Origin of the sequence: Streptomyces sp. NPDC059897, from assembly GCF_042730865.1 — a bacterium.
In the GTDB taxonomy this organism is placed as follows: Bacteria; Actinomycetota; Actinomycetes; order Streptomycetales; family Streptomycetaceae; genus Streptomyces.
This window is the reverse complement of sequence record NZ_JBHWKQ010000060.1, coordinates 1-45,045: the sequence shown is the minus strand read 5'-3', so window position 1 is coordinate 45,045 and position 45,045 is coordinate 1. Positions and strand designations below refer to the sequence as shown.

Here is a 45,045-nt window from a genome sequence, read left to right as displayed (position 1 = left end):
TCTTACCCCCCCTCTTGGGGCGGGGCCGTTCTTTTTTTTAATACACCCCTGTGCCCCGTGTTTTCCCCGGGGGGGGGCCCCCCCCCCCCCCCCCCCCCCCCCACGGCACTTTTGTGCAACCGACCCGGCGGGTAAGGTTAGGTTAGCCTCACCGATCAATCGGGACGGCACTACCTATGAGTCCCGACGACAGCCCGACCGGGAGGTGAACCGCGTGTTCGTCTGCAACTGCTTCGGTGTCACCGAGGCGCAGGTCAAGAAGCACGCGGAGGACGGTGCCTGCACCCCCCGCCAGATAGCGTCCGCCTGCAAGGCCGGTACGGACTGCGGCTCCTGCGTCCGCCGGATCCAGGCGCTGCTCGGCCGCGGGGCGTGCCCCCGCCGGGAACTGGTCGAGCAGGGCGATTCGGCCGTGGCCCTCGCGCCCCAGGCGCAGGACCAGCTGCCGGAAGCGGCCTGACCGCCGCGGACGGGCCTAGCTCTCCGGCTGCTCGATGAGCTGCGCGATGTACAGCGCCTCGCCGAGCTTGTCCACCAGCTCCAGCTGCGTGTCCAGGTAGTCGATGTGGTGCTCCTCGTCCTCGAGGATCGACTCAAAAATGTTTGCGGACGTGATGTCGCCCTTGCCGCGCATCAGCTCGATGCCCCGCTTCAGGCGGTCGATCGCCTCGACCTCGATCTGCCGGTCCGCCTGGAACATCTCCGTGACCGTCTGGCCGACCCGGACATGGAAGAGCCGCTGGTAGTTGGGGAGTCCGTCCAGGAACAGGATCCGGTCGGTCAGCACCTCCGCATGCTTCATCTCGTCGAACGACTCGGCGCGGGTGTACTTCGCGAGCTTCGTCCAGCCGAAGTTGTCCTGCATCTTCGCGTGCAGGAAGTACTGATTGATCGCCGTGAGCTCGGCCGTCAGCTGCTCGTTGAGAAACTCGATGACCTCGGGGTCGCCCTGCATCGCAGAGGCTCCTTCCAAGCGGTTACTGGGCAGGTTTCGCGCATCCTTGCACCGGTGCAGGAGCGCGTCCAGTAAGTGCACGCTTAGTAGGAGTTGCCCGAATCAACGCTCGTGGCGGCTCCGCCAGGGTGGGCGTGGTCACGTCCACTGCCCGAGGTCTGTCAGGATGGAGGCATGGGTCATCCGGTGGGTCGCGAGTCTGGGGGAGCAGTGCAGCCGGAGCTTCCACCGGGGCAGCGGCTGCAGCGCGGCTGGCCCGTCACGCACTACGGCCCGGTGCCCAAGTTCCGGCCCGAGCGCTGGGAGTTCAGGGTCTTCGGCGCCACCGCCGACGGTGACAAGCACTGCTGGAACCACGAGGAGTTCTCGGCGCTGCCGTACGCGACCGTGGTCGGCGACCTGCACTGCGTCACGAAGTTCAGCATGCTCGCCGCCGAATGGGGCGGCGTGCGCGCCTCCACGATCCTGGAGCTCGCCCCGCCCGGGCCCGATGTCACCCATGTGATGGTGTGGGCCGAGTACGGATTCTCGTCCAACCTGCGGCTGTCCGACTTCGCCTCCGAGCGGGCCATCTTCGCCACGCACAAGGACGGCGAACTGCTCACCGCGGAGCACGGATTCCCGCTGCGTCTCGTGGTGCCCCACCTGTACGCCTGGAAAGGGCCGAAGTGGGTGCGCGGCGTCGAGTACATGACGGCGGACCGGCGCGGCTTCTGGGAGGAGCGCGGGTACCACAACGTGGGCGACCCGTGGCGTGAGCAGCGGTACTCGTACCAGGAGGAGCCCGGAGAAGGGCCCGAGTTCTAGGCCGCCTCCCAGGGCTCCCGCACCGGATACCCCCTGGGGGTCCAGGTCAGTGGTACTGGTGCACGACCGCGTGGCCCTTGCCGCGGCCCATCATCCAGCGGTTGACCGGGGTCGTCACCACGAAGGCGATCACGAGCGCCGCGGTGAGCGCGCCCCAGAACAGGCCGTCCGAGAGGTGGGCGTCCATGGCGTTCGGCCACAGCGCGATCACGCCGTTGTCGATCAGCTCCATCACCGCGATGGACAGGGTGTCCGCGGCCAGCGCGACGCGGATGGCCGCCTTGAAACCGAGGCCGGCCTTCAGGACGCCGCGCAGCGTGAGCGAGTAGCCGAAGAAGAACGCGAGCGTGATCGCCAGGGCCATCGTCGGTACGTTGCCCCAGCCGAGCGCGGTGCCGATCACCATGCCGAGGACCTCGCCGATGGCACAGCCGGTGAGGCAGTGCAGCGTGGCCTGGGCGGCCATGGACCAGGAGACCTTGCCGCCGGTGCCGTGTGCTCCGTGGTGCGCGTGGTGCTCGTGCCCGGTGTGCGTCTCGTGCTGCATGGTTCCCCCAGTGGTCGCTGCGGATGCTGGCACCAAGGTAGCGCAGATACCCCCTGGGGGTATTCCACAGGATCGAATTTTCTTCAGAACCGGAGCTTCTTCAGGATCTGAGCTTTCAGGGTCGGAGTTTCTTCAGCCGCTCCACGTCGGCCGCGTGGCCCTCCTTGCCGCCGGGCGTCTCGATGACCAGGGGAACGTTCTCGGTCGCGGGGTGGGCCATCAGCTCGCGGAACGGCTCCTCGCCGATGTGGCCGGTGCCGATGTTCTCGTGCCGGTCCTTGTGGGCGCCCACGACGTCCTTGGAGTCGTTGGCGTGGATCAGCTTGAGGCGGCCCTCGCCGACCGTGTCGACGAGCAGGTCGAGGGTCTGCTTCATGCCGGCCGGGCCCGTGAGGTCGTGGCCCGCCGCGAAGATGTGGCAGGTGTCGAGGCAGACGCCCAGCTTGGGGTGGCGGTCGAGGGCGTCGAAGTACGGGCCGAAGTCCCAGGTGCGCGAGCACAGCGAGGAGCCCTGGCCCGCGGTCGACTCCAGGAGCAGGAACGGGTCGTCGTCGTGCGTCAGTTCGTCGAGCAGCGGCAGCATCCGCTCGCGGACCTGTGCGAGGGCGACCTCGCGCTCCCGGCCGCCGGTCGCGGAGCCGGTGTGCACGACGACGCCGAGGGCGCCGATCGCGCGGGCCCTGCGCAGCGAGTGGCGCAGCGAGTCCACGGACTTGTCGACGGTCGCCTCGGTGTGCGAGCCGAAGTTGATCAGGTAGGGGGCGTGCACGTACGCCGGGATGTTCTCCTCGGCGCACTGGGCGCGGAAGTCCTCGTCCTGCTTGGGGTTGCCGGGCGGAGTGGCCCAGCCGCGGGGGTTGGCCACGAAGACCTGGACGGTTTCGGCCTTGAGGTCACGCGCGTAGGAGAGCCCTACGCGCGCGAGGCCGCCGGCCACCGGGACGTGGCCGCCGATCGGGTTGCGGATGCTGCTGTTCACCCGGCCCAGGGTGTCATGGGTGTTCGAACGCCCGGGGCCGGGCCGGGGCTACCTGATGGTGATCGTGATGCTGGAGCCCTTGGGGGCCTCGTCGCCGCCTTCCACCGACTGGCTCCTGACGGTGTCGCCGAACAGGCCGAGCAGTCCGCGGTTCTCCTCCACCTCGAAGCCCGCCGCGCTGAGCCGCGCCTTCGCCTCGTCGACCTTCAGGTCCGTGACGTCGGGGACCTCGACCATGACGGGGCCCTTGGAGATCGTCAGCGTCACCGTGTCGCCCTCGGCGAGCTGCTTGCCCTCGGCGGGGGACTGCCGGGCGACGCTGCCCTTGTCCTCCTCGGAGTTGACCCGCTTCGTGGAGATCTCGGCCTTCAGGCCCGCGTCCTCCAGGTCCGCGATGGCGTCCTGCTCGGACTCGCCCGTGACGTCGGGGACGTCGACGGGGGAGCCCTTGGAGACGACCAGGGCGACCGCGGAACCGGCCTTGCGGGTCTCGCCCGCGCCCGGATCCGTGCTGATCACCGAGCCCTTGGCGATCTGCTCGCTGAACTTCTTGGTGGTCATGCCCGGTTCGAGGTCGCGCTTCTTGAGTTCGCTCTTCGCGGTGCCCAGCGGGGTGCCGGCGAGGTCGGGGACCTTCACGGTCTTCGAGCCCCTGGACACGGTCAGGTCCACCGTCCCGCCGTTGCGGATGCGGTCGCTGGAACCCGGGTCGCTGTCCATGACGGTGCCGCGCTTGTACGTGTCGCTGTACGCGCGCGTGACCGTGCCCCGCTCCAGGCCCGCGTCGGAGAGCCGCTTCTCGGCCTGCGCCTGCGTCTGGTTGAGGACGGACGGGACCTTCGTGAACTGGCCGGAGTTGATGTACCAGACGCCGGTGCCGAGGCCGAGGACGAGCAGCACCGCCGCGAGGATCGCGAGGGTGCGGCGCTGCGGGCCGCGGCCGCTGCCGCGAGCGGGTCCCGGGGCCGCGGGCGGCGGGGCCGGCGGCATCTCCAGGCGGCTCGTCCGGTTGAGCTGCGCCTGGTCCGCGGAGTCCGTGGGCAGCGGCAGCTGTACGGGTGTGCCCACCGCGCGCGGGATCACGCTCGTACGGTCGTCGGCCCCCACGTGCTCCGTGTCGTGCGCCTGCGGCGGCACCGCGTCCAGCTGGGCATCGGTGAGCGCCGACCGGGCGCCCCTGGCCTGTGCGAGGAGCGCCACGGCGTCGTACGGGCGGACCTCGGGGGTGCGCGCCGTCGCCGACGCGACCAGCTCGTCGAGCTCGAAGGGGAGGCCGGGGACGGCCGCCGAGGGCGGGGGCACGTCCTCGTGGAGGTGTTTGTAGAGGATCTGGGCGGGGGACTCGCCCGCGTGCGGCTTGCCGCCCGTGAGCATCTCGTAGAGCACGACACCGCACGCGTAGACGTCCACGCTCGCCGTCGCCGTGCCGCTCTCGATCTGCTCGGGCGCCAGGTACGAGACCGTGCCGAGGACCGCGCCCGTCGTGTTCGTGACCGTGTCGACCGCGCGGACCAGGCCGAAGTCCGCCACCTTGACCCGGCCGTCGTCCCCTATCAGGACGTTCTCCGGCTTCATGTCGCGGTGCACGAAGCCAGCCCGGTGGGCCGCTCCCAGCGCCGCGAGGACCGGCTCCAGGATGTCGAGGGCGGCACGGGGCCGCAGCGCTCCCCGGTCGCGCAGCACGTCACGAAGGGTGCAGCCGGCCACGTACTCCATCGCCAGATACACGTACGCGCCGTCGGTGCCCTGGTCGAAGACCCCCACCACATTGGGGTGCGAGAGGCGGGCCACCGACTTGGCCTCGCGGATGAAGCGGTCGACGAACGAGGCGTCGGCCGCCAGCGAGGGGTGCATCACCTTGAGCGCGAGCACGCGGTCGAGGCGGGTGTCCACGGCCCGGTAGACCGTGGCCATCCCGCCGACCGCGATGCGTGCGTCGACGCGGTACCGGCCGTCGAGCACATGCCCGAGCAACGGGTCCTGAAGGGTCGTGTCCACGCAGGCGAGTGTACGAGGAGTGACCGACACCCAGCTTCCGTGCGGTGCGGCCGGGGCCGTACTGCAGCAGACCTGTGACCACCTGTACGGCACATCAAGCCCCGCTCTTGGACGAGAGGCCGCGGGGTCCGGGGCAGAGCCCCGTGTCCGTCACACGGCGCGGGCCGCCGAGAACGCCGGGCGCTCCGGATCAAGCACCGCCCGCCCCTCCGAAGGAGAAGACGCCTCCGCGAAGTGCCGCTTCGGAATCCGCCCGGCCCGATACGCGAAGCGGCCCGCCTCCACCGCGTGCCGCATGCCCTCGGCCATGAGGACCGGCTCCTGCGCGCGGGTCACCGCCGAGGCGAGCATCACACCCGCGCAGCCGAGTTCCATGGCGAGCGTCACATCGGAGGCCGTGCCCGCGCCCGCGTCCAGGATCACCGGTACGCGCGCGTGCTCGGTGATCAGCTGGAAGTTGTGCGGATTGCGGATGCCGAGCCCGGAGCCGATGGGGGAGCCGAGCGGCATGATCGCCGCGCAGCCGACGTCCTCCAGTTTGCGGGCCAGGACCGGGTCGTCGTTCGTGTACGGCAGCACCGTGAAGCCGTCGTCCACCAGCGTCTCCGCCGCGTCGAGCAGCTCGATCGGATCGGGCAGCAGGGTCCGCTCGTCGGCGATGACCTCCAGCTTCACGAGGTCGGTGCCGAGCGCCTCGCGCGCGAGGCGGGCCGTCAGGACGGCCTCGCGCGCGGTGAAGCAGCCGGCCGTGTTCGGCAGCACCCGGATGTTCAGCTTCTCCAGGACGGAGAGCACCGATCCGTGCACGTTCGCGTTCACGCGGCGCATCGCCACGGTGGTGAGTTCGGTCCCGGAGGCCACCAGGGAGCGCTCCAGGACGTCGAGGCTGGGGGCCCCGCCCGTACCCATGATCAGGCGTGAGGAGTACGGGTCGCCCCCGAGGACGAAAGTGTCGTCGGCCATGGACGGTTCAGCCTCCTTGGACGGCCGTGAGCACCTCGACGCGGTCTCCTTCGGAGAGCGCCGTGGCGGGCCATTGGGTGCGGGGGACGACGGTTTCGTTGAGCGCGGCGGCGACGCCCTGGGGCGCCGTGGTGAGCGTGCTGACCAGGAGGTCGAGCGTGGCGCCCGCGGTCACCGTGCGCGGCTCGCCGTTGACGTGGACGTTCATGCGGGCTGCTCCAGGAGGGCGGTGCCGAAGCGTTTCGGCGTGAACGGGCGGGCCTCTTCCGGCAGTTCACCGGTGGTCAGGGCGTGCGCCATGGCGTCGCCGGTGACGGGCGTCAGGAGCACGCCGTTGCGGTAGTGCCCGGTCGCCAGGAGGAGGCCCGGCAGGGCGGTCGGCCCCAGGAGCGGAGCGTTGTCGGGGGAGCCGGGGCGCAGGCCCGCGCGGGTCTCGGTGAGCGGGAGTTCGGTGATGCCGGGGACGAGCTCGTGGGCGTCCCGCAGGAGTTCGTAGACGCCGCCCGCGGTGACCGTGGTGTCCCAGCCGAGCTCCTCGCTGGTCGCGCCCACCACGAGCTCGCCGTTGACGCGCGGCACCAGGTAGATGCTGCCGCCGCGCACGACCGCGCGGACGGTGCGGCTGAGGAAGGGCGCGTACCGCTTGGGCACCGTCAGGCGCAGCACCTGGCCCTTCACGGGGCGCACCGGCGGGAGCACCGCGTCGGGCACGCCCGCGAGCTGCCCGGCGCGGCTGCCCGCCGCCAGGACCACCTGGTCCGCGGCGAGTTCGGTGCCGTCGGCGAGGACAGCGCCGCTCGCCCGGTCGCGGACGACACGGAGCCGCTCGGCCCATGACCGGTGGAAGGTCACGCCGGAGCGCTCGCAGGCCGTCACGAGGGCGCCCGCGAGCCTTCTCGGGTCGATCTGGTGGTCCCCGTCGACCCGCAGTCCGCCGCGCACGCCCGGCGCGAGCATCGGTTCGAGGCGGCGGCAGTCGCGGCCCGAGAGCCACTCCGATTCGAGCCCCGACTTCGTCTGCAGCGCGTGCAGTTCGCGAAGGTGGGCGCGGTCGTCGGAGTCGAGCGCGACCGCGAGCGTGCCGCAGGCGCGGTAGCCGAGGTCCTGCCCGGTGGCCTCGGACAGCTCGGCCGCGAAGCCCGGGTAGCGGCGCGCGGACTCCAGGTTCAGGCCGAGCAACGTCTGCTCGCCGTGGTGCAGTTCGGTGACGGCGGCCAGCATCCCGGCCGCCACCTGGGCGGCCCCGCCGCCGGGTTCGGGGTCCGCGACCGCGACGGACAGGCCGCGCTGCGCGGCCCGCCAGGAGGTGACCAGACCGATGATGCCGCCACCGACGACGAGGACGTCGCTGGTGTGCGAACGGTCGCAGGAGTGCGAATGAACGGATGGCGTCGACGACATGGGCGTCAAGCCCCTCCCTTCGCCGGTATGACCCGGATCAGGTTCGGACGGTCGAAGGCCGCTCCAGCCTCCCTCTCAGCCCGCTGCGTACGGGCTCCCGCGAGTGCTCTACGTTGGCCACCCTAGCCGTTCACCGCGACCCCCAGTAAGGGAGCCTCGAACCTGTGTCCCGATCTCTCGACGGCCTCGTGATGTCCCCCGTCGCCGACCAGGCGCCCGGTCAGGTGGGCACCCGCACCCGCTTCACGTACCGGGAGCGGGACGGCCGGGTCTCGGCCGACTACGCGGGCGGCGATGTCGTCGAGGGGCACCTCGTGGGGACCCGCTCCGGCGACCGGCTCGACTTCCGTTACGTCCAGCTGAAGACCGACGGGACCACTTCCTGCGGGCACTGCGTCTCGACCGTGTCCGAGCTCCCGGACGGCCGGGTGCGCCTCGACGAGACCTGGGAGTGGGAGTCGCAGGACGGCAGCGGTACCAGCGTGGTCGAGGAACTTCCCGGCCGGGCGTGAACTCCGGAGTGCCGTCCCGACCTTGATCGCTAAACCGCCTGGACATGTGCAGGACGTCACGGCGCGGGAGTGGCCCGCACCGCTGACCGACGCAAGATCAGGTGCCTAAGGTTGATCCCGTGAGTGAGCAGCGGAGCGGGAGCGGAGCGCCTTCGGGGCAGCGGAACGTCGTCATCGTGGGCGCGGGCATGGCCGGTGTGCAGACCGCCGTGGCGCTGCGCGAACAGGGCTTCACCGGCGCCGTCACCCTGCTCGGCGCCGAGCCCCACCAGCCGTACGACCGGCCGCCGCTGTCCAAGGCGGTGCTGCTCGGCAAGGCCGAGGGCTCGGCCTTCGACGTGGACTTCGAGGCGCTCGGCGTCTCCCTGGAGCTCGGCCGCGAGGTGACCGGCCTGCGGCCCGGCGACCACGAGCTGGACACGGCCGAGGGCCCGGTCCCGTACGACGTGCTGGTCGTCGCGACCGGCGCCGAACCCGTCCAGCTGCCCGGCTCGGGGTCCGCCCCCGGAGTGCACCTGCTGCGCACGCTCGACGACGCCGAGCGGCTGCGGCCCGTCCTCGCCGAGCAGCACGACGTGGTGGTCGTGGGCGCCGGCTGGATCGGCGCCGAGTTCGCCACCGCCGCCCGTGAGGCAGGCTGCCGGGTCACGGTCGTGGAGGCCGCCGAGCGGCCGCTGGCCGGGGCGCTGCCCGCCGAGATCGCCGCCCCCATGGCGGCCTGGTACGCCGACGCCGGAGCCCAGCTGCGCACCCACGCGCGCGTGGAGCGCATCGAGCCGGGCGTCGTGGTCCTGGACGACGGCACGCGGCTGCCCGCGGGAGCCGTCGTCGTCGGCATCGGCGCCCGCCCGGCCACCCGCTGGCTGGCCGGCTCCGGGATCGAGCTCGGCGCCCACCGGGAGGTCCTCGCGGACGACGGGCTGCGCACCTCCGTGCCCGACGTGTACGCGGTGGGCGACTGCTCCTCGTTCCCCTCGGGTCGCTACGGGGAGCGCCTGATGGTCCACCACTGGGACAACGCGCTGCAGGGGCCGCGCACGGTGGCGGCCAACATCGTCGGCCTGACCCCGGCGGTGTACGACCCGGTGCCCTATTTCTGGTCCGAGCAGTTCGGCCGGTTCGTGCAGTACGCGGGGCACCACGAGGGCGCGGACGCGACGGTGTGGCGCGGCGACCCCGCCGGTGCCGCCTGGTCGGTGTGCTGGCTGCGCGACGGGGCCCTGGTGGCGGTGCTCGCCGTCGGCAAGCCGCGCGACCTGGCCCAGGGGCGCAAGCTCATACAGTCGGGGACCCCGCTCGACCCGGAGCTGCTCGCGGACCCGGCCCGTCCGCTGAAGTCCGCGGTGGCGTGAGTCCGTCACCCCGCGGGCCGTCCAAAGCGTGACAGAAGGGGTGAATCGGGAGGGATCGTGGTCCATCCGCACCGGCTCGGCTTCCGAGTGTCAGTCCGGGATGGCACGCTTGTCCTGTGACCGAGATTGACGCAAAGATCGATGCTCTCGTCCCCGCCTGGCTCACCCTCCCCGACATCGCGGAAATGCTCGATGTCGAGGTGACGCGTGTGCGGCAGCTGGTCAAGGAAGGCCAGCTGATCGCCGTGCGCCGCGGTGAGAACAGGGCACTGCACGTGCCCGCCGCCTTCATCGACGGCGACAAGATCGTCAAGGGGCTCGTCGGCCTCCTGACGGTCCTGAGGGACGACGGCTTCAGCGACGAAGAGATGCTGGAATGGCTCTTCACCCCCGACCCGAGCCTGCCGGGCACGCCCGCGCAGGCCTTGAGCGAGAATCGCGGCACGGAGGTGAAGCGCCGCGCCCAGGCGCTCGCCGTCTGACCTGACAACCGTCCGGCGTGCGCACCGCGACCCTCGTGGTGCGCACGCCACCGACACCGCACGACCCACGGGGGGACTTTCATGGCGGACTCCAAGCGCGCCCTGCTCGCTGACGCGCGGCTCTATCTGTGCACCGACGCGCGCAGGCGCCAGGGCGATCTGCCGGAGTTCCTCGACGCCGTGCTGGCCGCCGGGGTCGACATCGTGCAGCTGCGCGACAAGGGCATGGAGGCCGGCGAGGAGCTGGAGCACCTCCAGGTGTTCGCCGAGGCGGCCCGCCGCCACGGCAAGCTCTTCGCGGTGAACGACCGCGCGGACGTCGCCCACGCGACCCGCTCGGACGTGCTGCACCTCGGCCAGGGCGACCTGCCGGTCCCCGCGGCCCGCGCCGTCCTCGGCGAGGACGTGCTCATCGGCCGCTCCACGCACGCCGAGGACGAGGCCGCCGCGGCCGCCGTCCAGGAGGGCGTGGACTACTTCTGCACGGGCCCGTGCTGGCCGACCCCGACCAAGCCCGGGCGGTACGCGCCGGGGCTCGACCTGGTGCGGTACACGGCGGGCCTGGACACGGACCGCCCCTGGTTCGCCATCGGCGGCATCGACCTCGCGAACCTGGACGAGGTCCTGGAGGCCGGCGCCCGCAGAGCCGTCGTCGTCCGGGCCATCACGGAGGCCGACGACCCGGGCGCCGCGGCGGCCGAGTTCGCGAAGCGCCTGCGTGCGGTGTGACGTGCGCGGTCCCGTCCGTGAACCCGGGGGAAACCGCCGGTGACGGCCGTTCCGTCGCCCTGTCCGCAAGGTGGACGGGGATTAGGGCCTTTGGATATCGGTCAGTAACCTGCCCGTATGGCCCTAGGTACCGCTTCCACCAGGACTGATCGCGCCCGCACCGTGCGAGACATGCTCGCACCCGGCAAGACGGCTTTCTCGTTCGAGTTCTCCGCGCCGAAGACCCCGAAGGGCGAGCGCAACCTTTGGAACGCGCTGCGGAGGGTCGAGGCCGTGTCGCCCGACTTCGTCTCCGTGACGTACGGCGCGGGCGGCTCCACGCGCGCGGGCACCGTCAAGGAGACCCAGCAGATCGTCGCCGACACGACGCTGACGCCGGTGGCGCACATCACCGCCGTCGAACACTCGGTCGCCGAACTGCGCAACATCATCGGCCAGTACGCCGACGCCGGGATCCGGAACATGCTCGCGGTGCGCGGCGACCCGCCGGGCGACCCCATGGGCGACTGGATCTCGCACCCCGAAGGCCTCACGTACGCGGCCGAACTCGTTGAATTGATCAAGGAGTCCGGCGACTTCTGCGTCGGCGTCGCGGCATTTCCCGCGATGCACCCGCGCTCCGCGGACTGGGACTCCGACGTGCGGCACTTCGTCGACAAGTGCCGCGCGGGCGCCGATTACGCGATCACCCAGATGTTCTTCTACCCGGAGGAGTATCTGCGGCTGCGCGACAAGGTCGCCGCGGCAGGCTGCGAGACGCCGATCATCCCGGAGTGCATGCCGGTGACGAGCGTGCGCATGCTCGAACGCCTGCCCAAGTTGAGCAACGCGGACTTCCCGCCGGAGTTGAAAGAGCGAATCCTCACAGCGAAAGACGATCCCGCCGCTGTACGCTCCATTGGCATCGAGTTCGCTACGGAGTTTTGCGCCAAGCTGCTTGACGAGGGAGTGCCGGGTCTGCACTTCATTACGCTCAACAACTCCACGGCAACGTTGGAGATCTACGAGAACCTGGGCCTGCACCAAGAGCGGGGCTGACTTCGCCGTACCCACAAGGGCTACGGCCGTACGAGAGGGGCGTACATGGGCTGGGCGGTCCTCTATGTCGCGTTCGGACTGGTGGCACTGTGGCTCCTCGGTGAGGTTCTGCTGCAGTACAAGGCAAGGCTGCGCTGGCGGCTGCTCGCCTTCGGCGGCTTCCTCGGAGTCGTGATCGGCGTCCTGATTCCCTCGGTGCTCGTCATCGGGGCCGGGGCCATCGCGTTCGCGATCGGACAGACATACGTCACGCTGTCGTTCCGCCGCGGGTTCGCCGCGGGCTGGTCGCTCAAGGGCGTGCCGGGCGTCCCGGGCATGGACCGGGGACGCCGCTCCGAGGAGGAGCCGCACCAGGAGCCGACGCTCCAGGTGTCCGACCTGGAGTACGAGCCGGCGCGACAGGAGTACGCGCCGGTCCCGGAGTCGGCGGCCGAGAGCACGGCGGTGTACGCCCCGCAGCCGATGCCCGACGACACCAGCCAGTACGGCGTCTACCAGGACACGGCATACGCCCCGACCGCGCAGGCGGCGCACGGGACGCAGGACTACGGCTACGACGCCGGGTCCTACGGCTACGACCAGCAGGGCTACGGCTACGACCAGGCTCAGCAGCCGTACGCCGCCCCGTACTCGGACCCGTACATCGGCGCGCAGAGCTACCCTGCGCAGCCCCAGTACGGCGACCCGTACGCCACCGGGCAGGGCTATGCCGACCCGTACGCGACGGCCGCGGGCTACGGCGGGGAGACGCCTCCCGGCGGCGTCTGGGTGCCGCAGCAGCGCAACGGCGAAGGGGAGCAGCAGAACTACGGCGGTGAACTGCCGCCCGAGCAGCAGTACCCGGCGTACCCGCAGCACGACCCGAACACCGGGTACGACCACAACGGGTACGACCACAACGGGTACAACGAGCAGCAGTACCGGTACTGAACCGGCCGTCGAGGGGCCGGACTTCCGCAGCTCACTGCGAGCCGCGGAAGTCCGGCCCCTCCACGATGAGGCCCGCCACCAGCGCGCCGGACATGCCCGCGTGCGGCAGCCCGCCGCCAGGGTGGGACCAGCCGCCCACGGTCGTCAGGCCGGGCAGCGCCGTCGTGTTCGGCGCGTGCAGCAGCTCGCCGCCCGCCGCCGCGAGCGCGGGGCCCGGCACGGCGCCGCCCTCGGCCCCGGTGGCCTCGGCGATGTCCCGCGGGGTGCGGACCTCGTGCCACAGCAGCCGCTCGCGCAGCTCCGGCACCGCACGCTCGGCCGCCGCGAGGACCCGCTCCACCTCGGCCTCGCCCACGCGCGCGTGAGCCGGCACGGTCACCGTGAGGGTGATCGCCTCGTGCCCGGCGTCGGGCACCCCGGCCGGGTCCCCGGTGCGCAGCACCGCGACCGTCGGTCGCTTCGGCGCCGCGCCGTCCTCGAAGAGCCAGGCCAACTCGGCGTCCCGGTCCGCCCCGTGTACGACCGTCCGATGCGGGGTGCCTTCAGGCCGGCCCCCGAGCAGCGCGAGGTGCACGGTCAGGCGGCTCGGCCACGACGACTCGTGCTGGGCCGGCCCCTCGGTGCGCACGGGCCGCCCGGGCAGCAGCCCGCTCAGGACGCCCGGAGCGACACCCGCCACCACGAACTCGGCTTCCTCCACCGTGCCGTCGGCCAGCTCCACACCGGCCGCGCGGCCGTCCTTCTCCACGATCCGGGTGACGGCCGAGCCGAATCTGAACTCGACCTTCCGCTTCAGGCAGCGCGCGTGCACGGCGTCCGCGAGGGCCCGCATCCCGCCGGACACGGCCCACGTCCCGAAGGTCTGCTCCATGTACGGGAGCACGGCCGCGCTCGCCGGTGCCGTACGCGGGTCGAGCCCGGACGCCAGCGCGTACTGCTCGAGAAGCGCCACCAGGCGCGGCTCCCCGCCCAGTTCGAGCGCGCCGATCCCGGCGAGGGTCGTCGCCGCGCGGTCCTTGCGCAGGACCCGCTTGTGCACGACCGCGGGGTACGGCTCGCGGTCGGCCAGCACCTGCCAGTTCGGCCACAGCGGCTCTTCGAGCAGCGGGCGCCGGGAGCGGTCCCAGGCCTCCCGCGCGCGGCCCATGAACGCCGACCAGCGCCCGCCCGCGCCGGAGCCGATCGCCGCGTCCAGCGCCTCGGCGACGCCACCGCGCCGCGCGTTCGGCAGGTCCGCCGTCGTGCCGTCCGCGAAGACGTGCCGCACGGCCGGCTCGATCTGGGTGAGGCCGACGAGGTCCTCCAGCGGCTCCTTGCCGGTCTTGATGAACAAGTCCCGGGGGACCGCGGGCAGATGGAGCAGCCCCGGTCCCGTGTCGAACGCGAAGCCGTCGCGCTCGATCAGGCCCAGCGAGCCGCCGTACGTCGACGCGCGCTCGAAGACCACCGGTCGGTGGCCCGCGACGGCCAGCCGAGCGGCGGCCGCCATGGCGCCCATCCCCGCGCCGATCACCGCAATTCGTGCCATGCCAGGGACTTTATCCGCCACCACTGACAACGCCGCCGCCAGGTCGTACCGGCCCGGCGGGCCGCTGAGTGCAGGGGCGGAGTTCTCCTGGGCCTGAGCGCGCACCCCTGAGTATCCGTACCTAGTCGGGGAGATGAGTAGGTACGCGGATGGGGGGCGACCTGCGCAGACGGGAGAGTGGTGGGCACGGAGAGAGGCACGGGAACGGCACCGCCGACACGGGGCGGCGGAACGGATCGAGTGCCTCTTGCCGCTCCTCTCGCCCGCAAGGGCGGGAGTGAGGACGGGGGACCCTGGGGGCGACCGAACGGGGGTCCAACGGGGGAAACGGGGGATCCAACGGGGGAAAACGGGGGATCCACGGGGGATGCGCCGGTCCGGTGAGGCCTGAGAACGACCACAGGCCCTGCCGGACCGGCGCTTCATTTGTGTGTGCCGGAGGCCGCGCGCCCCTCAGGCCTTGCCCGTCAGCGGCTGCCCGCCGCCCACGCGCCCCTGGAGCAGCAGCGACAGCGCGCCGTGCACGTCGTCGAGCGAGCGCTCGGGCTGGAACGCCTGCCAGTCCAGGGCGGCCACGAGGACCATGCCGACGAGGGCCGCCGCCGTGAGCGGCACGTCGATCTCCTCGCTCAGCTCGCCGCTCCGCACGGCGGCCCGCAGCACGTCCTCGACCACGGCGACCGCCTCCTGGCGGACCACGGCGAGCGTGGACTGCCAGGCACGGTTGGTGCGCCACAGCTCGGCGACGTACAGCTGGGTGAAGGCCGGGTACTCGTCGATGAACACGAGGCCCGCACGGATCATCGCGTCGAGGGCGTCGACCTTGCTGCCGCCGTTCTCGTCCGCTTTCTGTGCCGCCTCCCGGAGGGAGGCGGTGAGGAGCCCGACGCCGTGCCGCAGCAGCTCCTCGAAGAGGACCGACTTGCTGGCGAAGTTGTAGTAGACCGTGCCCTTCGCGACCCCGGCCCGCTCGGCGATCTCGTCGACCGTGGTCGCGGAGAAGCCCTGCTCCGCGATGAGCGTGACCGCGGCCTCGTAGAGCTTCTGCCGAGTGGCCTGACGCCGTGTGCTGCTTTCCATGCCCCTGATTCTCACAGGAGCGGCGGTGGGCGCGCTCACAGGCTCAGCTCCGGGTGCAGCCGGTCGAGCGTCCACACCTGCTTGCGCCGGGCCGTCCACGCCGTGAGGGCGAGCGCGCCCGCCGTGAACGCGGTGAGCACCACGCACGCCTGCCACACCGGTCCGAGGTCACCGCCGGATATCAGCCGCCGCAGGGCCTCCACGACGTAGCTCATCGGCAGGAACGGGTGGAGCGCGTTGAAGAAGCCGGGGCTCGTCTGCACGGGATACGTGCCGCCCGCCGACGTCAGCTGGAGCATCAGGAACGCGAGCACGAGGATGCGGCCCGCCGCACCGAAGCGCGCGTTCAGCCACTGCACGATCGCCGCGAAGCACGCCGTGACGAGGCCAAGGAAGCCGACCGTGCCCGCCGCGTGCAGCATCTCCAGGCCGAGCGCCCAGTGCAGTACGGACATCAGGGCCGCCACCTGGAGGCAGCCGAGGGCGGCCACGGGCAGCCAGCCCGCGAACGCCACCCGCCAGGACGAGGCGCCCGCCGCGAGGGCCCGCCGGTTCATCGGCTGGATCAGCATGTAGGCGACCATCGCGCCCACCCACAGGGAGAGCGGGATGAAGTACGGGGCGAAGCCCGTCCCGTAGTTGGGCGCCTTGTGCAGCGACTGGGAGGCCAGCTTGACCGGGTCGGCCATCACGCCGGTGCGCTGATCGCGGTCCTTCTTGTCGTAGTCGGGGATCTTCCGCACGCCGTCGTGCAGCCCGCCGGCGAGCTCGCCCGAGCCGTCGGCCAGCTGGAACATCCCGCCGTTCAGGTCGTCCGCTCCGGTGTTCAACCTGCCGACCCCGGCGTCGAGTTCCGCCGAACCGGTCTGTGCCGTGCCGAGCCCCGTGTGCAGCTTCTTGGCGCCCGCGGCGACCTGTCCCGCCCCGTCGTTGAGCTTGTTGATCTGGGCGACCGCGCTCTCGACGTCCTGGTCGAGCGTCGGGGCGTGCCTGGCCAGGTTCTCGGACTGCTCCTGGAGGGTGGCCAGATGGCTGTCCATCGCGCCCAGGTCGCCGTGCTCGTCCTGGATGAGCGTGTTCAGGTCGTCGGAGATCGTGGCGACGTCGTTCGCCGCCGTCTTCGCCTTCTTCAGGTCCGGGCAGGCCGGGTCGTCGATGACCGACTTCTCGCAGCGCCTTTCGTAGACGGCGTCCAGAGCGTCGGAACCCGCGTGCGCGCCCGTGCGCGCGGTGGGGGCGATCTTCACCAGGGTGTCCAGGTTGTGCCGCACGCCCTTGGCGGAGTCGGCGACCAGGCGTGCCGTGTCGGCGATCGCCTTCTTGTTGCCCTTCAGGAAGGGGCGCACCTGGTCGGCGGCGCCGTTCACCTTGTCGGCGAGCAACTGCGTGCCGTCGGAGACCTGTCGGGACCCCGATTCCAGGTCGCCGGCCCCGGTGGTGAGCTTCGTCAGGCCGCTCTCCAGGTCGCCGCTGCCCTTCTTGGCGTCCTTCAGGCCGTCGGCCAGGTCCTTCGAGCCCTTCTTGGCCTTGCCGATGCCGCCCTCGAGCTGGTCCGCGCCCTTGGCCGCCTTCTTCGTCGCGTCATGGATGTCCGAGAAGGACACGAAGATCTTGTCGAGGAACGAGCGCGACGCGTTGGTGGAGGCCGCGGAGCGCACCTCGGAGAAGACCGTCCGGGAGATCTGCCCGACGATGTAGTTGTTCGCGTCGTTCGTGCGCACCTGAAGGGCGCCGGTCTCGGGGGAGTCCCCGGAACTCGACGCGATGCGCTCGCTGAAGTCCTCCGGCATGGTCAGCGACAGGTAGTACGTGCCGTCCTCCACGCCCTTCTTCGCCTGCGCCGAGTCGACCTCGTGCCACTGGAAGGTGTCGCTGTCGTACAGCCCCTTGGTGATGTCGTCGCCCGCGCTGATCTTCTGGCCCGCGGCCGACGCGCCCTTGTCGTCGTTGACCAGCGCCACGGGGATCTTGTCGAGCTTCCCGTACGGGTCCCAGAACGACCACAGGTACAGCGCCCCGTAGAGCAGCGGCAGCAGCAGGAGCGCGACGAGTGCGGCACGCGGCAGCTTTCCCCTGCCGAAGCGCCTGAGTTCAAGCGCGGCGAGCTTCGGCGAGCGCATCGGCCGTCTCCTTCACGGTGCCGTCCGCGGATTCGTCAGCGGTGTCGTTCGTGGTGTCGTTCGCGGTGTCGTTCGTGGTGTTCACCGGGGCGGTCGACACGACGACCGCCCCTGCGGGGGCCTCGCTGCACACGGCGACGACCGTCGTGCCCGAGCCGGCCACGGCCCGCAACTGGGCCCAGATCTCGGCCCGTTCGACGTCAGCGAGCTTCAGGTCGGTGTCGTCGACACCGATCAGGCGCGGGCGGCCGATGAGCGCGAGCGCCAGGGACAGGCGCAGCGCCTCGAGGCGCTCCAGGTCGCGCACGGAGGTGCGGGAGCCCTTCGGCAGGGTCTCGGTGTCGAGCCCCGCCGCGGCGAGCGCGGCGTCGATGCGCAGACTCGCCTCGGCCCGCCGCTCGGCGGGCGTGCGCAGCAGCCCGCGCAGCGTGCCGTCGAACCTCCGCTGCAGCAGCGCCTGTTCCCGCAGGTGCTCCGCCACGGTCAGGGCGGGGTCCAGCTCCGTCACACCCGGCACGTGGGCGAGCGCGCTCATCCTGCGGACGGCGGTCAGCTGCTTCGGCAGCCGCATCCCGCCGACCCGCGCCGTGCCCTCGCTCGGCTTCATCCGCCCGGTCAGCGCGAGCAGCAGGCAGGTGCGCCCGCTGCCGGAGGGGCCCTCGACGGCGACGAGCGAGCCCGCCGCCGCGTCGACGTCGACACCGCGGAAGGCCCAGCCCCGCGGTCCCTTGAGGCCGAACCCCGTGGCGGCCACCGAGGCTCCTGCCGCCGCCCCGTGCTCGTCCGCGTCGGCTGCGTTGGCCGGGTTGGCTGGATTGTCCGGGCTCGTCGCCCCGCTCGCCGGGCCGTCCATGGGTCCCCCCTGGGCACTTCTTTGAACTGACTGGTCAGTGCAAAAGCTAGCCCGAACTTCCGATCGAAGCAAAATGCCTGGTCAGAGCCGATTGTCAGTGGCGTACCCCACGATGGGCACATACGGCCACAGTGCCGTCACACAGACGACAGGAGGTTCGTCATGGCTGGACACAAGGCACCCACCACAGCTGCCACCCGCCGCGGCGCCACCGGCCCTGCCCCCTCACCCACCACCGGACCGGCGAGCGACATCCACCCGGTGCTCCGCCGGGCCGGCGCCCCGCCCGCCGCCCTGGACCTGCTCGCCCAGGCCCGCGCAGGACTCGACGAGGCGTCCGTGCTCGAGACGGCCAACGAGCGGTACGCCACGGCCCATCTCGCCGCGCTGCGCACCGCCGCCGCCGTGCTCGCGGCCCGCGGCAGGCCCGAGTCCACGCCCCGGCGGCGCGCCAAGATACGCAGCGCGTGGGAGGTGCTCCCCGAGATAGCACCCGAACTGGCGGAGTGGAGCGCCCTGTTCGCCTCCGGCGCCACCAAGCGGGCCCGCGCGGAGGCGGGCATCCGCGATGCGGCCACCGCCCGCGACGCCGACGACCTGCTGCGTGACGTGGCGATGTTCCTGCGCCTCGTCGAGCGCGCGCTCGTGCTGCAGCCGGTGCTGCCCCAGCCCCGGCAGGAGGGGGACGAGCGCCCGAGCCGGAGGAAGGTGCAGGACGCCGGGTAGCGCGCGGGGCCGTGCGCACGGATGGCGTGGGCGCGGGGCCGCGCCCATTAGGGTGGAGGCGCCCGAACCTGTACCTGCTCCGCCGCCGGTCGGAGCCGCCCCGAGGAGTCACCTGCCGTGTCGGATCACCACCCGCGAACCACGTCACCGCGCTCCGACTCCTCGCGGCCCCGCGCCTCCCTCCGTACCGCCGTGGTCTGGGACGTCCTCAAGGAAGCCCTCGACCGGCGGGCCAAGTCGGCCGGGAGCGAGATCCTCGACGTACTCGACACCGGGGGCGGCAGCGGCAACTTCGCAGTGCCGGTCGCCCAGCTGGGCCACCGCGTCACCGTCGTCGACCCGAGTCCGAACGCGCTGTTCGCCCTGGAGCGCAGGGCGGCGGAGGCCGGCGTCGAGGACCGGGTGCGCGGCGTCCAGGGCGATGTCTCCGGCCTGTTCGACGTCGTCGAGCGCGACGGCTACGACGCGGTCCTGTGCCACGGCGTCCTCGAGTACGTGGAAGAGCCGGCGGAGGGCGTGCGCAACGCCGTGGGCGCGCTGCGCTCCGGCGGCGTGCTCAGCCTGCTCGCCGCGGGCCTCGGCGGCGCCGTCATCGCGCGGGCCCTCGCCGGGCACTTCAAGGAGGCCAGGCAGGCGCTCGACGACCCGGCGGGCCGGTGGGGCGAGGGCGACCCGGTGCCGCGCCGCTTCACGGCCGAGCAGCTCACGGACCTCCTCGGCGGGGCCGGCGTGGACGTCGGCTCGGTGCACGGCGTGCGGGTCTTCGCGGACCTCGTCCCCGGCGTCCTCGTGGACACCGAACCGAGCGCGCAGCAGGAGCTGCTGAAGCTCGAGGCCGCCGCCGCCGAGCTGCCCGCCTTCCATGCGGTGGCCACGCAGCTGCACGTGCTCGGTGAGAAGCGAGTGGCCGAAGAGGCCTGATCGGCCCGGCCGGTGGCCGGGAGCTGCCGCTGATCAGCGGCGCAGCGATTGATGGAGTACGCCACAGGCCCCCCGATCGGAGGCTCGGCGCCGTATGATCTGAGGAGACCGTCCGGCATGACGGGTCGGCCACTGGGGCATGTCGCCCTGTGAGGCCGGGGCGCCGTGTCGCGGTCGGCAATGGCGAATGTTGGCGTAGAGGGGCGGGTTTCACGGGGGCGATTCCCTGCCTATCCTGAAGGGGACCCCCGGTCGCCCCGGCGACTGCACGATGAGGAGGACTCCGTGCCGCTCTCGGAGCACGAGCAGCGCATGCTCGAGCAGATGGAGCGAGCGCTGTACGCCGAAGATCCCAAGTTCGCGACAGCGCTTGAGGGAAGCGGGCTGCGTACATACACCCGACGTCGGGTCTATCAGGCAGTCGTGGGCTTCCTGGTGGGTATCGCGCTCCTCATGGCAGGAATGGTCGCGCAGCAGATCTGGATCAGCGTGGTGGGGTTCCTCGTCATGCTGGGATGTGCGGTGCTCGCCGTCACCGGCTGGCGCAAGGCCCCCAAACCAGGGGAGCAGCCGGCGGCCGGAGCAGCAGGGGCCGTGCCGGGCGCGGGCGCGCCGCCGACCCGAAGGCAGGGCAAGCAGAAGCGCTCCATGATGGACCGCATCGAGCAGCGCTGGCAGCGCCGCAGGGACGAGCAGGGCGGCCGCTGAACAGCAGGCGGTGAGCCGCCCGCCCCAGCAGGACAGCAGGACATGCGCCCACATCAGGACATGCACAAAGGGTGACCGCGTCGCGCGGTCACCCTTTCTGCGTAACCGGCCGGTTCAGCCTTCCTGGCGGGTCGGCCGCGTCGGCCGGCTGAACCTGCCGCGCACGCTCACCGTGACCGCCTCCCAGCGCCGCGCCGCCGCCCACACCACCCGGACGGCCGAGCGGGGTGCGAACGTCGCACGGAGCCGTGTCGACCGGCTCGACTTCGCGTGCAGATCGTCGTGCAGGCGGCGTACGTCCTCGCCCAGACCCGACACGGGCCGGGGGCGCGGCGCGTACAGGACCTGCTCCACCGCCGCGGCCACCCGGTGCACGCTGTCGGCCGCCTCGGGTTCGAGTTCGCCGATCCGGACGATGCGGGCGGCCGCCGTCCGCGGGGTCAGCGAGTCGTCGGGACCGATGCCGTGGTCCCACGCCGTGTCCGTCACCTCGTGCCAGGCGGCCAGGGTGCGACCGGCGGCATCGGCGGCCGTGCGGCCCGCCGCGCCGAGCCGCACGGCCCGGACCCGCCTGCGCCACAGCATCGGCAGCAGCGGCACCACGACGGCCAGCAGGGCGATCAGGGACACCACCGCGATGGTGCCGATCGGTGGCCCGTCGTCCGGCGGGCCGCCCACGACCGCGGGTGCGGTGTCGCCGCAGCTTCCTTCCCTGCGCTGGGCCAGCGAGCAGCTCTCGGACGTCGAGGGCTCCGGGGCCGTGGGCGCGGCGGAGGCGGACTCGCTGGGCGCCGCCGGGTTGCTGGAGCTGCCCTCGGGGCTGTCGTCCACCGTGTAGTCGGGGGCCGTGCCGCGGTTCGGCGTGGGCTCGAAGCGGGTCCAGCCGACGCCCTCGAAGTACAGCTCGGGCCAGGCGTGCGCGTCGCGCAGGCCCACCGAGTACTTCCCCTCGCCCGCGGGCACGCCCGGCGTGAAACCGACCGCGACCCGGGCCGGGATGCCCAGCGTGCGCGCCATGGCGGCCATCGAGAAGGAGAAGTGGACGCAGAAGCCCTCCTTCTGCCTCAGGAACCGGGCTATCGCGGCGGAACCGCTGCCCGCCCGCACCTCCGTGTTGTACGTGAAGCCGCCGTTGACCGCGAAGTAGTCCTGCAGCTTCACCGCGCGCTCGTAATTGTTCGACGCGCCCTCGGTGACCTTGAGCGCGGTCGTGCGCACCACGTCGGGCAGCGAGGCGGGCACCTTGGTGAACTCGCGGACCATGCCGCCCGCCGGCGTGCCCGCGTCGGCGAGCTGCTGCGGTGTCGGCCGCACGATCAGGCTGTCGACGGTGTACGTCTGCCCGCGCGTGGTCTGCCCGTGGTCGCCGACCAGGGTCCGGCCGACCCGTTCGAAGCGCCAGCGCCCGTCGATCCCCACCTTCGTGGCCGGGTAGGGCATCGGCAGCCAGTCCTGCGCGTACCAGTCGGCCGCCGAGATCGTCGTACGGACCTGGGTCCTGCGCACGTCGGCGCCCAGGCCCGGCGGGTCGGGCAGGGCGGACGGCACGTCGTCGATGCTGCGCACCGAGGGGCGCCAGGTCGTGCCGTCGAACTCGTCGAGCGCGACGATCCGCAGATACATGTCGGACGTCTGGTCCGCGTTCGTCCGGTACGTCATCACCTCCCGGTCCTCCGGCTGGTTCAGGCTGTTCTGCAGCGAGACCAGCGGGTTGACCGCGGAGATCGTGCCGCCGCCACCGGCGCCGCCGCGCACACCGCTGCCGGACGGGCCGAGGAGCCCGCCGTCGAGGGCGGGCAGGGCGAGCGGCACCACCAGGGCGAGCCCGAGGGCGACGGCGCCGATGCGGCGGCCGGTACGGACCGGGGCGAGGGCCCCGCGCCCGCCCTCCTGCACGGGTGTGGACGCGCCGGGCGAGCGCCCGGCACCGCCGAACACCCGGCCCCACTGGGCGAGCCGGTCGCGCCCCTCGGCGAGCAGCAGCAGGAGATAGCCGCCTGCCGCGAGCAGGAACCACAGCCAGTCGGCGCCGCCCTCGAAGAGACCGGCGGCCACCGAGTACAGGGCGAGCAGCGGCAGCCCGGCCGGGGCCGCGCTGCGGAACGTCACCGCGAGGGCGTCCACGAAGAGACCGATCACCAGCGAGCCGCCGACCAGCATCAGCCGGATGCCGTCGGTCAGCGGCGCCGGTATCGCGTACCGGCCCACGTCCTCGCCGCCCGCCTGGAGCAGCACCCCGAAGTGCTGGAAGGCCTCGGGGCCCGGCAGGAACGCGCCGATCGCCTGCTCGCGGGCGAAGAGGACGGTGAGCAGCAGCAGCGACACCAGGGCCTGCGCCGCCACCGTCAGCGGGCGGGCGAGCGGCACCCTGCGGGTGAGCGCGCCGACCGAGGCCTGGATCACCAGCAGGACCACGATCTGGATCAGCCACGTGGACCGGTCGACCAGCGGGAGCAGCGCGCACGAGGCCAGGAACGTGGCCAGCGTGGCGCAGATCGACAGGCGGGCGCCGCCGCTCATGACCAACCCCCTGGGGTGTTCGGGGCGTCCGGGGGACCGGTCGGCGCGGAGAGCCCCGTGCGCTCCCGGTCCGCCTGCCGCCAGAGCTCTTCGAGGGACGCGCCGTGCGGCACGGCCACCGCGGTCCAGCCTGCCTCCTGCAGCATCCGCAGCCGCTCGGTGCAGCGCTCCGAGACCGGCGCCCCGGGGCCCTGGGTCCAGGAGCCGCTGTCCAGGAGGAAGGCGAGCGCGCCACCGCTGCGGCGGCGCATCTTGGCGACGACGGAGGCCTGCTCCTCGTCCAGGTCGCCGAAGAAGGCGATCAGGAGCCCTTCGTTGCCACCGCGCAGGACGTCGTACGCGGCGGAGAGCGTGCCGCTGTCGGAGTGGTCGACGACGGCGAGCGTGTCCATCATCAGGCCCGCCGCGTCCGCCGACTCCTGGCTGGCGCCCGCGAAGCCGTCGGTGCCCTCACCCGGTACCGCGTTTCCCGTGTCCGTCAACAGTCGGACGGAGAAGCCGCGTTCGAGCATGTGCACCAGGGCGGAGGCGGTGCCGGACACCGCCCACTCGAAGGCCGAGTCGGGCCCGGCGCCCTGGAAGGCGGGCGCCCGGGTGTCGAGCAGCACGGTGCAGCGGGCCCGCTGCGGCTGCTCCTCGCGGCGCACCATCAGCTCGCCGTAGCGCGCGGTGGAGCGCCAGTGGACGCGCCGCAGATCGTCCCCGTACCGGTAGCCGCGCGGGATCACGTCGTCCTCGCCGGCCAGGGCGAGCGAGCGCTGCCGCCCGTCCCCGTACCCCTTGGCCTCACCCGTGAGCCGCACCGGCGGCAGCGCCGTCACGCGCGGGATCACCGTCAGGCTGTCGTACGTCGAGAAGGACCGGGTCAGTTCGCACATCCCGAAGGGGTCCGTGAGGCGCAGCTGCAGCGGGCCCAGCGGATAGCGGCCGCGCAGGTCGGAGCGGACCCGGTAGGACACCTCGCGGCGGCCGCCCGCCTCGACCCGGTCGAGCACGAACCGGGGCCGCGGACCGAGCACGTACGGCACCCGGTCCTGGAGCATCAGCAGGCCGGTCGGCAGCCGGGAGATGTTGTCCATGCGCAGATGCACGCGCGCCTCGGAACCCGCGGGTACGCGCGCGGGGGAGAGGCGGCGGCTGCCCGCGACCCGGTAGCGGGTGCGGTACAGGACGGCCGCGCACACCAGCGGCAGCACGGCGAGCAGCAGCCCCACCCGCAGCAGATCGCTCTGCCCGAGGACGTACGCGCAGATGCCGGCCGCGATGCCGGCGGCCAGGAAGGAGCGGCCGCGTGTGGTGAGTCCGGCGAGGGCGGTGCGCACACCGCTCCTGTCGCCGACGTTCTTGCCCGCGCCACCGTCCGTGAATCCGCCCCCCGGATCCGGCGCGTAAGGCCCGACGTGTCCCCCCGGCGTCATCACAGCCTCCGCGGACCGGGCGGCTGCTGGCCGTACAGCGGAGGAGTCGTCGAGTCGTAGGTTTGCGCGGCGCGGGGCTCGGCGGCCGGGACCGGGGTGCGCTGCAGGATGTCGAGGACGACCTGCTCGGCGGTCCGCCGGTTCAACTGGGCCTGCGCGGTGGGCAGCAGACGGTGTGCCAGGACCGCCACGGCCAGCGTCTGCACGTCGTCGGGCAGCGCGTAGTCACGGCCGCCGAGGGCCGCCGCCGCCTTGGCCGCGCGCAGCAGGTGCAGCGTCGCGCGCGGGGAGGCACCGAGTCTGAGGTCGGGGTGGCTGCGCGTGGCGGCGACCAGGTCCACCGCGTAGCGCCGTACGGCGTCGGCGACGTGGACCGTGCGGACCGCGTCGATGAGCTTCACGATCTCGTGCGCGTGCGCCACCGGCTGCAGGTCGTCCAGCGGGTTCACACCGCCGTGCACGTCCAGCATCTGCAGCTCGGCCTCCGGGCTCGGATAGCCGATGGAGACGCGGGCCATGAAGCGGTCGCGCTGGGCCTCGGGCAGCGGGTAGGTGCCCTCCATCTCGACCGGGTTCTGCGTGGCCACCACCATGAACGGGCTGGGCAGTTCGTACGTCTGCCCGTCGATGGTGACCTGGCGCTCCTCCAGGGACTCCAGGAGCGCGGACTGCGTCTTCGGAGACGCGCGGTTGATCTCGTCCCCGATCACGATCTGCGCGAAGATCGCGCCCGGCTTGAACTCGAAGTCCCGGCGCTGCTGGTCCCAGATGGACACACCGGTGATGTCCGAGGGCAGCAGGTCGGGCGTGAACTGGATGCGGCGCACCGAGCAGTCGATGGACCGCGCGAGCGCCTTCGCCAGCATCGTCTTGCCGACGCCCGGAACATCCTCGATGAGCAGGTGCCCCTCCGCGAGCAGCACGGTCAGCGAGAGCCTTACGACCTCCGGCTTGCCCTCGATCACACCCTCCACCGACCCGCGCACGCGCTCTGCGGTGGTGGTCAGATCAGTAAGGCTCGCTCGATCGTCATAGGTCGTCACCCGGCCCTCCTCGGCCCGTACGTTCCGGGCCGACGCGCTACGACACGAACCGGCCCACCCCGATACACGGACAGCGCGCACGAGTTGTTCGCCGCTCGTGCGGATGTCACACACGCATTCTTGTTGGCGTTACCGGTTCGTGTCACTCGCCTGTGGACAACTGGCCGCGATATGTCAGGGCTTAGGGCCTTTTGAGAGGAAGGTCGACCGTGGCCGGAGGGGGGTCAGGCCGGTTCGATCTCCCGCAGCAGCCCCGTCTTCACGTCGAAGACAAAGCCGCGCACGTCGTCGGTGTGCAGCAGGAAGGGGGAGGTGCGCACCTTCTGGATGGACTGGCGCACGTCCTGGTCGACATTGCGGAAGCCCTCGACCGCCCAGGTGGGTCGCTGGCCGACCTCCATCTCCAGGTCGGTCCTGAAGTCCTCGGTCAGGCCTTCGAGGCCGCAGTTGCTGTGGTGGATGAGGACCACGCTGCGGGTGCCGAGCGCGCGCTGGCTGACGGTGAGGGAGCGGATCACGTCGTCGGTGACGACGCCGCCGGCGTTGCGGATCGTGTGGCAGTCGCCGAGTTCGAGGCCGAGGGCGGCGTGCAGGTCGAGGCGGGCGTCCATGCAGGCGACCACGGCGACCTGCAGCACGGGGCGCGCGTCCATGCCGGGGTCGGTGAACGCGGCGGCGTACTGCCCGTTCGCGTCGACGAGGCGGTCGGTCACGCTGCCGTCGGCGGGTATGGCGCCTTCGGAGGGGGCTCCAGAGGGGAGGTGAGCAGAAGTCGTCATGACTATGACGGTAGCCGTCACGCCTGGTCCGGGCCCGCTGTGAGAGGGGACAAAGAACATCATCGCGCCTTGTTGTGAGCGACCCCACACAGCGGGTGCGGCCTCGGCCGCCCGGGTGAATTCACCCGGTTCGCGGCTCGGGGTGCGAAGGCCGCGACGCGCAGCGCGCTGGGGCGACCGGTTGATTGACCGGGCGGCACCGTGGACTAAAGTGACGCCGACCCCAGATAACCACGCAACGATGCAACACGGAGATCCCGGCACTGCCCTCCCGGCACCTGTCGGAACGCTCCCCGCGTGCGCGGCGCGTACGTACGGCTCGGCCTCCTCCCGCTCCGGTCGGCCGGCGTCACTTCCCCGGCGCCGACGGATCATTCCCCTTCACGAGCGGGCGGGGACCCGGCAGTGCGTACGTCCCCCACGCCGGACTTGAGAGGGACCCTTGAGCCAGCGACACGTTCCGGTCATGCTCCAGCGCTGCTTGGACGTGTTGGCTCCGGCGCTCGCCCAGCCGGGCGCGGTCGTCGTCGACTGCACGCTCGGCCTCGGCGGGCACAGCGAGGCGCTGCTCTCCACGTTCCCCTCGTGCCGCCTCGTCGCGCTGGACCGCGACAAGGAAGCGCTGCGGCTGTCCGGTGAGCGCCTCGCGCCCTTCGGTGACCGGGCCACCCTCGTGCACGCCGTCTACGACGAACTGCCCGAGGTCCTGGACCGGTTGGACATCCCGAAGGTGCAGGGCGTCCTGTTCGACCTCGGCGTCTCCTCCATGCAGCTCGACGAGGCCGACCGCGGTTTCGCGTACGCGCAGGACGCGCCGCTCGACATGCGCATGGACCAGACGACCGGGATGAGCGCCGCCGAGGTGCTCAACACGTACCCGCCGGGCGAACTGGTGCGGATCCTGCGCCAGTACGGCGAGGAGAAGCAGGCCAAGCGCATTGTTTCGGCCATCGTCCGAGAGCGCGAGAAGGAGCCGTTCAGCAACAGCGCCCGGCTCGTCGAGCTGATCCGCGACTCCCTGCCGCAGGCCGCCAAGCGCACCGGCGGCAACCCGGCCAAGCGCACCTTCCAGGCCCTGCGCATCGAGGTCAACGGCGAGCTGAGCGTGCTGGAGCGGGCGATCCCGGGCGCCGTGAAGTCGCTCGCGGTCGGCGGCCGGATCGCCGTCCTGTCGTACCACTCGCTGGAAGACCGCCTGGTCAAGCAGGTGTTCGCGGCCGGAGCCAGCAATACGGCGCCGCCCGGACTGCCCGTCGTCCCCGAGCAGTTCCAGCCCCGCCTGAAGCTGCTCACCCGCGGCGCCGAACTCCCCACGGAGGAAGAGGTCGCGGAGAACCGCAGGGCCGCTCCGGCACGGCTGCGGGGTGCGCAGCGCATCCGCGAGGATGTCGAGGGGTGACGGCCGAGTGACGTACGCGCGCGTGGAGGGGTGGTCATGAGCGCCAGCAGTGGCTCGAAAGGTTCGCTGCGCGGCAGGGCCGCCCGCCTTGCGCGGCTGCTCCCGCTCGGCCCGTCCGGCGGCACGCAGGCGGCGCGCACCCCATTCGTCCTCCTCGTCGTGCTGCTCCTCGGCGGCGGTCTCATCACGCTCCTGATGCTGAACTCCTCGCTCAACGAGGGCTCGTTCCAGCTCACCAAGCTCAAGAAGCAGACCACCGAGCTCACCGACGACGAGCAGGAACTCCAGCGCGACGTCGACTCCTACTCGGCCCCCGACGCCCTCCTGCAGCGCGCCCACCGGCTCGGCATGGTGCCCGGCGGCGACCCGGCGTTCCTGGAGCCGGACGGCACCGTCAAGGGCATGCCGAGCCCCGCCGCCGGGCCGCCCGCCCCGCCACAGCCCGAGCCGACGCAGACCCCGAGCGCGAGCGCCTCGCCCTCCTCCGCGAGCCCGTCTCCTTCGGACAGCACGTCCCCCTCCGCCAATCCTTCCGAGTCGGCGAGTCCGAACTCCTCGGTCGAGCCCTCCCCTTCGAGCACCGGCAGGTGACGCCATGACCGACAGGGAGCCCCCGCGCCGCCGCGTGCCAGGCCCCGCGCGCCCGCCGCGCACCGGACGCCCCGCGCCCAGGCCCGCGCCGAAGGCGGGGTCCAAGGCCGTGCCCAGGCCCGCCCCCAAGGCCGCCCAGAAGGGCCGCCCGGCCGGCCGCCGCCCGGCCCCGCCGAGGCCGAAGCCGAAGCCGAAGGCGCCCTCCCGGCTGCGCCTCGGCAGCCCCAAGCCGCGCCTGCGCATGGTGAGCCTGGGCCTCACGCTCGTCCTGATGGTCTTCGTCGTCCGCCTCTTCCAGGTGCAGGGCGTCGACGCCAGCGCGTACGCCGCGAAGGCCTCGCTGAACCGATACGTCAGCCACTCCATCGCCGCCGAGCGCGGCGGCATCACGGACCGCAGCGGCGTCGAGCTCGCCGCGAGCGTGGACGCGTACGACATCACCGCCGACCCGACGCTGTTCACGAAGAAGGCCACCAAGGTCGACGACGCGCCCGAGCAGGCGGCGGCGCTGCTCTCGCCGATCATCGGGGTCGACGCGGCCGAGCTGACCAAGAAGCTGCGGACGAAGAACACGCGCTACGTGCGGCTCGCCCCGCGACAGACGCCGCAGGTCTGGAAGCAGATCAAGGACCTGCGGACCACGCTGAACGAGAAGGCGAACGCCGCGGGCCGCGAGGCGAGCGTGCTCTCCGGTGTGGTCGCCGACCCCAGCAGCAAGCGCGTCTACCCCAACGGCGACCTCGCCGCGGGCGTCCTCGGCTGGGTCAACGCCGACGGCAAGGGCGGCGGCGGTGTCGAGCAGCAGCTCGACAAGGAACTCGCGGGCAAGGCCGGAAAGATCCGCTACGCCCAGTCCGGCGGCCAGCAGGTGCCGACCGCGGGCACCACCGAACAGCCCGCGGTCCCCGGTTCGGACGTCGAGCTGACCATCGACCGCGACATCCAGTGGGCCGCGCAGAACGCCATCGACGAGCAGGTCAAGGAGTCGAAGGCGGACCGCGGCTACGTGATAGTGCAGGACACCAAGACCGGCGAGGTCCTCGCCATGGCGAACGCGCCCGGCTTCGACCCGAACGACCTGGCCGACGCCAAGGCGGAGGCCCTGGGCAACGCTGCTGTCCAGGACGCGTACGAGCCGGGCTCCACCGCCAAGGTCATGTCGATGGCGGCCGTCCTGGAGGAGGAGGCGGCCACCCCCGGCACCCACGTCACCGTCCCCAACCGGCTGCACCGCGGCGACCGGCTCTTCCAGGACGACGTCGACCACCCGACCTGGCACCTCACGCTCAACGGCGTGCTCGCCAAGTCCAGCAACATCGGCACCATCCTGGCGACGGGGCAGCTCGGCAAGACGCAGCCGGCGGCCAACGCCTCGCTCTACTCCTACCTGCACAAGTTCGGCATCGGCCGGGAGAGCGGCCTCGGCTTCCCCGGCGAGACGTCCGGCATCCTCGCGCCCGCCGACGAGTGGTCCACGTCGCAGCAGTACACGATCCCGTTCGGCCAGGGCTTCTCCATCAACGCGATGCAGGCCGCCTCCGTGTACTCGACCATCGCCAACGACGGCGTACGCGTGCAGCCCACCCTCGTACGCGGCACCAAGGGCCCCGACGGACGGTTCAGGCCGGCGCCGAAGCCCAAGGAGAACCGCGTCATCAGCAAGAAGACCGCCAAGACCGTCGCGCAGATGCTGGAGTCCGTGGTCGACGACGAGGAGGGCACGGGCACGAAGGCCCGCATCCCGGGCTACCGCGTCGCGGGCAAGACGGGCACGGCCAACCGCGTGGATCCGGCCACCGGCCGCTACAAGGGATACACGTCGTCGTTCGCCGGTTTCGCGCCGGCCGACAAGCCGCGCGTGACGGTCTACTGCGCGATCCAGAACGCCACCAAGGGCGGCTACTTCGGCGGCCAGATCTGCGGGCCGATCTACAAGAAGGTCATGGAGTTCGCCCTGAAGACGCTCCAGGCCCCGCCGACGGGCGACAAGCCGGCCCGGCTGCCCGTCACGTTCAAGCCATGACCGACGGTGATCTTTCGTGACGGCCATCACCCCCGATTCAGGGAACCGCCCGGCGCCACGCCCCTCGCCACGCCCCTCGCTTCGCCCGGCGGGGGGTGGGCCCGGTACGCTCACGCCGTGCCACACGCTGATCAGTCCCAAACCACCCAGAAGGGCGCACCCGTGACATACCCCGGGCCGCCGCGACCGGTCGAGGTCTCCGCCACACCCCTCGCGGAACTCGCCGATCAACTGGGTGTCCAAGCGCCCACGGCCGCGGCAGCAGTCACCGGCATCACCCACGACTCCCGTGCGGTGCGCCCCGGCGACCTGTACGCGGCCCTGCCCGGAGCCCGCGCGCACGGCGCCGACTTCGCCGCGCAGGCCGCCTCGCTCGGCGCCGTCGCCGCGCTGACCGACCCGGCGGGCTGGCAGCGCGTGTCCGAGGCCGGCCTGGTCCCGCTCGTCGTGGACAACCCGCGCAGCCGGATGGGCGAGCTGGCCGCCACGATCTACGGCCACCCCGGCCGGGACCTGCTCCAGATCGGCATCACCGGTACCTCGGGCAAGACCACCACCGCGTACCTCATCGAGGGCGGCCTGAAGACCGTGCGCAGCACCGGTCTCATCGGCACGGTCGAGATGCGGATCGGCGACGAGCGGATCAAGTCCGAGCGCACCACTCCGGAAGCCACCGATCTCCAGGCGCTGTTCGCGGTCATGCGCGAGCGCGGCACGGACGCCGTCGCCATGGAGGTCTCCAGCCACGCCCTCGTGCTGGGCCGGGTCGACGCCTGCGTCTTCGACGTGGCCGTCTTCAACAACCTGAGCCCGGAGCACATGGAGTTCCACTCCGACATGGAGGACTACTTCCAGGCGAAGGCCCAGCTGTTCACGAAGGCGCGCAGCAAACAGGGCGTCGTGAACTTCGACGACGAGTACGGGCGCCGGCTCATCGACGAGTCCGAGGTCCCGGTCGTCACGTTCTCCGCCGAGGGCCACCCGGACGCCGACTGGCGCGCCGAGGACGTCGAAGTCGGGCCCTTCGACTCGACGTTGACGGTCATCGGCCCCAAGGGCGAGCGGATCACCGCCAAATCGCCGCTCGCGGGCCCCTTCAACGTGGCGAACACCCTCGCCGCCATCGTGACCCTCGCCGTCGCCGGGATCGACCCGCAGACCGCGGCCGACGGCGTCGCCGCCGTACCCGGCGTGCCCGGTCGCCTGGAGCGCGTGGAGGCCGGCCAGAAGTACCTCGCCGTCGTCGACTACGCGCACAAGACCGACGCCGTGGAGTCCGTCCTGCGGGCGCTGCGCAAGGTCACCGAGAACAAGCTGCACATCGTGCTCGGCTGCGGCGGCGACCGCGACAAGACCAAGCGGATGCCGATGGGCGCGGCCGCGGCGCGGTTCGCCGACACGGCCATCCTCACCTCCGACAATCCGCGCTCCGAGGACCCCCTCGCGATCCTCGCCACGATGCTCGCGGGCGCCGCCGACGTGCCGGCCCACGAGCGGGGCGACGTCGCCGTGTTCGAGGACCGGGCCGCCGCCGTCGCCGCTGCCGTGGCGCGTGCCGAGCCCGGCGACACGGTGCTCGTCGCGGGCAAGGGCCACGAGCAGGGCCAGGACATCGCCGGTGTGATCCGCCCGTTCGACGACCGCCAGGTGCTCCGCGCGGCCATCGAAGCGGCCGAAGCCACCGTCGACAACCAGAAAACCCAGGGATGAAGTTGTGATCGCCCTCTCCCTCGCCGAGATCGCCTCAGCCGTCGGCGGGCAGACGTACGACATACCGGACCCGCAGGTCCGGGTGACCGGGCCGGTCGTCATCGACTCGCGCAAGGTCGAGCCGGGAAGCCTGTTCGCCGCCTTCGTGGGCGAGCGGGTCGACGGCCACGACTACGCGCGCGAGGTCGTCGACAAGGGTGCCGTCGCCGTGCTGGCCTCGCGCCCGGTCGGCGTGCCCGCCATCGTCGTGGACGACGTCCAGGCCGCGCTCGGCGCGCTGGCCCGGCACGTGGTCGCACGGCTCGGCGCCGCGCTGGTTGCCCTCACCGGCTCCGCCGGCAAGACCAGTACCAAGGACCTGATCGCCCAGGTGCTGCGCCGCAAGGCCGACACGGTCTTCACGCCGGGCTCGTTCAACAACGAGATCGGCCTGCCGCTGACCGCGCTCACCGCCACCGACGAGACGCAGTTCCTCGTCCTGGAGATGGGCGCCCGCGGCATCGGCCACATCAGGTACCTGACGGGCCTCACGCCCCCGAAGGTCGGAGTCGTCCTGAACGTCGGGACCGCGCACATCGGCGAGTTCGGCGGCCGCGAGCAGATCGCGGAAGCGAAGGGCGAGCTGGTCGAGTCGCTGCCGGAGGACGGCACCGCGATCCTCAACGCGGACGACCCGCTGGTGCGGGCCATGGCCTCGCGCACGAAGGCGAAGGTGCTCTTCTTCGGAGAAGCCGACAACGCCGACATCCGTGCCGAGAACGTCCGGCTCACGGACACCGGACAGCCCGCCTTTAGCCTGCACACACCCTCCGGGTGCAGCGACGTGACCTTGCGCCTGTACGGTGAGCACCACGTGTCGAACGCGCTCGCCGCGGCCGCCGTCGCCCATGACCTTGGCATGTCCGTGGAGGAGATCGCCCTCGCGCTCTCCGAGGCGGGCAACCTGTCCCGCTGGCGGATGGAGGTCACCGAGCGCTCGGACGGCGTCACGATCGTCAACGACGCCTACAACGCGAACCCCGAGTCCATGCGAGCGGCGCTGCGCGCGCTGGTGGCCATGGGCAAGGGGCGCCGGACGTGGGCGGTGCTCGGGCAGATGGCCGAGCTGGGCGACGAGTCGCTGACCGAGCACGACGCCGTCGGACGGCTCGCCGTCCGGCTCAACGTCAGCAAGCTCGTTGCAGTCGGGGGCAGGGAAGCGTCCTGGATGCAACTGGGCGCCTATAACGAGGGTTCGTGGGGTGAGGAGTCGGTGCACGTGTCCGACGCACAGGCGGCGATCGACCTGCTGCGCAGCGAGCTGCGCCCGGGAGACGTCGTGCTCGTGAAGGCATCCAGGTCGGTGGGCCTGGAGAGCGTGGCACAGGCGCTGCTCTCCGACGTGCAGGGTGGGGTTGATGCCTGATGATGAAGCAGATCCTGTTCGCGGGCGTCATCGGTCTCTTCCTGACGCTCGCCGGAACGCCGCTCCTTATCAAGCTCCTTGCGCGCAAGGGCTACGGCCAGTTCATCCGTGACGACGGCCCGCGCGAGCACCACAGCAAGCGCGGCACGCCGACCATGGGTGGTATCGCCTTCATCCTGGCGACCCTCATCGCGTACTTCCTCAGCAAGCTCATCACCGGCGCGGCGCCGACCCTGTCGGGTCTGCTCGTGCTCGGTCTGATGGCGGGCATGGGGCTCGTCGGCTTCCTCGACGACTACATCAAGATCGTCAAGCGGCGTTCGCTCGGCCTCAGAGCCAAGGCCAAGATGGCCGGACAGCTGATCGTCGGCATCGCCTTCGCGGTGATCTCACTGCAGTTCGCGGACGTCAGAGGCAACACCCCCGCGTCCACCAAGCTCTCCTTCGTGGAGGACTTCGGCTGGTCGATCGGCCCGGTCCTGTTCGTGGTCTGGGCGCTGTTCATGATCCTCGCGATGTCGAACGGCGTGAACCTGACGGACGGCCTCGACGGCCTCGCCACCGGCGCCTCCGTGATGGTCTTCGGCGCGTACACCTTCATCGGTGTCTGGCAGTTCCAGGAGTCCTGCGCCAACGCGCAGACCCTCACCAACCCAGGGGCGTGTTTCGAGGTCAGAGACCCGCTCGACCTGGCGGTGGTCGCATCGGCCCTGATGGGCGCCTGTTTCGGCTTCCTGTGGTGGAACACCTCGCCCGCCAAGATCTTCATGGGTGACACGGGCTCGCTGGCCCTCGGCGGCGCCCTCGCGGGCCTCGCGATCTGCTCGCGCACGGAACTCCTCCTCGCGCTCCTGGGCGGCCTGTTCGTCCTCATCACGATGTCCGTCGTCATCCAGGTCGGCTCGTTCCGGATGACCGGCAAGCGCGTCTTCCGGATGGCGCCGCTCCAGCACCACTTCGAACTCAAGGGGTGGTCCGAAGTCCTTGTCGTGGTCCGGTTCTGGATCATCCAGGGCATGTGCGTGATCGTCGGACTCGGCCTCTTCTACGCAGGATGGGCAGCCAAGAAGTGACCTCCTGGCAGGGCATGAACATCACCGTCGCCGGTCTCGGCGTGAGCGGCATCAGCGCCGCCCGCGCCCTGGCCGGCTTCGGCGCGTCGGTGACCGTCGTGGACGGCGGCGACAGCGAGGCACACCGCGAAAAGGCGGCCCTTCTTAAAGAAGAGGGGATTTCCGTCCAGCTCGGTGACTCGTCCACCCTGCCCGAGGGCACGGAGCTCGTCGTCACCTCGCCCGGCTGGAAGCCCTCCTCGCCGCTGTTCGCGGAGGCCGCGGCCGCGGGCGTGGACGTCGTCGGCGACGTCGAGATCGCCTGGCGGCTGCGCGGCCCGAACGCCGCGCCCTGGCTCGCGATCACCGGCACCAACGGCAAGACCACGACGACGCAGATGCTCGCGTCGATCCTGGAAGCTGCGGGACTGCGTACGGCCGCCGTCGGCAACATCGGCACGCCGATCATCGACGTGGTCCTCCAGGGCGACGAGGCCTACGACGTGTTCGCCGTCGAGCTCTCCTCGTACCAGCTGCACTGGGCGCCCTCGCTGCGCGCCCACTCCGGCGCCGTCCTGAACCTCGCGCCCGACCACCTCGACTGGCACGGCTCCATGGAGGCGTACGCCGCCGACAAGGGCCGCATCTACGAGGGCAACCAGGTCGCCTGCGTCTACAACGTCGCCGACAAGGCGACCGAGGATCTGGTCGTCGAGGCCGACGTCGAGGAGGGCTGCCGCGCCATCGGCTTCACCCTCGGCACGCCGGGCCCCTCCGAACTCGGCGTCGTGGACGGCATCCTGGTCGACCGCGCCTTCGCTCCGAACCGGCAGAAGAACGCCCAGGAACTCGCCGAGATCGGGGACGTCAACCCGCCGGCCCCGCACAACATCGCCAACGCCCTCGCCGCGGCGGCCCTCGCCCGCGCCTACGGTGTCGAGCCCCAGGCCGTCCGCGACGGCCTGCGCAACTTCCGCCCCGACGCCCACCGCATCGAGCACGTCGCCGACGTGGCGGGTGTCGCGTACGTGGACGACTCCAAGGCGACCAACACCCACGCCACGCAGGCGTCGTTGGCCTCGTACGAGTCCATCGTGTGGATCGCCGGCGGGCTCGCCAAGGGCGCCACCTTCGACGAGCTGGTGACGGGCGCGGCGAAGCGGCTGCGCGGCGTCGTCCTGATCGGCGCGGACCGGGCTCTGATCCGGGAAGCCCTGCAGCGACACGCCCCGGAAGTACCGGTCGTCGACCTCGACCGGACCGACACTGGGGCGATGTCGGCGGCGGTCCAGGAGGCCGCGCGGCTCGCCCGCGAAGGGGACACCGTGCTGATGGCCCCGGCCTGCGCGTCGATGGACATGTTCACCAACTACAACAAGCGTGGCGAGGCGTTCGCGGAAGCGGTCCGCGAACTGGGCGCCACCAGCGTCTGACGGGGCTCGAGAGGGTGCCCGGTGACGCCGGGCACCCTTCGGGAGGGGAACGTGGCAGCGCAGACGTACGGCTCATCGGTGGGGGACGGTCATGGCCGGTAGCAGTCCTCCCCGCACGACCGGGCGCCCCCTCGCGCCGCCGCGGAAGACCAGCAAGGTCTACCGGGCCCGGGTCAATCCGGTAAGCCGCCTGTACTCCCGGGCCAAGCGGGCCTGGGACCGGCCGCTGACCGCGTACTACCTGATCATCGGGGCCGCGCTGCTGCTCACCGTGCTCGGCCTGGTCATGGTCTACTCGGCCTCGATGATCACGGCCCTGCAGATGGGCCTGTCCAGCTCGTACTTCTTCAAGAAGCAGTTCGTCGCGGCCGTCATCGGCGGCATCCTGCTGCTGATCGCGATGCGGATGCCGGTGAAGCTGCACCGGGCGCTCGCGTATCCGATCCTCGCCGTCAGCGTCTTCCTCATGGTCCTCGTGCAGGTGCCGGGGATAGGAGTGTCGATCAACGGCAACCAGAACTGGATCTCGCTGGGCGGCCCCTTCATGCTGCAGCCCAGCGAGTTCGGGAAGCTGGCGTTGATCCTCTGGGGCGCCGACCTGCTGGCGCGCAAGCACGACAAGCGGCTCCTCACGCAGTGGAAGCACATGCTGGTGCCGCTCGTTCCGGTGGCGTTCATGCTGCTCGGGCTGATCATGCTCGGCGGCGACATGGGCACCGCGATCCTGCTGACCGCGATCCTTTTCGGCCTGCTGTGGACGGCCGGGGCGCCGACGCGGCTCTTCGTGGGCGTGCTGTCGGTGGCCGCCGTGATCGGCCTGCTCCTGATCAAGACCAGCCCGAACCGCATGGCGCGCCTGGCCTGTCTGGGCAGCGCCGACGCGGGGCCGGGCGACATGTGCTGGCAGGGACTGCACGGGATCTACGCCCTGGCCTCCGGCGGACTCTTCGGTTCCGGGCTCGGAGCGAGTGTGGAAAAATGGGGACAACTTCCCGAAGCGCACACCGACTTCATCTTTGCCATCACCGGTGAGGAACTGGGCCTGGCGGGGACGCTGTCGGTGCTCGCCCTGTTCGCGGCTCTAGGCTATGCGGGTATCCGCGTGGCCGGACGCACGGAGGACCCCTTCGTTCGCTATGCCGCGGGAGGCGTGACGACGTGGATCACGGCCCAGGCCGTGGTCAACATCGGTGCGGTGCTCGGCCTGCTGCCGATCGCCGGAGTCCCGCTCCCGCTGTTCTCGTACGGCGGGTCCGCGCTGCTTCCGACCATGTTCGCCGTGGGGCTGCTCATCGCGTTCGCGCGCGACGAGCCGGCGGCGCGGGCGGCCCTCGCCATGCGGCGGAGCCCGGGAGTCCGGGGGATGAGATGGAACACGATGCGACGGCGTGCCTCGGCACGCCCGTCCAGAGAGCGGTGAATTTCGGTGCATGTCGTACTCGCCGGTGGGGGGACCGCCGGCCACATCGAGCCGGCGCTCGCCCTCGCGGACGCCCTGCGCAGGCAGGACCCGACCGTGGGCATCACGGCCCTGGGCACGGAACGCGGCCTTGAGACCCGTCTCGTACCGGAGCGCGGTTACGAACTGGGCCTGATCCCCGCCGTGCCACTGCCGCGCAAGCCCACGCCCGAGCTGATCACCGTCCCCGGCCGGCTGCGCGGCACCATCAAGGCGGCCGAGCAGATCCTGGAGCGCACGAAGGCGGACGCGGTCGTCGGTTTCGGCGGCTATGTCGCCCTGCCCGGCTACCTCGCGGCCAAGCGGCTCGGAGTGCCGATCGTCGTGCACGAGGCCAACGCGCGGCCCGGTCTGGCGAACAAGATCGGCTCGCGGTACGCGGCGCAGGTCGCGGTCTCCACGCCCGACAGCAAGCTGCGCGGCTCCCGCTACATCGGCATCCCATTGCGCCGCACCATCGCCACGCTCGACCGGGCCCGCGTGCGGCCCGAGGCGCGCGCCGCGTTCGGCCTCGACCCGAACCTGCCGACGCTGCTCGTCTCCGGCGGCTCCCAGGGCGCCCGGCACCTCAACGAGGTCGTCACCCGCGTCGCGCCGCTCCTGCAGCGCTCCGGCATCCAGGTGCTGCACGTGGTCGGCCCCAAGAACGAACTGCCGCAGGTCCAGCAGATGCCGGGGATGCCCCCGTACATCCCGGTACCGTACGTGGACCGGATGGACCTCGCGTACGCCGCGGCCGACATGATGCTCTGCCGCGCGGGCGCGATGACCGTCGCCGAACTCTCCGCCGTCGGGCTCCCGGCCGCCTACGTCCCGCTGCCCATCGGCAACGGCGAACAGCGGCTGAACGCCCAGCCGGTGGTCAAGGCCGGCGGCGGACTGCTGGTCGACGACGCGGAGCTGACCCCCGAGTGGGTCCAGGCCAATGTCCTGCCCGTGCTCGCCGACCCGCACAAGCTGTACGAGATGTCCCGCGCGGCCGCCGAGTTCGGCCGCAGGGACGCCGACGACCTGCTCGTCGGGATGGTGTACGAGGCGATCAACTCGCGTCGCTAGTGAGTAGACGAAGGTAAGGCAGGGGACAGTGGCCGGACCCACCACGACGGATCGCGAACAAGAGTCGTCCGAGGCGTCCGAGCCGCCCCCCGCCGCGCGATGGGTGCGCATGCCGAGCGTGCGCACCCTTGTCGTGACCGGGGTGCTGCTCGTGCTGCTCGGCGCGGGCGGCACCTGGCTGCTGTACGGCTCGCCGTGGCTGCGCGTGGAGCGCGTCAAGCCCTCCGGCACCCGGGTCCTGACGCCGGCTCAGGTCCGGGACGCGGCCGCGGTTCCCGTCGGCGCCCCGCTGATCTCCGTCGACACGGACGCGATCGAGGACCGGCTGCGCCGGAAATTGCCCCGAATCGACGTTGTTGATGTGGTCCGTTCCTGGCCGCACGGAATCGGGCTGAAAGTGACGGAACGTAAACCGGTTCTGATTGTCGAAGACGGCGGAAATTCAGACAAGTTCGTCGAAGTCGACCGGGAAGGCGTTCGTTTCGCGACGGTCGACAAGCCGCTGAAGCATGTTCCCCTCCTCGAATTGACGCCGGATCAGGGCGGCGCCGAGGCGAGCCTGCGGCGCTTCGGCCCCGACCGGCTCGTGCGCGAGGCGGTGCGGGTCGCCGGACAGCTCCCGAAGCAGGTCGCGCGGGACACGCGGACCGTCAAGGTCCGCTCGTACGACGACATCTCGCTGGAGCTGACCGGGGGGCGGACCGTCGCCTGGGGAAGCGCCGAGCGGGGTGACACGAAAGCGCGCACTCTCACCGCTCTCATGAAAGCCGCCCCGAAGGCCAGGCACTTGGACGTGAGTGTTCCCACGGCCCCTGCCGCGTCCGGGAGTTGACGCCCATCGATGCAGGCCAGCACCCTGGTTGGGCATCGACATGGCTGATCACATAGGGTGAAAAGAAAAACGGGAGGTTCGGCGTGTTCGTTGAACGGGCGCCACTTGTCGACTTAGTGTCAGGTTCGGAAGAGTCCAGGAAACAGACACACTGGTAACCCTAAACTTCAGCGTTAGGGTTCGGGTCGGCAGTCGACTAGTAGTCAACTAGTAGTCCGGACCGCCCCAATTCGGCATCAGTCGTCGCACCGTTGAACGCGAGGCGGCGACACGTAACTCGAGGCGAGAGGCCTTCGACGTGGCAGCACCGCAGAACTACCTCGCAGTCATCAAAGTCATCGGTGTCGGCGGCGGTGGTGTCAATGCCATCAACCGGATGATCGAGGTCGGTCTCAAGGGCGTCGAGTTCATCGCCATCAACACCGATGCGCAAGCCCTGTTGATGAGCGACGCGGACGTCAAGCTCGACGTCGGCCGTGAACTCACCCGCGGACTCGGCGCCGGAGCCAATCCGGGCGTCGGACGCAAGGCGGCCGAGGACCACCGCGAGGAGATCGAGGAGGTCCTCAAGGGGGCCGACATGGTCTTCGTCACCGCCGGTGAAGGTGGCGGCACCGGCACCGGCGGCGCACCCGTCGTGGCCAACATCGCGCGCTCTCTCGGCGCCCTCACGATCGGTGTGGTCACCCGGCCGTTCACCTTCGAGGGCCGGCGCCGGGCGAACCAGGCGGAGGACGGCATCGCCGAGCTCCGCGAAGAGGTCGACACCCTCATCGTCATCCCGAACGACCGGCTCCTGTCCATCTCGGACCGGCAGGTCTCCGTCCTCGACGCGTTCAAGTCGGCGGACCAGGTCCTGCTCTCCGGTGTCCAGGGCATCACCGACCTCATCACCACCCCGGGTCTGATCAACCTCGACTTCGCGGACGTGAAGTCCGTGATGTCCGAGGCGGGTTCCGCCCTCATGGGCATCGGCTCGGCCCGCGGCGACGACCGCGCGGTGGCCGCCGCGGAGATGGCGATCTCCTCGCCGCTCCTCGAGGCGTCCATCGACGGCGCCCGCGGCGTGCTGCTCTCCATCTCCGGCGGCTCGGACCTCGGTCTCTTCGAGATCAACGAGGCGGCGCAGCTGGTCAGTGAGGCGGCCCACCCCGAGGCGAACATCATCTTCGGCGCCGTCATCGACGACGCGCTCGGCGACGAGGTGCGGGTCACCGTCATCGCCGCCGGTTTCGACGGCGGACAGCCGCCGAACAAGCGGGAGAACGTGGTCGGTTCGCAGACCGCCAAGCGCGAGGAACCGGCGACGCCGGCGCGGCCCTCGACGCCGGCCCCCGAGCCCGCGCGTCCGAGCTTCGGCAACCTCGGCAGCGTCACCCAGCGCGAGGAGTCCCAGCCGCAGACGCCGACCCCGGCCCCGCCGGCCGAGGCGCCCGCTCCGGTGAACGAGGCGCCGGTGGCCCCGCCCGCCCCGCCGCAGGTTCCGCGGCCGTCCTACCCGGACAGCCAGGCCGAGGAGCTCGACGTGCCGGACTTCCTCAAGTGATCACGTGTTTCTGAACGTGATCGTGGAGCAGGTCGGATCACCGCAGTGACAGGACAACATCACACAGTGTCTTCCGAGAGTGGCGCGCACTTCGCCTTCACCGACCGGTGGGGCGGGGTGAGCGCCGCTCCGTTCGAGGAGCTGAATCTCGGCGGCGCGGTCGGCGACGACTCCGAGGCCGTACTGCGCAACCGGGAGCTGGCCGCGCGGTCGCTCGGCATCGAGGCCTCCCGTGTCGTGTGGATGAACCAGGTGCACGGCCCCGACGTGGCGGTCGTGGACGGCCCCTGGCCCACCGAAGCCGACATTCCGTGCGTCGACGCCCTCGTCACCGCGCGGCGCGGACTCGCGCTCGCCGTGCTCACCGCGGACTGCACCCCCGTACTTCTCGCCGACCCGGTGGCCGGGGTCGTCGCCGCCGCGCACGCGGGGCGCCCCGGCATGGTCGCCGGCGTGGTGCCGGCCGCGGTTCGGGCGATGGTGGAGCGGGGCGCGGACCCGGCCCGGATCATCGCCCGTACGGGGCCCGCGGTCTGCGGGCGCTGCTACGAGGTGCCGGCCGGGATGCGGGCCGAGGTCGCGGCGGTGGAACCGGCGGCGTACGCCGAGACCAGCTGGGGAACTCCGGCCGTCGATGTGACCGCCGGTGTGCACGCTCAGCTGGAGCGGCTCGGGGTGCGTGACCGGGAGCGGTCGCCGGTGTGCACACTTGAGTCGCACGATCACTTCTCGTACCGCCGCGACAAGGCCACCGGCCGACTCGCCGGCTATGTCTGGCTGGACTGAGACGACATGACGAACCTCTCGGAACGTACGGCGGAGCTCGCCGCGAACCTGGCCGCGGTGGAGGAACGTATCACCGCGGCCTGCGCGGCGGCCGGGCGCAAGCGGGACGACGTGACCCTGATCGTGGTCACGAAGACCTACCCCGCGAGCGATGTGCGGATCCTGTCCGGGCTCGGCGTGCGGCACGTGGCGGAGAACCGGGACCAGGACGCGGCACCCAAGGCCGCGGAATGCTCGGATCTGCCGCTCACTTGGCACTTTGTCGGTCAGCTTCAGACCAACAAGGTCCGTTCTGTGGCGAGTTACGCCGATCTGGTGCAGTCCATCGATCGGGGCAAGCTCGTCACGGCGCTCTCCAAGGAAGCCGTGCGGGCCGAGCGCGAACTGGGTTGCCTGATCCAGGTCGCGCTCGACGCCGACGCGGACGGCCGGGGGGAGCGCGGGGGCGTCGGCCCCGGCGGAGTGGAGGAGTTGGCCGCTCGCGTGGCCGAGGCTCCGGGGCTGCGGCTCGACGGACTGATGACCGTCGCGCCGCTCACCGGGGGCTACGCGGGGCGGCAACAGGCGGCGTTCGAGCGGCTCATGGATTTGTCGACTGCCGTGCGCGCGGCCCATCCGGCTGCGAACATGGTCTCGGCAGGGATGAGTTCGGATCTCGAGCAGGCTGTGGCGGCCGGAGCGACACATGTGCGCGTCGGTACCGCGGTCCTCGGTGTCCGACCCCGGCTCGGGTAACGTCGCGAAGAAGTCGGACCACAGCAGAAAATATGGTCATTCTCGCTGATGGGCGGGGAGGCCACGTGGATCGCGGGCACTTTGGTTGACGTCAGCCGATCCACCACAGAGCGGAGGACTCAGAGAATGGCCGGCGCGATGCGCAAGATGGCGGTCTACCTCGGCCTCGTGGAGGACGATGGGTACGACGGCCGGGGGTTCGACCCCGATGACGACTTCGAGCCCGAACTCGACCCGGAGCCCGAGCGCGACCGTCGACGGCACGAGCCGTCGCATCAGTCACACAGCTCCCATGCCGCCACGGATGTGGAGGAATCGGTCAGAGTAGTGCAGCCCCCGGCGCAGCGTGAACCGGTGCGCCAACCTGCTTCGCTCGCCGCTGAATCCGGACGTCCGGCACGAATCGCCCCCGTGGCATCCATCACACCTGAACGTCAGAGCCTGGAGAAGAACGCACCGGTGATCATGCCCAAGGTCGTGTCCGAGCGGGAGCCCTACCGCATCACCACTTTGCACCCCCGGACCTACAACGAGGCCCGTACCATCGGGGAACACTTCCGTGAGGGCACTCCGGTGATCATGAATCTGACGGAGATGGACGACACCGATGCGAAGCGACTTGTCGACTTTGCCGCCGGTCTCGTGTTCGGTCTTCACGGAAGCATCGAGCGGGTGACACAGAAGGTGTTCCTGTTGTCGCCTGCTAACGTCGATGTCACGGCGGAGGACAAGGCCCGTATCGCAGAGGGCGGGTTCTTCAACCAGAGCTGAGACGCAGCAATAGTTCGACGGCTAGCAACCAACTAGTCACGAGGCACGAGACACAGGGGAGAGGGAACCGCCGACATGGGCGTGTTTTTTGATGTGGTCTACATCGCGCTGATGTGCTTCCTCATCGTGCTGATCTTCCGGCTGGTCATGGACTACGTCTTCCAGTTCGCCCGCTCGTGGCAACCCGGCAAGGCGATGGTGGTGGTCCTGGAGGCCACCTACACTGTCACTGATCCACCGCTCAAGCTTCTGCGGCGGTTCATTCCGCCGCTGCGTCTCGGGGGCGTGGCGCTCGACCTGTCCTTCTTCGTACTGATGATCATCGTCTACATCCTGATCTCCGTCGTGAGCCGGCTGTGAGCACGATGTCAACTACGGTCTTGCCGAATGCCGACGACAACGTTGAGGTGAAGAGATGCCGTTGACCCCCGAGGACGTGCGGAACAAGCAGTTCACGACCGTCCGCCTCCGAGAAGGCTATGACGAGGACGAGGTCGATGCCTTCCTCGATGAGGTCGAAGCCGAACTGACTCGTCTTCTTCGAGAGAACGAGGACCTGCGCGCGAAACTTGCCGCAGCCACCCGTGCCGCTGCCCAGAACCAGCAGCAGGGCGGCATGCGCAAGGGCCCCGGCGGTCCCGGTGGGCCTGGCGGCCCCGGTGGACCCGGTGGCCCCGATGGTCCGCAGGACCAGCAGCAGGGTCCCCCGCAGGGCATGCGAGGCCCGGGCGCCCCGGTGCCCGCGGGTATATCGGGCCCGCCGCAGCAGCAGATGGGCGGCCCCATGGGTGGCCCGCCCCAGCTGCCGAGCGGTGCCCCGCAGCTGCCGGCCGGTCCTGGTGGACACGGTCCGCAGGGTGGTCCGCAGGGTCCCGGCCCGATGGGTCAGGGTCCGATGGGCCAGCAGCCCCAGCTGGGCGGCCCGATGGGCGGTCCCATGGGCGGCCACGGCGGCCCGCAGCTGCCGCAGCCCGGTCAGGGCCCCGGTGGCGACAGCGCCGCCCGTGTCCTCTCGCTGGCCCAGCAGACCGCCGACCAGGCGATCGCCGAGGCCCGCTCCGAGGCGAACAAGATCGTCGGCGAGGCGCGCAGCCGTGCCGAGGGTCTCGAGCGTGACGCCCGTGCCAAGGCCGACGCCCTGGAGCGGGACGCGCAGGAGAAGCACCGCGTAGCGATGGGCTCCCTGGAGTCCGCCCGCGCCACGCTGGAGCGCAAGGTCGAGGACCTGCGCGGCTTTGAGCGCGAGTACCGCACGCGTCTGAAGTCGTACCTGGAGTCGCAGCTGCGCCAGCTGGAGACCCAGGCCGACGACTCGCTGGCCCCGCCGCGTACCCCGGCGACCGCGAGCCTGCCGCCGTCCCCGGCGCCTTCCATGGCTCCGGCCGGTGCGGGTGCGCCGTCCTACGGCGGCAACCAGTCGATGGGTGGCAACCAGCAGAGCGGCGGTCCGTCGTACGGCGGCGGTCAGCAGCAGATGTCGCCCGCGATGACGCAGCCGATGGCTCCGGTGCGGCCGCAGGGCCCGTCGCCGATGGGTCAGGCTCCGTCGCCGATGCGCGGCTTCCTCATCGACGAGGACGACAACTGAGCGGCGCGTGTGCGTAGCGCCTGGCAGTAGCTAGGCGTCGGCATTCATTCAGGCCTCGGCCCGGATCGTTTCTGCGATCCGGGCCGAGGTCTTTTTGCGGGCCGGTGGGGTGGGTGGTCAGGTGTGCGGCCTGGGTACGAAACGCCGAAGGGGCGGTTTGGCAGAAAAACGTTTGTTGCCAACCCCCCCTTCGGGTGGCGCCTTGGCCACCCGGCCGGGGGGGGATGGGGGGGGGGGGGGGGGGTAACCGGAAACCGGTGGGCCTCGGGG

General features: G+C 71.2%; 42 protein-coding genes and 1 riboswitch. Of the genes, 27 read left to right on the top strand and 15 right to left on the bottom strand.

The features are described from left to right. Window positions 1–205: 205 nt before the first annotated feature. Window positions 206–460 carry a bacterioferritin-associated ferredoxin gene (locus ACFV9W_RS36610; RefSeq protein WP_385769940.1) on the top strand — a complete coding sequence of 85 codons (255 nt, stop codon included), beginning with the start codon at window positions 206–208 and terminating at the stop codon, window positions 458–460. 15 nt (window positions 461–475) lie between these two features. Here ACFV9W_RS36610 and bfr read toward each other — a convergent pair whose 3' ends face one another. Further along, window positions 476–955 carry a bacterioferritin gene (bfr, locus tag ACFV9W_RS36605; RefSeq protein ID WP_385769938.1) on the bottom strand — a complete coding sequence of 160 codons (480 nt, stop codon included), beginning with the start codon at window positions 953–955 and terminating at the stop codon, window positions 476–478. A 174-nt stretch (window positions 956–1,129) separates the two neighbouring features. Between bfr and ACFV9W_RS36600 the strand changes: the two genes are divergently transcribed. After that, on the top strand, window positions 1,130–1,762 hold the full coding sequence (locus tag ACFV9W_RS36600; RefSeq protein ID WP_385769936.1) for a sulfite oxidase-like oxidoreductase: 633 nt from the start codon (window positions 1,130–1,132) through the stop codon (window positions 1,760–1,762). 46 nt (window positions 1,763–1,808) lie between these two features. Here ACFV9W_RS36600 and ACFV9W_RS36595 read toward each other — a convergent pair whose 3' ends face one another. From ACFV9W_RS36595 to thiO, 6 genes are all read right to left on the bottom strand, one after another. Then, the gene (locus ACFV9W_RS36595; RefSeq protein WP_385769934.1) at window positions 1,809–2,309 is read right to left on the bottom strand and encodes a DUF4396 domain-containing protein; all 501 of its coding nucleotides are present in this window, start codon (window positions 2,307–2,309) and stop codon (window positions 1,809–1,811) included. A 115-nt stretch (window positions 2,310–2,424) separates the two neighbouring features. Beyond that, complete coding sequence (locus ACFV9W_RS36590) at window positions 2,425–3,288, bottom strand: deoxyribonuclease IV (RefSeq protein ID WP_385769932.1); 864 nt, start codon at window positions 3,286–3,288, stop codon at window positions 2,425–2,427. Between the two features lie 48 nt (window positions 3,289–3,336). Beyond that, complete coding sequence (pknB, locus tag ACFV9W_RS36585; protein WP_385769930.1) at window positions 3,337–5,286, bottom strand: Stk1 family PASTA domain-containing Ser/Thr kinase; 1,950 nt, start codon at window positions 5,284–5,286, stop codon at window positions 3,337–3,339. A gap of 150 nt (window positions 5,287–5,436) precedes the next feature. Then, window positions 5,437–6,249, bottom strand: a complete 813-nt coding sequence (locus ACFV9W_RS36580) for a thiazole synthase (RefSeq protein ID WP_385769928.1) — start codon at window positions 6,247–6,249, stop codon at window positions 5,437–5,439. 7 nt (window positions 6,250–6,256) lie between these two features. After that, the gene (gene thiS / locus ACFV9W_RS36575) at window positions 6,257–6,457 is read right to left on the bottom strand and encodes a sulfur carrier protein ThiS (RefSeq protein WP_385769926.1); all 201 of its coding nucleotides are present in this window, start codon (window positions 6,455–6,457) and stop codon (window positions 6,257–6,259) included. Further along, entirely contained in the window at window positions 6,454–7,650 is a 1,197-nt protein-coding gene (thiO, locus tag ACFV9W_RS36570; protein WP_385769924.1) for a glycine oxidase ThiO, read from the bottom strand. The genes thiS and thiO overlap by 4 nt, the downstream gene beginning before the upstream one ends. Further along, window positions 7,648–7,761, bottom strand: a riboswitch (TPP riboswitch). Its footprint overlaps the gene before it by 3 nt. A gap of 53 nt (window positions 7,762–7,814) precedes the next feature. On the opposite strand from thiO, the gene ACFV9W_RS36565 reads away from it, so the two are divergent. The 6 genes from ACFV9W_RS36565 (at window position 7,815) to ACFV9W_RS36540 (ending at window position 12,693) form a co-directional block, all read left to right on the top strand. After that, window positions 7,815–8,162 carry a hypothetical protein gene (locus ACFV9W_RS36565; RefSeq protein ID WP_385769922.1) on the top strand — a complete coding sequence of 116 codons (348 nt, stop codon included), beginning with the start codon at window positions 7,815–7,817 and terminating at the stop codon, window positions 8,160–8,162. Between the two features lie 119 nt (window positions 8,163–8,281). Then, window positions 8,282–9,514, top strand: coding sequence for an NAD(P)/FAD-dependent oxidoreductase (locus ACFV9W_RS36560; protein WP_385769920.1), 1,233 nt, complete (start codon window positions 8,282–8,284; stop codon window positions 9,512–9,514). Between the two features lie 116 nt (window positions 9,515–9,630). Beyond that, window positions 9,631–9,996 carry an Rv2175c family DNA-binding protein gene (locus ACFV9W_RS36555; RefSeq protein WP_385769918.1) on the top strand — a complete coding sequence of 122 codons (366 nt, stop codon included), beginning with the start codon at window positions 9,631–9,633 and terminating at the stop codon, window positions 9,994–9,996. Between the two features lie 81 nt (window positions 9,997–10,077). After that, window positions 10,078–10,725: a thiamine phosphate synthase gene (gene thiE / locus ACFV9W_RS36550; RefSeq protein ID WP_385769916.1), complete on the top strand. Its 648-nt coding sequence runs from the start codon at window positions 10,078–10,080 to the stop codon at window positions 10,723–10,725. A gap of 117 nt (window positions 10,726–10,842) precedes the next feature. Then, window positions 10,843–11,763, top strand: a complete 921-nt coding sequence (metF, locus tag ACFV9W_RS36545) for a methylenetetrahydrofolate reductase [NAD(P)H] (RefSeq protein WP_266720542.1) — start codon at window positions 10,843–10,845, stop codon at window positions 11,761–11,763. Between the two features lie 45 nt (window positions 11,764–11,808). After that, a complete protein-coding gene (locus ACFV9W_RS36540) occupies window positions 11,809–12,693 on the top strand; it encodes a hypothetical protein (protein ID WP_385769914.1) in 885 nt (294 codons plus the stop codon). A 31-nt stretch (window positions 12,694–12,724) separates the two neighbouring features. Here the strand turns inward: ACFV9W_RS36540 and ACFV9W_RS36535 are convergent, their stop codons facing one another. From ACFV9W_RS36535 to ACFV9W_RS36520, 4 genes are all read right to left on the bottom strand, one after another. Further along, a complete protein-coding gene (locus ACFV9W_RS36535) occupies window positions 12,725–14,221 on the bottom strand; it encodes a phytoene desaturase family protein (RefSeq protein WP_385769913.1) in 1,497 nt (498 codons plus the stop codon). A 453-nt stretch (window positions 14,222–14,674) separates the two neighbouring features. Then, window positions 14,675–15,301 carry a TetR/AcrR family transcriptional regulator gene (locus ACFV9W_RS36530; RefSeq protein ID WP_385769911.1) on the bottom strand — a complete coding sequence of 209 codons (627 nt, stop codon included), beginning with the start codon at window positions 15,299–15,301 and terminating at the stop codon, window positions 14,675–14,677. Window positions 15,302–15,336: 35 nt separating this feature from the next. After that, a complete protein-coding gene (locus ACFV9W_RS36525) occupies window positions 15,337–17,421 on the bottom strand; it encodes a YhgE/Pip family protein (protein ID WP_385769909.1) in 2,085 nt (694 codons plus the stop codon). After that, on the bottom strand, window positions 17,393–18,274 hold the full coding sequence (locus tag ACFV9W_RS36520) for an ATP-binding cassette domain-containing protein (protein ID WP_385769907.1): 882 nt from the start codon (window positions 18,272–18,274) through the stop codon (window positions 17,393–17,395). The genes ACFV9W_RS36525 and ACFV9W_RS36520 overlap by 29 nt, the downstream gene beginning before the upstream one ends. Before the next feature lie 162 nt (window positions 18,275–18,436). On the opposite strand from ACFV9W_RS36520, the gene ACFV9W_RS36515 reads away from it, so the two are divergent. The 3 genes from ACFV9W_RS36515 (at window position 18,437) to ACFV9W_RS36505 (ending at window position 20,629) form a co-directional block, all read left to right on the top strand. Further along, window positions 18,437–19,000: an SAV_6107 family HEPN domain-containing protein gene (locus tag ACFV9W_RS36515; protein WP_385769905.1), complete on the top strand. Its 564-nt coding sequence runs from the start codon at window positions 18,437–18,439 to the stop codon at window positions 18,998–19,000. Window positions 19,001–19,117: 117 nt separating this feature from the next. Continuing rightward, window positions 19,118–19,921, top strand: a complete 804-nt coding sequence (locus ACFV9W_RS36510) for a class I SAM-dependent methyltransferase (RefSeq protein ID WP_385769903.1) — start codon at window positions 19,118–19,120, stop codon at window positions 19,919–19,921. 285 nt (window positions 19,922–20,206) lie between these two features. Continuing rightward, the gene (locus tag ACFV9W_RS36505; protein ID WP_385769901.1) at window positions 20,207–20,629 is read left to right on the top strand and encodes a DUF3040 domain-containing protein; all 423 of its coding nucleotides are present in this window, start codon (window positions 20,207–20,209) and stop codon (window positions 20,627–20,629) included. 114 nt (window positions 20,630–20,743) lie between these two features. Here the strand turns inward: ACFV9W_RS36505 and ACFV9W_RS36500 are convergent, their stop codons facing one another. The 4 genes from ACFV9W_RS36500 to ACFV9W_RS36485 all read right to left on the bottom strand — a co-directional run bounded on the left by ACFV9W_RS36500 (window position 20,744) and on the right by ACFV9W_RS36485 (window position 26,452). Continuing rightward, the gene (locus ACFV9W_RS36500; RefSeq protein WP_385769899.1) at window positions 20,744–23,149 is read right to left on the bottom strand and encodes a DUF3488 and DUF4129 domain-containing transglutaminase family protein; all 2,406 of its coding nucleotides are present in this window, start codon (window positions 23,147–23,149) and stop codon (window positions 20,744–20,746) included. Further along, entirely contained in the window at window positions 23,146–24,567 is a 1,422-nt protein-coding gene (locus tag ACFV9W_RS36495) for a DUF58 domain-containing protein (protein ID WP_385769897.1), read from the bottom strand. Before ACFV9W_RS36495 ends, ACFV9W_RS36500 begins: the two co-directional genes overlap by 4 nt. Then, the gene (locus ACFV9W_RS36490; protein ID WP_385769895.1) at window positions 24,567–25,610 is read right to left on the bottom strand and encodes an AAA family ATPase; all 1,044 of its coding nucleotides are present in this window, start codon (window positions 25,608–25,610) and stop codon (window positions 24,567–24,569) included. Before ACFV9W_RS36490 ends, ACFV9W_RS36495 begins: the two co-directional genes overlap by 1 nt. 224 nt (window positions 25,611–25,834) lie before the next feature. Then, entirely contained in the window at window positions 25,835–26,452 is a 618-nt protein-coding gene (locus tag ACFV9W_RS36485) for a beta-class carbonic anhydrase (RefSeq protein ID WP_385769893.1), read from the bottom strand. Window positions 26,453–26,831: 379 nt separating this feature from the next. Between ACFV9W_RS36485 and rsmH the strand changes: the two genes are divergently transcribed. The 16 genes from rsmH (at window position 26,832) to ACFV9W_RS36405 (ending at window position 44,775) form a co-directional block, all read left to right on the top strand. Further along, window positions 26,832–27,788 (top strand): 16S rRNA (cytosine(1402)-N(4))-methyltransferase RsmH, encoded by a 957-nt coding sequence (rsmH, locus tag ACFV9W_RS36480; protein WP_385769891.1) that lies wholly within the window; start codon window positions 26,832–26,834, stop codon window positions 27,786–27,788. A gap of 36 nt (window positions 27,789–27,824) precedes the next feature. Further along, window positions 27,825–28,379 carry a septum formation initiator family protein gene (locus ACFV9W_RS36475; RefSeq protein ID WP_385769889.1) on the top strand — a complete coding sequence of 185 codons (555 nt, stop codon included), beginning with the start codon at window positions 27,825–27,827 and terminating at the stop codon, window positions 28,377–28,379. Between the two features lie 4 nt (window positions 28,380–28,383). After that, entirely contained in the window at window positions 28,384–30,402 is a 2,019-nt protein-coding gene (locus tag ACFV9W_RS36470; protein ID WP_385769887.1) for a peptidoglycan D,D-transpeptidase FtsI family protein, read from the top strand. Between the two features lie 162 nt (window positions 30,403–30,564). Further along, a complete protein-coding gene (locus ACFV9W_RS36465) occupies window positions 30,565–32,112 on the top strand; it encodes a UDP-N-acetylmuramoyl-L-alanyl-D-glutamate--2,6-diaminopimelate ligase (protein ID WP_385769885.1) in 1,548 nt (515 codons plus the stop codon). Window positions 32,113–32,116: 4 nt separating this feature from the next. Further along, window positions 32,117–33,517, top strand: a complete 1,401-nt coding sequence (gene murF / locus ACFV9W_RS36460; RefSeq protein WP_385769883.1) for a UDP-N-acetylmuramoyl-tripeptide--D-alanyl-D-alanine ligase — start codon at window positions 32,117–32,119, stop codon at window positions 33,515–33,517. Further along, window positions 33,517–34,590: a phospho-N-acetylmuramoyl-pentapeptide-transferase gene (gene mraY / locus ACFV9W_RS36455; protein ID WP_385769881.1), complete on the top strand. Its 1,074-nt coding sequence runs from the start codon at window positions 33,517–33,519 to the stop codon at window positions 34,588–34,590. The genes murF and mraY overlap by 1 nt, the downstream gene beginning before the upstream one ends. After that, window positions 34,572–36,002 (top strand): UDP-N-acetylmuramoyl-L-alanine--D-glutamate ligase, encoded by a 1,431-nt coding sequence (gene murD / locus ACFV9W_RS36450; protein ID WP_385769878.1) that lies wholly within the window; start codon window positions 34,572–34,574, stop codon window positions 36,000–36,002. Before mraY ends, murD begins: the two co-directional genes overlap by 19 nt. A gap of 91 nt (window positions 36,003–36,093) precedes the next feature. Beyond that, window positions 36,094–37,422, top strand: coding sequence for a putative lipid II flippase FtsW (gene ftsW, locus ACFV9W_RS36445; RefSeq protein WP_385769876.1), 1,329 nt, complete (start codon window positions 36,094–36,096; stop codon window positions 37,420–37,422). A gap of 6 nt (window positions 37,423–37,428) precedes the next feature. Beyond that, a complete protein-coding gene (gene murG / locus ACFV9W_RS36440; protein WP_385769874.1) occupies window positions 37,429–38,517 on the top strand; it encodes an undecaprenyldiphospho-muramoylpentapeptide beta-N-acetylglucosaminyltransferase in 1,089 nt (362 codons plus the stop codon). A gap of 28 nt (window positions 38,518–38,545) precedes the next feature. Continuing rightward, window positions 38,546–39,349: a cell division protein FtsQ/DivIB gene (locus ACFV9W_RS36435; protein WP_385769872.1), complete on the top strand. Its 804-nt coding sequence runs from the start codon at window positions 38,546–38,548 to the stop codon at window positions 39,347–39,349. 298 nt (window positions 39,350–39,647) lie between these two features. Further along, window positions 39,648–40,895, top strand: a complete 1,248-nt coding sequence (gene ftsZ, locus ACFV9W_RS36430) for a cell division protein FtsZ (RefSeq protein ID WP_385769870.1) — start codon at window positions 39,648–39,650, stop codon at window positions 40,893–40,895. Window positions 40,896–40,940: 45 nt separating this feature from the next. After that, on the top strand, window positions 40,941–41,681 hold the full coding sequence (gene pgeF, locus ACFV9W_RS36425) for a peptidoglycan editing factor PgeF (RefSeq protein WP_385769868.1): 741 nt from the start codon (window positions 40,941–40,943) through the stop codon (window positions 41,679–41,681). Window positions 41,682–41,687: 6 nt separating this feature from the next. Continuing rightward, complete coding sequence (locus ACFV9W_RS36420; protein ID WP_385769866.1) at window positions 41,688–42,416, top strand: YggS family pyridoxal phosphate-dependent enzyme; 729 nt, start codon at window positions 41,688–41,690, stop codon at window positions 42,414–42,416. 126 nt (window positions 42,417–42,542) lie between these two features. After that, on the top strand, window positions 42,543–43,187 hold the full coding sequence (locus ACFV9W_RS36415; protein ID WP_385769864.1) for a cell division protein SepF: 645 nt from the start codon (window positions 42,543–42,545) through the stop codon (window positions 43,185–43,187). Window positions 43,188–43,262: 75 nt separating this feature from the next. Beyond that, window positions 43,263–43,547 carry a YggT family protein gene (locus ACFV9W_RS36410; protein ID WP_385769862.1) on the top strand — a complete coding sequence of 95 codons (285 nt, stop codon included), beginning with the start codon at window positions 43,263–43,265 and terminating at the stop codon, window positions 43,545–43,547. 55 nt (window positions 43,548–43,602) lie between these two features. Continuing rightward, window positions 43,603–44,775: a DivIVA domain-containing protein gene (locus tag ACFV9W_RS36405; RefSeq protein ID WP_385769860.1), complete on the top strand. Its 1,173-nt coding sequence runs from the start codon at window positions 43,603–43,605 to the stop codon at window positions 44,773–44,775. The last annotated feature ends 270 nt before the right edge of the window (window positions 44,776–45,045 follow it).

Bases quoted from the DNA above. Each gene is read 5' to 3' on its own strand.
- ACFV9W_RS36535 (WP_385769913.1), bottom strand. From the start codon at position 14,221: ATGGCACGAATTGCGGTGATCGGCGCGGGGATGGGCGCCATGGCGGCC.
- ACFV9W_RS36515 (WP_385769905.1), top strand. From the start codon at position 18,437: ATGGCTGGACACAAGGCACCCACCACAGCTGCCACCCGCCGCGGCGCC.
- ACFV9W_RS36520 (WP_385769907.1), bottom strand. From the start codon at position 18,274: ATGGACGGCCCGGCGAGCGGGGCGACGAGCCCGGACAATCCAGCCAAC.
- ACFV9W_RS36530 (WP_385769911.1), bottom strand. From the start codon at position 15,301: ATGGAAAGCAGCACACGGCGTCAGGCCACTCGGCAGAAGCTCTACGAG.
- ACFV9W_RS36500 (WP_385769899.1), bottom strand. From the start codon at position 23,149: ATGAGCGGCGGCGCCCGCCTGTCGATCTGCGCCACGCTGGCCACGTTC.
- ACFV9W_RS36495 (WP_385769897.1), bottom strand. From the start codon at position 24,567: ATGACGCCGGGGGGACACGTCGGGCCTTACGCGCCGGATCCGGGGGGC.
- ACFV9W_RS36420 (WP_385769866.1), top strand. From the start codon at position 41,688: ATGACGAACCTCTCGGAACGTACGGCGGAGCTCGCCGCGAACCTGGCC.
- ACFV9W_RS36595 (WP_385769934.1), bottom strand. From the start codon at position 2,309: ATGCAGCACGAGACGCACACCGGGCACGAGCACCACGCGCACCACGGA.
- ACFV9W_RS36580 (WP_385769928.1), bottom strand. From the start codon at position 6,249: ATGGCCGACGACACTTTCGTCCTCGGGGGCGACCCGTACTCCTCACGC.
- thiO (WP_385769924.1), bottom strand. From the start codon at position 7,650: ATGTCGTCGACGCCATCCGTTCATTCGCACTCCTGCGACCGTTCGCAC.
- bfr (WP_385769938.1), bottom strand. From the start codon at position 955: ATGCAGGGCGACCCCGAGGTCATCGAGTTTCTCAACGAGCAGCTGACG.
- ACFV9W_RS36485 (WP_385769893.1), bottom strand. From the start codon at position 26,452: ATGATGTTCTTTGTCCCCTCTCACAGCGGGCCCGGACCAGGCGTGACG.
- mraY (WP_385769881.1), top strand. From the start codon at position 33,517: ATGATGAAGCAGATCCTGTTCGCGGGCGTCATCGGTCTCTTCCTGACG.
- ACFV9W_RS36410 (WP_385769862.1), top strand. From the start codon at position 43,263: ATGGGCGTGTTTTTTGATGTGGTCTACATCGCGCTGATGTGCTTCCTC.
- ACFV9W_RS36475 (WP_385769889.1), top strand. From the start codon at position 27,825: ATGAGCGCCAGCAGTGGCTCGAAAGGTTCGCTGCGCGGCAGGGCCGCC.
- ftsW (WP_385769876.1), top strand. From the start codon at position 36,094: ATGGCCGGTAGCAGTCCTCCCCGCACGACCGGGCGCCCCCTCGCGCCG.
- ACFV9W_RS36470 (WP_385769887.1), top strand. From the start codon at position 28,384: ATGACCGACAGGGAGCCCCCGCGCCGCCGCGTGCCAGGCCCCGCGCGC.
- ACFV9W_RS36405 (WP_385769860.1), top strand. From the start codon at position 43,603: ATGCCGTTGACCCCCGAGGACGTGCGGAACAAGCAGTTCACGACCGTC.
- metF (WP_266720542.1), top strand. From the start codon at position 10,843: ATGGCCCTAGGTACCGCTTCCACCAGGACTGATCGCGCCCGCACCGTG.
- thiS (WP_385769926.1), bottom strand. From the start codon at position 6,457: ATGAACGTCCACGTCAACGGCGAGCCGCGCACGGTGACCGCGGGCGCC.
- ACFV9W_RS36600 (WP_385769936.1), top strand. From the start codon at position 1,130: ATGGGTCATCCGGTGGGTCGCGAGTCTGGGGGAGCAGTGCAGCCGGAG.
- murD (WP_385769878.1), top strand. From the start codon at position 34,572: ATGGGCAGCCAAGAAGTGACCTCCTGGCAGGGCATGAACATCACCGTC.
- ACFV9W_RS36540 (WP_385769914.1), top strand. From the start codon at position 11,809: ATGGGCTGGGCGGTCCTCTATGTCGCGTTCGGACTGGTGGCACTGTGG.
- ACFV9W_RS36525 (WP_385769909.1), bottom strand. From the start codon at position 17,421: ATGCGCTCGCCGAAGCTCGCCGCGCTTGAACTCAGGCGCTTCGGCAGG.
- ACFV9W_RS36415 (WP_385769864.1), top strand. From the start codon at position 42,543: ATGGCCGGCGCGATGCGCAAGATGGCGGTCTACCTCGGCCTCGTGGAG.
- thiE (WP_385769916.1), top strand. From the start codon at position 10,078: ATGGCGGACTCCAAGCGCGCCCTGCTCGCTGACGCGCGGCTCTATCTG.